The organism is Kitasatospora sp. NPDC029312 (genome assembly GCF_055569215.1).
In genome coordinates this window covers 161,135-214,901 of record NZ_JBVHXY010000003.1, presented here as the reverse complement: position 1 = coordinate 214,901, position 53,767 = coordinate 161,135, and the positions used below count along the sequence as shown (strand labels likewise).

The window sequence follows — 53,767 nt, the reverse complement described above, 5'->3', positions numbered from 1 at the left end:
CGTGGGCTACAGCCTGAGCACCGTCGGCGCGGCCAGGGTGACGATGCTCTGGACCATCGTGATGTCCGTGGGGTGGGGACTCTTCCAGCCGGTCGAGCTGGAGCTGACCCGGCTGGTGGCCGCCCGCAAGGTGGCCGGGCACGGGGCGCTGCCCGCGGTACGGCGCATGCTGCTGCTGGCCATGGCGATCCTGGTCGCGGTCTGCGCGCTGCTGGCGGCCGGCGCCGGCCCGATCGCCGACCAGCTGTTCAGCGGCGACCGGACGCTGGTGGTCGCCCTGGCCGGCGGCCTGGCCGGTCTCGCGGTGAGTTCGGTCGCCCGCGGCGCGCTGGCCGGCCTCGGCCTGTTCGGGCCGTACGGCACCCAGCTGGCCGTCGACGGCGGGCTGCGCATCGGACTGGCCGGGGTGGCGGCGGCGGCCGGGCTGCACTCCGCGCTGGCCTTCGGTCTCATCCTCTTCGTCTCCCCGCTGGCCGCCTCGCTGATCGGCCTGCGCGACACCCTCGCGGACCGCACGCCGGGGCCGGAGGTGTCCTGGAAGCAGCTCACCAGCGGGCTCGGCCTGCTGATCGCCTCGGTCATGCTCAGCCAGCTGGTGGTCAACGCGACCGTGGTCTGCGTGCGCCTGCTCGCGCCGAAGCACTCCGAGGCCTCCGACGCCCTGGTCTTCGCGATCGGCCAGGCGGTGGTGATGGCCCGGGCGCCGCTGTTCGCCTACAGCGCCCTGCAGGCCTCGATGGTCTCCGCGCTCTCCGGCGCCGCCGCGGCCGGCGACCACGCCGAGTTCCGCAAGGTGCTGACCCGCACCACCGCGATCGTCGCCGCGATGTGCATCGGCGGCGGGCTGCCGGTGATCGTGCTCGGCGCCAAGCTCAACCCGCTGCTGTTCAACGCCAAGGACGTGCTCGGACCGCTGGACTTCCTCTGGCTGGTGTTCGGGACGCTCTGCTACGTCCTGGCGACGGTCTTCGGCCAGGCGCTGATGTCGAGCGCGCAGCACCGCCGTCAACTGGTGGGCTGGACCGCCGGTTCCGTAGCATTGGTGGCTGTCGCGCTGACGCCGGGCGACGTCGGTCTCCGTGCGGAGCTCGCGTACCTGGCGGGGTCGCTGGTCAGTGCCGTCCTGATGCTGTGGTCGCTGTACCGCGCATTCCCCTCCCGCCCCGCCGCCGACCCGGCCGACCGGACCGCGGCAGAGCCGCTGCGGACCTCCTGAGGGGCGGGGGACCGGACTGTGATCGGCCGACGCTCATGACCATCATCGATAGACAGACCCGAGGCACGGGCCGCCGTGCCGTTCGCCAAGCATGGAGCACCTGTGTCCGAGTATGACAACGTCTGGCTGGTGATTCCGGCGTACAACGAAGGCCAGGTGATCGCCGATGTCGTGGAGGGGGCACGCAAGACCTTCCCGAACATCGTGGTGATCGACGACGGCTGCACCGACGACACGGCCAAGCACGTGATGTCGACCGGCGCGCACCTCGTGCGGCACCCGGTCAACCTGGGTCAGGGCGCCGCGCTCCAGACCGGTCTGAAGTACGCGCTGGAGCAGGAGGGCGCCGAGTACTTCGCCACCTTCGACGCGGACGGCCAGCACCAGACCGCCGACGTCGAGAAGATGGTGGCGCTGCTGCGCCGGGGCGAGGCCGACATCGTCCTCGGCTCCCGCTTCATCGAGCAGACCGGCCAGGTGCCGTGGATCAAGCGGGTCGTGCTCCGCACCGCCGCCGCCGTCAGCCCGACCGCCCGAAAGCTGAAGCTCACCGACGCGCACAACGGTCTGCGCGTGATGAACCGTGAGGCCGCCAGCCGGATCAAGATCACCATGAACGGCATGGCGCACGCTTCGGAGATCGTTTCCTTCCTCGCCGGCTCGGACCTGAGGGTCGCCGAGGTCCCGGTGGACATCCTGTACACCGACTACTCGCGCGCCAAGGGCCAGTCCCTGATCAACGGCGTGAACATCCTCTTCGACATCTCGCTGCGGGAGCGTAACCGCCGATGAATCACCTCTGGATCCAGCTGATCCTGGTCCTGGCCGCGGTGGCCATGGCCCTCCTGTTCGTCCGGCGCTGGGACGCCGCGAACACCCGGGCGTGGAAGCGCATCGCCTTCGCGCTGTTCGTGATCGCCAACGTCGTCGCCATCCTGTGGCCGACCGGCGTGACCAAGCTGGCCACCGCGCTGGGCGTCGGCCGCGGCACGGACCTGGTGCTCTACCTGATGGTGATCGCCATGGGCTTCCTCACCCTCAACACCTACCTGCGCTTCCGCTCGCTCGAGAAGAAGCTCACCGACCTGGCCCGCACCGTGGCCATCAACGAGGGCGTCCGCCACAACAACGACCGCCTGGACACCCCGGTCGGCTCCGACCGCTGACCGCTGGCCGTACCGACGGCGCAGCACGTACGGCTGAGGGCCGGCACCCCGCCAGGGGTGCCGGCCCTCAGCCGTTGTGGTGGGCTCAGCCCCGCAGCAGGGACCGCAGCACCGTACTGATCCGGCCGTCCGCCTTGGGGGCGCGGGGGTAGGGGTTGCTGTCCGGGCAGCTCAACACCTGGTACTCGGGCTTCTGCTGGTTCTCCTGGTCCTTCCGCACCTTCGCCGCCTGGTCGTAGACGGCCGGCGGACGGGGGTCGACGCACTCCTTGGCCCACGGCGAGCAGATGCCGTCCGGGCCGCGCAGGCTCTGGGCGGTGTAGGCGAAGTTGCCGGTGCTGTCGATGCGTGAGCTCGGCTCGGGCATGTACCGGCTTCCGGTGGAGGATCCCGCCATGCCGAACAGCAGACCGAGCGCGCAGAGCGAGGCGAGGGCGTACCGGCGGGGCGTACGGACGCCGGTGGTCGCGGGTGCCTCGGCGGCCGTCCGTCGGCGCTTCTGCAGGTAGCGCTCGACGCTCAGGAACAGCGCCAGGCCGGTGAGCACGATGAAGCAGTACAACAGCTGCTGGTTGGTGCGCGGGTAGAGCATCACCGCCTGGTTCTTGTACATGTGGGCGGCGTACCAGTAGCGCATGAGGAAGGCGCTGGCCGCGGCGGCGGCGGTCGCCAGCACCACGGAGTTGCGCGGGCCGAGCACGATCGCGGCGGCGGCGCCGACCAGTAGCAGGATGGCGAACAGACCGACGCCGCCGATCTCACCGGGTTGGGGCCAGGTTCCCAGCCCGAGACCGCCGGGCATGTCGCTGCCCCACATCGTGAAGTAGGTCGGCTCGGTGTAGACGTCGAAGTAGCAGTAGCGGTCGACGGCTCCGCCGGCGGAGGAGACGAACTTGGTGAGGTAGAGACCGGAGACCGCGACGAACGCCGCGACGGTCGAACCGACCAGCACCAGGGCCGTGACCAGGGCGCCGGCTCCGTGGGTGCGCCACTGCCGGACCAGCAGGACGACGCCCATCAGCATCAGGCCGGCGGCGGACCAGACGAACCAGCCGGAGTACAGCAGGAACAGCAGGCCGAGCACCGCCCCGATGACGGCTCCCAGCACGGTGGCACGACGCCGGCTCAGCAGCTGGGAGCGCTGGATGAGTTGCAGCAGCTTGGCCAGCACCGGAAGCAGTCCGACCAGCACGATCGTGGTGTACGGCTTGTACGGGTCGGCGAGCGGGAGCGAGGCGGTGACCCCGATGCCCAGCGCCCACAGCGGCGGGAGGATCAGGCGCCAGGCCACGTACGCCGTCGGCCCCAGCAGGGCGATGAACGCCAGGCTGGTGATCTTGAGCGCGTGGCCCGGATCACCGTCGGTGAAGTGCTGGGCGTACCAGCCGAGCAGGTGCGGGAACAGCGGCGGATAGGTGTCGTCGATCGGCTGGCCGTGAATGAGGTTGAAGGCCCAGCCCTGCAGCACGCCGGCGTCGCCGCCCTGGCCGCCGAGCGGCCAGGGGGTGCCGCGCAGTGCGAGCGAGACGGCCCCGGCGAGCACTCCGCTGGAGAGCCCGGCGAATATCGCGGCGCCGAATTGCACCGGGAGTATCGGCCAACGGCGCATGACGAGAAGCAGCAGCCCGACCGTGGCGCCCATCGAGAGCAGCAGAATGAGCTGCAGGGAGGCGAGCCCGCTGACCTGACCGGCACGAACCATCGGATTCACGTCGATGAATCGGGCTGCCCAGGTCATGGTCACGGCCGCGGAGACGCCGATGAGTCCTTCGACCACCAGCCACCAGACTGAACTCTGGCGCCCGTACACCCGTTGAACCGGCGGGGGGATCAGCGGTTGTTCGGGCGACCGCTGAGGCCTGTCGGCGCGGTGCGGAACGCTGATGGTCATCGTGAGGAGCCCTTCAGAACCCGAGTGCCCGGGGGTCGGTATAGTCATCCGAACATATCTTAGGGGTGGAGGGTCGGCGAACTCGGCTGACGGTCATTTGAATCGGGAAATACGGACATTGGCCGCGTCAATTCATTTCCCGGTTACCCATGGGAAATCGTTGCCGATGGTCGGTATTTCCGATCGGCACCGTTTGCGAACCCGCGTGCGCGCCGCCGGTGCCGGGGGCGGAACGGTCGGCCGACGCGACCGTTCGAAAAAGCTGGTTGACTTGGCTCGCCCCGGCGGCCGCGGCCGGGCGGCACCCGAGCGTGATCCAGGACCAGGAGGTGCGGCGCCGTCATGAGCGTCGATTTCGTCATCCCGTACTACGGCGACCCGGAGTACCTGTTCGCCACCATCGACAGCATCCGGGCCCAGAACCAGCAGGACTGGCGGCTGACCGTGGTGGACGACCAGTACCCGGGCAACCGGGCGCTGGAGTACATCGAGGGCCTGAACGACGACCGGATCCGGTACGTCCGCAACGAGGAGCGGCTGGGCCCCAACGGCAACACGTACAAGGCGTCGACCCTGGCCGAGCGCGAGTTCGTCTCCATGATGGGCGCCGACGACCTGCTGGAGCCGGACTACCTGGACGTCGTCCTGGAGCGCATGAAGGCCGACCCGAACGCGATCGCGGTCCAGCCGGGCGTGAAGGTGATGGACAGCGACGGGAACCTGGTGCCCTCGCTCGGCATCGGCGACAAGGTCAAGCGCCGGATCGCCGCCCCCGCCCGCAAGGCCGGCGTGATCAGCGGTGAGGACGCGGTGAAGAGCCTGCTGTCGGGCAACTGGCTGTACACCCCGTCGCTCCTCTACCGGCAGTCCGCGCTGTCGAAGATCCCGTACCGCCCGGACATCGACGCCGTCCACGACCTGGCGTTCATGGTCGACATGCTGATGGAGGGCGGCAACCTGCTGGTCGACGAGCGCGAGGTGTTCCGCTACCGCCGGCACCAGGCCAGCGACTCCTCGACCCGGGTCAAGGACGGCAAGCGCTTCGACGAGGAGCTGCGCTACTACGGGCTGATCGGCAAGGAACTGCGTGCCAAGGGCTGGAACGCGGCGGCCCGCTCGGCCGACCTGCACCTCTCGTCCCGTCTGCACGCCCTGATGGTGGCCGCCGGACGCCTCGGCGCGGGTGACTTCGCCCACGCCGGCGCCATGGTCGGCCGTGCCGTCCGCAGCAGCTGACCGGCGCGGATCGTCCGCAGCCGGCTCTCCGCCCGGAGCACCGGCTCCGGGCGGCGGTTTTATCATGTCGGCTGATCCCGATCGCCGACCCACCCCGCCACTCCATGCCACTCACCGGACGTGGCCACGCACGGAAGTGACAGACATGACTGATCTGGCCACCAGCCCGGTCGGCGGCTCCGAAGCGGAGCCGCGACAACCGGAGGGCGCGTCCGCTGCCCGCCCCGGGTGGATGGACGGCCTGCTGGCGCGGCCCTGGGCGGTCCGTTCGGCCGAGGCACTGGTCTCGGTCGTGGCGGCGTTCGTCTTCACGCTGCTCTGCATGCGCATCAACGTCAACCCGCTCAACCGCGTCGGCCAGGTCAGCGGTCTGGCCATGGTTCAAAAGTACGCCGCCGTGGTCGGCCTGCCGGTCCTGGCGGTGCTGCTCTACACCGCCTACCGGGGGAGTCTGGCCCGCTACCAGCTCGCCCAGCGGCTGGTCTGCGCGGCCGTCGCCGGGCTGGCCACCGGCGCGGTCGCCGGCGGCATCGCGGTGGCGCTGAACGGCACCGACTGGGGCCTCGGCGGCCAGGAGGGCGACCCGGGCAACCTCATCGGAATGGCCAACGACATGCTGCGCGGCCAGGGCCTGCCCGGCGTCTACCCGCCCGGCTTCCCCGCCGTGCTGGCGGTCTGGTCGAAGCTGTTCTACGGGGGTGTCGGCGGCGTCGGCTACGCCATGAAGGACGTCCAGCTGATCTGCAGCGCGCTGGTCGGCCCGATGGCGTACCTGTCCTGGCGACTGCTGCTGCGCCCGTTCTGGGCGCTGCTGATCGCCGTCCCGTCCGCGATCCTCTTCCTGGACCCGATCCGTCCGTACAGCCACGTCACGATGCTGGTCATGGTGCCGATGCTGGCCGCGGCCCTGCGCGAGCTGCGCCGGGCGCACGAGCTGACCACGCGCTCCACCGTGCTGCGCGGCATCGGCTTCGGCGTCTCGTTCGGCGTGATGTTCCTCTGGTACTCGGGCTGGTTCGTCTGGGCCGCGCCCGGCGTGCTGGTGCTGACGCTGTTCCTGGTCCCGTGGCGCCGGGGCGCCGCCCGGATCAAGCGGGTGGTGCTGTTCCTGGCCGTGACCCTGGTGAGCGCCGGCGTGGTCGGCTCGCCGCTGCTGTACGAGCTGGTGAAGCAGGGGGCCCAGGCGAAGGACCGGTACGCGTACCTCTCGGTGTACATCGACCCGGCGTACGTCATGGGCTGGGCCTCGGACCGCAACGGCGACCTCAACTACCACGACTTCCCGTGGCGCGGCGAGCTCGCCGGGCAGAGCGCCTACACCCTGATGCTGCTGGCCGGCGCCGCGCTGGCGCTCGGCCTCGGACTGCGCAGCGTCCTGGTCCGGACCACCGCAGCGACCCTGATCAGCGCCTGGCTGCTGCGCTTCTACTTCGCCTCGCACCTGGCCAAGGACAAGGCCGTGATGCTGTACCCGCGCACCACCTGGATCATCCTGTACGCGCTGATGATCCTCGCGGTGCTGGGCCTGATGTTCGCCGTCCAGCGGGGCACCGCCTGGCTGCGGACGGTGCAGCGCGTCGGCGTCGACGGCGGGCCCGCGCCGATCACGCTGCGGCCGGCGGTCACCGGCCGCCTGGTCGCGGGCGCGGTCTGCGCGATGGCGCTGTTCGCCGCCATGTCGGCCTCCTGGTCGGTGGACCGGTACATGCCGACCACCAAGCCGGAGTACGTCCCGACCGCCGACGCCAAGGGCGTCGACATGGGCGCCGACGCCTGGCGCGCGCACATCCTGGTGAACCGCAACGGCAAGTGCCCCAAGTACGACCCCGCCGGTCCCACCGACTGCGCCCCGGTCAACAAGGGCCTGCACGAGTACAACAACGAGCCCGACAAGGGCCGGCTGTGGTGCGCCAACGTGACCGGCGACGAGTGGGCGCTGGTCTGCGGTTCGAAGCGTCCGTGGTGACGCGGGCCGGCGGCGGAGGCCGCCACTGACGACGGTCACCCCCTCGGGGCCGGTGAGGTGCGCCTCACCGGCCCCGATTGGCATCCGGGCTGCTCCATGTGGCAGTATGTCCAAGTTGCTCGGTTGAGTGCCGATGCTGCGCGCCTCCCGCCGGGAGGACTGGAAGCGAGTCCCATGTACTCGTCGTTCCCGTGATGGCCGTCAAGCGTGAGTTCTACGCCACGGCAGCTGCGGGGCGGACGTACGGGAATCTTCCGGGAAGCGTGTGCGGGGCCTCGACCCGGCTCCCCCCAACCCAGAAAGTTCGAAACCGACGAGTTCTTCGCCGGTTTTTTGCAAGCGCGAGTGCGACACGCCCGAGCGCGGGGGTCGGCGGGGATTCGTGCAGTGACTAACGACAGAAGGACTACTGAGTAGCCATGGCGGGACAGAAGATCCGCATCCGGCTCAAGGCCTACGACCACGAGGTCATCGACTCCTCGGCGAAGAAGATCGTCGAGACGGTGATCCGTACTGGTGCGCAGGTCGCGGGCCCGGTGCCGCTGCCCACTGAGAAGAACGTGTACTGCGTCATCCGCTCGCCGCACAAGTACAAGGACTCGCGCGAGCACTTCGAGATGCGTACTCACAAGCGTCTGATCGACATCCTCGACCCCACGCCGAAGACGGTTGACTCGCTGATGCGTCTCGACCTGCCGGCTGGCGTCGACATCGAGATCAAGCTCTGAGAGGCGCACCGAAGATGGCTAAGCAGATTAAGGGCATCCTGGGCGAGAAGCTCGGCATGACCCAGGTCTGGGACGAGAACAACCGGGTCGTCCCGGTGACCGTCGTCAAGGCTGGGCCGAATGTCGTGACCCAGGTCCACACCGCCGACAGCCCGGCCGGCTACGACGCCGTCCAGATCGGCTTCGGCGAGATCGACCCCCGCAAGGTGAACAAGCCCCTCGCGGGCCACTTCGCCAAGGCCGGTGTCACCCCGCGCCGTCACCTGGTCGAGCTCCGTACCTCGGACGCCTCCGAGTACACCCTGGGCCAGGAGATCACCGCCGAGCTGTTCGAGGCGGGTGTCAAGGTCGACGTGACCGGCACCTCCAAGGGCAAGGGCTTCGCCGGTGTCATGAAGCGCCACAACTTCCGTGGTCTCGGCGCCGGTCACGGCACCCAGCGCAAGCACCGTTCGCCCGGTTCCATCGGTGGCTGCGCCACCCCGGGCCGTGTGTTCAAGGGCCTGCGCATGGCTGGTCGGATGGGCCACGAGCGTGTGACCACCCAGAACCTGACCGTGCACGCGGTCGACGCGGAGAAGGGCCTGCTGCTCATCAAGGGCGCCGTCCCGGGCCCGAACGGCGGCCTCGTCCTCGTCCGCACCGCGGCGAAGGGGCTGTGAGGAAATGAGCACCATTGACATCCTGTCGCCGGCTGGCGACAAGACCGGCAGCGTCGAGCTGCCGGCCGAGATCTTCGACGCGAAGGTCAGCGTTCCGCTGATGCACCAGGTCGTCGTGGCGCAGCTCGCTGCGGCCCGTCAGGGCACCCACAAGACCAAGACTCGCGGCGAGGTCCGCGGTGGCGGCAAGAAGCCGTACCGCCAGAAGGGCACCGGCCGCGCCCGTCAGGGCTCGACCCGTGCGCCGCAGTTCGCCGGCGGTGGCGTCGTGCACGGTCCCGTGCCGCGCGACTACTCGCAGCGGACCCCGAAGAAGATGATCGCCGCCGCCCTGCGCGGTGCGCTCACCGACCGGGCCCGCCACAACCGCATTCACGTCGTCACCGGCGTGACCGCGACCGAGGCGCCGTCGACCAAGGCCGCCAAGGGTCTGTTCGGCAAGATCACCGACCGCAAGAACGTCCTCCTGGTCGTCGAGCGCTCGGACGAGCTGGGCGTCAAGTCCGCTCGCAACCTGCCGAACGTGCACATCCTGGACGCGGGTCAGCTGAACACCTACGACGTGCTCGTCTCCGACGATGTGGTCTTCACCCAGGCCGCCTTCGAGCGTTTCGTGGCCGGTCCGGCCGCGTCCGCCAAGGCCGTTGCCGCTGAGGGCGAGCTCGAAGGGAGCGCCGCCTGATGAGCGACGTTACGAGCAAGACGTTCACGGACCCCCGTGACGTCCTGGTGAAGCCGGTCATCTCCGAGAAGAGCTACAGCCTTCTCGACGAGAACAAGTACACGTTCATCGTGTCGCCGGGCGCCAACAAGACCCAGATCAAGCAGGCCGTCGAAGCGGTCTTCTCGGTCAAGGTCGAGGCTGTCAACACGATCAACCGTCAGGGCAAGCGCAAGCGGTCCAAGACGGGCTTTGGCAAGCGCAAGGACACCAAGCGCGCCATCGTGACGCTGGCCGAGGGCAACCGCATCGACATCTTCGGTGGTCCGGTCTCCTGAACAAGGAGATCGTGATCGTCGATTAGGACGAGGACGAGAGAGCCAAATGGGCATCCGCAAGTACAAGCCGACTACGCCGGGCCGTCGTGGCTCCAGCGTGGCCGACTTCGTAGAAATCACGCGGTCCACGCCGGAGAAGTCGCTGGTTCGCCCCCTGCACAGCAAGGGCGGCCGTAACAACGCCGGTCGTGTCACCGCTCGCCACCAGGGTGGCGGTCACAAGCGCGCCTACCGCGTGATCGACTTCCGTCGTCACGACAAGGACGGCGTGCCGGCCAAGGTCGCGCACATCGAGTACGACCCGAACCGCACCGCGCGCATCGCGCTCCTGCACTACGCGGACGGCGAGAAGCGCTACATCATCGCGCCGCGCGGCATCGCGCAGGGTGACCGGATCGAGAACGGCGCTGGCGCCGACATCAAGCCGGGCAACAACCTGCCGCTGCGCAACATCCCGGTCGGTACCACCATCCACGCGGTGGAGCTGCGTCCCGGCGGCGGTGCCAAGCTGGCCCGCTCGGCCGGCTCCGGCATCCAGCTGCTGGCGCGTGAGGGCAAGATGGCGCACCTGCGCATGCCCTCCGGTGAGATCCGCCTGGTCGACGCGCGCTGCCGCGCCACTGTCGGCGAGGTCGGCAACGCCGAGCAGTCGAACATCAACTGGGGCAAGGCCGGCCGCATGCGCTGGAAGGGCGTCCGCCCGACCGTGCGTGGTGTCGCCATGAACCCGATCGACCACCCGCACGGTGGTGGTGAGGGTAAGACCTCCGGTGGTCGCCACCCGGTCTCGCCGTGGGGTAAGCCCGAGGGCCGTACCCGTCGCCCGAACAAGGCGTCGGACAAGCTCATCGTGCGCCGCCGCAAGACCAACAAGAAGCGCTAGGAGCAGGTCAGATGCCGCGCAGTCTCAAGAAGGGCCCCTTCATCGACGGCCACCTCATCAAGAAGGTGGACGCTCAGAACGAGGCGGGTACTCAGAACGTCATCAAGACCTGGTCCCGTCGTTCCGTGATCTCCCCGAGCATGCTCGGTCACACGATCGCGGTCCACGATGGCCGCAAGCACGTCCCGGTGTTCGTCACCGAGTCGATGGTCGGCCACAAGCTCGGCGAGTTCGCTCCGACCCGCACCTTCCGTGGCCACGTGAAGGAAGACCGGAAGTCGAAGCGTCGCTAAGCGCCTGAGCTTTCAGCGCCAGTACGACTCAATGACTTACTCCATTAAGGGGACAACCATGGAAGCCAGGGCTCAGGCGCGGTACATCCGCGTGACGCCCATGAAGGCCCGCCGCGTGGTGGACCTCATCCGTGGCATGAATGCCACGGAGGCCCAGGCCGTCCTGCGTTTCGCTCCGCAGGCAGCCACCGTGCCGGTCGGCAAGGTGCTCGACAGCGCCATTGCCAACGCCGCGCACAACTACAACCACTCCAACGTGGACGACCTCTACATCTCCGAGGCGTACGTTGACGAGGGCCCGACCCTGAAGCGGTTCCGTCCGCGTGCCCAGGGCCGCGCCTACCGGATCCGCAAGCGGACCAGCCACATCACCGTGGTCGTCAGCAGCAAGGAAGGGACCCGGTAATGGGCCAGAAGGTTAACCCGCACGGGTTCCGCCTCGGCATCAGCACGGACTTCAAGTCCCGCTGGTACGCCGACAAGCTGTACAAGGACTACGTCAAGGAAGACGTCGCCATTCGTCGCATGATGACGAAGGGCATGGAGCGCGCCGGCATCTCCAAGGTCGAGATCGAGCGCACCCGCGACCGCGTCCGCGTCGACATCCACACCGCCCGTCCCGGCATCGTCATCGGGCGTCGTGGCACCGAGGCCGACCGCATCCGCGGCGACCTCGAGAAGCTGACCGGCAAGCAGGTCCAGCTGAACATCCTCGAGGTCAAGAACCCCGAGCTGGACGCCCAGCTCGTGGCTCAGGGCGTCGCGGAGCAGCTGTCCTCCCGCGTCTCCTTCCGTCGTGCCATGCGCAAGTCGATGCAGGGCACCATGAAGTCCGGCGCCAAGGGCATCAAGGTCCAGTGCTCCGGTCGTCTCGGCGGCGCCGAGATGAGCCGTTCGGAGTTCTACCGCGAGGGTCGCGTGCCGCTGCACACCCTCCGCGCGAACGTCGACTACGGCTTCTTCGAGGCCAAGACGACCTTCGGCCGCATCGGCGTGAAGGTCTGGATCTACAAGGGCGACGTCAAGAACATCGCCGAGGTCCGCGCTGAGAACGCCGCTGCCCGCTCGGGCAACCGCCCGGCCCGTCCCGAGGGTGGTCGTCCCGCCCGCGGTGGCGAGCGCCGTGGTGGCGAGCGCGGTGGCCGTGGCCGTCGTCCCGCCGCTGCCGAGGCCCCCGCGGCCCCGGCGGCCGAGACTCCGGCTGCTGAGAACACCGGAACGGAGGCCTGACCGCAATGCTGATCCCCCGTCGGGTCAAGCACCGCAAGCAGCACCACCCGAAGCGCCGTGGCGCTGCCAAGGGTGGCACCGAGCTGGCGTTCGGCCAGTTCGGCATCCAGGCCGTGACCCCGGCCTACGTGACGAACCGTCAGATCGAGTCCGCTCGTATCGCGATCACCCGTCACATCCGTCGTGGCGGCAAGGTCTGGATCAACATCTACCCGGACCGCCCGCTCACCAAGAAGCCGGCCGAGACCCGCATGGGTTCCGGTAAGGGTTCGCCGGAGTGGTGGATCGCGAACGTGCACCCGGGTCGGGTCATGTTCGAGCTGTCGTACCCGAACGAGAAGGTTGCTCGCGAGGCGCTCACCCGTGCCGCGCACAAGCTGCCGATGAAGTGCCGGATCGTCCGGCGCGAGGACGGTGAGAGCTGATGTCGGCCGCTACCAAGGCTGCTGAGCTTCGCTCGCTGGACAACGAGGGTCTCGTTGCCAAGCTGCGCGAGGCCAAGGAGGAGCTGTTCAACCTCCGCTTCCAGGCGGCGACCGGGCAGCTCGACAACCACGGACGGCTCAAGCTCGTCCGTAAGGACATCGCGCGGATCTACACCCTGATGCGCGAGCGCGAGCTGGGCATCGAGACGGTGGAGAACGCCTGATGACTGAGAACACCAACGAGACGCGCGGTTTCCGCAAGACCCGTGAGGGTCTCGTCGTCAGCGACAAGATGGACAAGACCGTCGTCGTCGCCGTCGAGGACCGCGTCAAGCACGCTCTGTACGGCAAGGTCATCCGCCGTACGAACAAGCTGAAGGCGCACGACGAGCAGAACGCGTGCGGCGTGGGCGACCGGGTCCTCCTCGCGGAGACCCGCCCGCTGTCCGCGACGAAGCGCTGGCGCGTCGTCGAGATCCTCGAGAAGGCCAAGTAACGAAGCCGATGAGGTACGGCCGTATGTGCAACGGGTCCCCCCGGGGACGCCGATGTGAGCAGCGGCCGGCCCGTCGACTCTCGTTGACGATCAGGAGAAAGCTGTGATCCAGCAGGAGTCGCGACTGCGTGTTGCCGACAACACTGGTGCCAAGGAGATCCTTTGCATCCGTGTTCTCGGTGGCTCCGGTCGCCGCTACGCCGGAATCGGGGACGTCATCGTCGCGACCGTCAAGGACGCGATCCCCGGTGGCTCGGTGAAGAAGGGCGACGTCGTCAAGTGCGTCGTCGTCCGCACCGTCAAGGAGCGCCGTCGTCCGGATGGCTCGTACATCCGCTTCGACGAGAACGCTGCTGTCGTGCTGAAGAACACCGAGGGTGACCCCCGCGGTACCCGTATCTTCGGCCCGGTGGGCCGCGAGCTGCGCGACAAGAAGTTCATGAAGATCATCTCGCTGGCGCCGGAGGTGCTCTGACCATGGCGAACAGCATGAAGATCAAGAAGGGTGACCTGGTCCAGGTCATCACCGGCAAGGACAAGGGCAAGCAGGGCAAGGTCATCCAGGCCATGCCGGCTGAGAACAAGGTCCTGGTCGAGGGTGTCAACCGGGTCAAGAAGCACACCAAGCCGGGTCCCGGTACCCAGGGTGGCATCGTGACCGTCGAGGCCCCGGTGCACGTCTCCAACGTCCAGCTGGTCGTGGAGAAGGACGGCAAGAAGGTCGTCACCCGCGTCGGTTACCGCTTCGACGACCAGGGCAACAAGATCCGCGTTGCCAAGCGGACCGGTGAGGACATCTGATGTCTGAGACGACTGTTGAGAAGGTGGCCCCCCGCCTCAAGGAGCGTTACAACTCCGAGATCAAGGGCCAGCTGCAGGAGCAGTTCTCGTACGAGAACGTCATGCTGATCCCCGGCCTGGTCAAGGTCGTGGTCAACATGGGTGTCGGCGAGGCCGCCCGTGACAGCAAGCTGATCGAGGGCGCGATCCGCGACCTGACCGCGATCACCGGTCAGAAGCCGGCCGTGACCAAGGCTCGCAAGTCCATCGCGCAGTTCAAGCTGCGCGAGGGCCAGCCGATCGGCACCCACGTCACCCTCCGTGGTGACCGCATGTGGGAGTTCCTGGACCGTCTGGTGTCGCTGGCTCTGCCGCGTATCCGTGACTTCCGTGGCCTCTCCCCCAAGCAGTTCGACGGCCGTGGAAACTACACGTTCGGTCTGACCGAGCAGGTCATGTTCCACGAGATCGACCAGGACAAGGTCGACCGTCAGCGCGGTATGGACATCACCGTCGTGACCACCGCTCAGACCGACGACGAGGGCCGGGCGCTCCTGCGCGCTCTGGGCTTCCCGTTCAAGGAGGCGTGAGCCAATGGCGAAGAAGTCCCTCATCGCGAAGTCCGAGCGTAAGCCGAAGTTCGGCGTCCGGGCCTACACCCGGTGCCAGCGCTGCGGCCGTCCGCACTCGGTGTACCGCAAGTTCGGCCTGTGCCGTGTGTGCCTCCGTGAGATGGCGCACCGCGGCGAGCTGCCGGGCGTGACCAAGAGCTCCTGGTAATCCAGCGCTCTAGGCACCGCTAGCGAAGCAGAGGTGCCCGATCCCACAGCGGCCCGTTTTGGGCCTGCCGTACGGAGTCCCGTAGGGTAGTGGGGTCGGGCCCCCTGCCGCGGCTTCCCCATGGATGTCCGTGGCCCTCTTCTGGGAGGGCTCGCACCCAGTCTTACTACGTCGCAGGTCCCCTGCGCTTGTGCCCTTGGCGCACTCGGAAGAGTGCGACAGGGGGACCTGGCGCGGAGAAACCACGGCGAGAGAGGCCTGAGGCCATCATGACCATGACCGACCCCATCGCAGACATGCTCACGCGTCTGCGCAACGCGAACTCGGCGTACCACGACTCTGTCGCGATGCCGTCGAGCAAGATCAAGGCGCACGTCGCCGAGATCCTGCAGCAGGAGGGTTACATCTCCTCCTACAAGGTTGAGGAGCCCGCTGAGGGCGAGGTCGGCAAGAAGCTGACCATCGAGCTCAAGTTCGGCCCCAACCGTGAGCGCTCCATCGCCGGCATCAAGCGCATCAGCAAGCCGGGTCTGCGCGTTTACGCAAAGTCCACCAACCTGCCGAAGGTGCTCGGCGGCCTGGGCGTGGCGATCATCTCCACGTCCTCCGGCCTCCTGACCGACAAGCAGGCCGCCAAGAAGGGCGTAGGCGGAGAAGTTCTCGCCTACGTCTGGTAATTCGGGAAACGGAGGTACAGCAATGTCGCGTATTGGACGGCTGCCCATCCAGGTCCCCGCTGGCGTGGACGTCACCATCGATGGCCAGACGGTCTCGGTGAAGGGCCCCAAGGGCTCCCTCACCCACGTCGTCGCTGAGCCGATCGAGATCGGCAAGGGCGAGGACGGCACCGTGCTCGTCACCCGCCCGAACGACGAGCGTCGCTCGAAGGCCCTGCACGGCCTGACCCGCACGCTGGTGGCGAACATGATCACCGGCGTGACCCAGGGCTACCGCAAGTCGCTGGAGATCAGCGGTGTCGGCTACCGCGTGAACGCGAAGGGCTCCGACATGGAGTTCTCGCTCGGCTACAGCCACCCGATCCTGGTCACGGCGCCGGAGGGCATCTCCTTCGTCGTCGAGTCGCCCACCAAGTTCCACGTGGACGGCATCGACAAGCAGAAGGTCGGCGAGATCGCCGCGAACATCCGCAAGCTGCGCAAGCCCGACCCGTACAAGGCCAAGGGCGTCAAGTACGCGGGCGAGGTCATCCGCCGCAAGGTCGGAAAGAGTGGTAAGTAAGCGATGAGCGTCTCTGTCAAGATCGGCAAGGGCAACGCCTACAAGAGCGCCGCTCGCAAGCGCCGCGCGATCCGCGTTCGCAAGCGCGTCGTCGGCACCGAGGTGCGTCCGCGTCTCGTCGTGACGCGCTCGAACCGTCACATGGTCGCCCAGGTCATCGACGACGCCAAGGGTCACACCCTGGCGTCGGCGTCCACCCTCGACGTGTCCATCAAGGGCACCGAGGGCGACAAGACCGAGCTGGCCAAGAAGGTCGGGAGCCTGGTCGCCGAGCGCGCCAAGGCCGCCGGCATCGAGTCGGTCGTCTTCGACCGCGCGGGCAACCGGTACGCCGGCCGCATCGCCGCCCTGGCGGACGCGGCTCGCGAGGCCGGGCTCGACTTCTAAGCCGCTCGTCGACTCTGTCGACGGACGTAAACGAGAGAGGTAATTCCAATGGCTGGACCCCAGCGCCGCGAAGGCGGCGCCGGTCGCGGCACGGGTGGCGAGCGGCGCGACCGTAAGCGTGACGGTCAGGGCAACGCCCAGGCTGTCGAGAAGACCGCTTACGTCGAGCGCGTCGTCGCGATCAACCGTGTCGCCAAGGTTGTCAAGGGTGGCCGTCGCTTCAGCTTCACCGCGCTCGTCGTGGTGGGCGATGGCGAGGGCACCGTGGGTGTCGGTTACGGCAAGGCGAAGGAGGTTCCGGCCGCCATCGCCAAGGGTGTTGAGGAGGCCAAGAAGAACTTCTTCCGCGTCCCCCGTATCCAGGGCACCATCCCGCACCCCATCCAGGGTGAGAAGGCCGCCGGCGTCGTGCTGCTGAAGCCCGCCGCCCCCGGTACCGGTGTTATCGCCGGTGGTCCGGTGCGTGCCGTCCTGGAGTGCGCCGGCATTCACGACATCCTGTCGAAGTCGCTCGGCTCGGACAACGCGATCAACATCGTGCACGCCACCGTGGCCGCTCTGAAGGGCCTCGTGCGCCCCGAGGAGATCGCCGCCCGCCGTGGCCTGCCGCTGGAGGACGTGGCTCCCGCCGCCCTGCTGCGGGCTCGTGCTGCCGGGGTGAGCGCCTGATGGCTCGCCTGAAGATCACGCAGACCAAGTCGTACATCGGCAGCAAGCAGAACCACCGCGACACCCTGCGTTCGCTTGGTCTCAAGCGCATGCACGACGTGGTGGTCAAGGAGGACCGTCCCGAGATCCGCGGGATGGCCCACACGGTCCGTCACCTGGTGACGGTTGAGGAGGTGGACTGATCATGGGCGACAACCCGATCAAGATCCACAACCTGCGTCCCGCCCCGGGTGCCAAGACCGACAAGATCCGCGTGGGTCGTGGTGAGGGCTCCAAGGGCAAGACCGCCGGTCGTGGTACCAAGGGCACCAAGGCCCGCTACCAGGTTCCGCAGCGCTTCGAGGGTGGCCAGATGCCGCTCCACATGCGCCTGCCGAAGCTGAAGGGCTTCAAGAACCCGTTCAAGATCACGTTCCAGGTCGTCAACCTCGACAAGCTGGCCGAGCTCTACCCGCAGGGTGGCGAGGTCACGGTCGAGGACCTGGTCGCGAAGGGCGCGGTCCGCAAGAACTCCCTCGTCAAGGTGCTCGGCACCGGCGAGGTCTCGGTCGCCCTGCAGGTGACGGTCGACGCCGTCTCCGGCTCGGCCGCCGAGAAGATCAAGGCCGCCGGCGGTACCGTCACCGAGCTCGTCTGAGTCCGCTGACACCCGGCTTCGAGCCCCGCACCTCCTCCGGGAGGTGCGGGGCTCGCGCTTTTCCGGGCGATTTCCGCGGGAGCCGCCGCGCCCGCGCCGGGGCCCTCGTTCTTTTGTGTGGCAAACCCGGGCATCCCGTACCCCGTGAGTGGGGGAGGGGCCGTACGCGCTTCTTCCGAGTGGCCGCGCACTGTTAGAGTCCGTGGAGTTCCCTTGTAGGCTGCGCGTAGGCTCGCCTGTGCCGTCTGTACGGGAGCCCGAACCGCAAACTCCCCATTCAGGACCGACCCTCCCGCCGACGACGCGCGGGAGGCGCAGGAGGCACCGTGCTCAGTGCGTTCGCGCGGGCGTTCCAGACGCCCGACCTGCGCAAGAAGCTGCTGTTCACGCTGGGCATCATGGTGCTGTTCCGGCTGGGCTCGCACATTCCGATCCCGGGCGTGAGCTTCACGGCCGTCAACGAGTGTGTGAAGGACACCAAGAACAACGGCCTGTTCGGGCTCGTCAACCTGTTCAGCGGTGGCGCGCTCCTCCAGTTGACGATCTTCGCGCTCGGCATCATGCCGTACATCACGGCGAGCATCATCCTCCAGCTCCTCACCGTCGTGATCCCGCGACTCGAGGCACTGAAGAAGGAGGGGCAGGCAGGCACCGCGAAGATCACCCAGTACACCCGCTACCTGACCATCGCGCTCGCCGTGCTCCAGGGCACCGGCATCGTGGCGACGGCCTCCAGCGGTGCGCTGTTCTCGGGCTGCCCGCTGGCCAACCAGATCGTGCCCGACACCTCGGTGTTCCGGATCGCGGTCATGGTCGTCACGATGACCGCCGGCACCACGGTCATCATGTGGCTGGGCGAGCTGATCACCGACCGCGGCATCGGCAACGGCATGTCGCTGCTGATCTTCACCTCGATCGCCGCGCAGTTCCCGACCTCGATGTGGGCCATCAAGCAGTCCGGCACCATCGGCGGCGGCTGGGTCGAGTTCCTCTCCGTCATCGCGGTCGGCGTCATCGTCGTGATGCTGGTCATCTTCGTCGAGCAGGCCCAGCGCCGGATCCCGGTCCAGTACGCGAAGCGCATGATCGGCCGCCGGGCGTTCGGCGGCACCTCGACGTACATCCCCCTCAAGGTGAACCAGGCCGGTGTCATCCCGGTCATCTTCGCCTCGTCGCTGCTGTACATCCCGGCCCTCGTGGTCCAGCTCACCAACAGCCAGGCCGGCTGGGCGGTGTGGATCAAGCAGAACTTCGTCAAGGGTGACCACCCGATCTACATGGCGACGTACTTCCTGCTGATCGTCTTCTTCGCCTTCTTCTACGTCGCCATCTCCTTCAACCCCGAAGAAGTTGCCGACAATATGAAGAAGTATGGTGGCTTCATCCCGGGCATCCGGGCCGGCCGGCCGACGGCCGAGTACCTGAACTACGTGCTGACCCGAATCACGTGGCCGGGTTCGCTCTACCTGGGCCTGATCGCGTTGATCCCGATGATCGCCCTGGTCGCCTTCGGACAGCAGACCAACTTCCCGTTCGGCGGCACCAGCGTGCTCATCGTCGTCGGCGTCGGACTCGAAACTGTGAAGCAGATCGAGAGCCAGCTCCAGCAGCGCAATTACGAAGGGTTCCTCCGCTGATGCGTATCGTCCTCGTTGGTCCTCCCGGGGCCGGGAAGGGCACTCAGGCGCACTTGCTTGCCGTGACCCTGTCCATCCCCCACATCTCCACCGGCAACCTGTTCCGTACGAACATCAGCCAGGGCACCCCGCTGGGGCTCGAGGCGAAGTCGTACATCGACAGTGGCCGTCTGGTGCCGGACGAGGTGACCATCGGGATGGCCAAGGACCGGATGCTCCAGGAGGACGCCGCGAACGGCTTCCTGCTGGACGGCTTCCCGCGCAACCTGGGCCAGGCCGAGGCGCTGGACGAGTTCCTCGCCGAGCAGGGCATCAAGCTGGACGGAGTGCTGGACCTGGAGGTCCCCGAGGACGAGGTCGTCAAGCGGATCGCGGGCCGTCGCCTGTGCCGCAAGAACGACACCCACGTCTTCCACGTCGTCTACAACCCGCCGAAGGTCGAGGGCGTCTGCGACGAGTGCGGCGGCGAGCTGTACCAGCGCTCGGACGACACCGAGGAGGCCGTGCGGGTCCGGCTGGAGGAGTACCACTCCAAGACCGAGCCGATCATCGGTTACTACAAGGAGCAGGGCCTCCTGGTGACCATCCCGGCCCTCGGCAAGGTGGACGAGGTCACCCAGCGCGCGATCGAGGCGCTGAAGCAGGACCGCTGAGTCTCTCGGCGGAGTACGCGTGAACGGCCGGGTCGCCCGAGGAGCGGGCAGCCCGGCCGTTTCGGCGTCGTACGGTGGTAGCAGTGGAATCCGGACTTGGAAGGCGTGACCTGATGGTGGAGATCAAGACCCCCGAGCAGATCGCGAAGATGCGAGCGGCCGGGCTGGTCGTCGCCGAGGCGCTCAAGGCCTGCCGCGAGGCGGTCGCCCCCGGGGTGACCACCCAGGAGCTCAACGACATCGCGGACAAGGTCATCACCGACCACGGTGCCACCTCGAACTTCCGCGCCCACCACGGCGGTCTGTGGTTCCCCGGCGTGATCTGCGCCTCGGTGAACAACGAGGTCGTGCACGGCATCCCCGGTGAGCGGGTGCTGCAGGAGGGCGACATCATCTCGATCGACTGCGGCGCCATCCTGGACGGCTGGCACGGCGACGCGGCGATCTCCGTCGCGGTCGGCGAGGTCCGCCCCGAGGTGGAGATGCTGAGCCGGGTGACCGAGGGCTCGATGTGGGCCGGCATCGCCCAGATGAAGAAGAACAACCGCCTGGTCGACGTCTCCAAGGCGATCGAGGGGTTCATCCGCCGCCAGCCGCTGCCGCCCAAGGGCAAGTGGGGCATCACCGAGGGCTACGGCGGCCACGGCATCGGCACCGCGATGCACATGGAGCCGCACGTGCTGAACTACGTCGAGCGCGGCCGCGGCAAGGGCCCGAAGCTCGTCCCCGGCACCGTGCTGGCGATCGAGCCGATGGTCTCCCTGGGCACCCCGCACACCACCGTGCTGGAGGACGACTGGACGGTCGTCACCAACGATGGCACCTGGGCCTCGCACTGGGAGCACTCGGTGGCCGTGACCGAGCAGGGTCCGCTGGTGCTGACCGCCTTCGACGGCGGCAAGGCCGAACTCGCCAAGCTGGGCATCACCGCGGCTCCGGACCCGCTGGCGTAGTCGGGGCGGCGCCGAGCGCCGCGCCCGACGAGGTATCAGGGCCCCGGAGGTTTGGACCTCCGGGGCTTTCGTCCTATTTTTATCCGCTGGCAGGGGCAGCGAGTGGCTTACGAGCGAGCAGGAGAGAGTACGTGCTCAAGGGATTCCGCGACTTCATGATGCGCGGCAACGTCGTCGACATGGCGGTCGGTGTGGTCATCGGCGCCGCGTTCACGGGGGTGGTGACCGGCTTCGTGTCGGCCTTCCTCACGCCGCTGGTCGGTGTGGTGGTCGGCGCGGCCGGCGACTTCAGCGCGTACAAGGCGACGGTCGCCGGGGTGACCTTCCCGTACGGCCAGTTCCTGAACGTGGTGATCGCGTTCGTGATGACCGCCGCGGTGCTGTACTTCTGCGTCGTGCTGCCGATCACCAAGGCCACCGAGCGCTACCTGCCCAAGAAGCCGATGACCCCCAAGCGGCCCTGCCCCGAGTGCCTGACCGAGATACCGGTGGCCGCCCGCCGCTGCGCGGCCTGCACCGCCCACGTCGAGCCGCTGGCCGTCCCCACCGGGGTCTGACCTGCCGGTGTGACGGGCGCCGCCTTCCGGGCCCCGGTTTTGGACCACCGGACGCGCTGGCGTAGGATGGACCGTCGGCTCACTCGTAGCGTGCTTCAGCACGCCCTCTTCCCCTCGGGGCTGGGGTGAACCCAGGTTCGCACGAGCGTTCCGCATACGGTAGCCGGTCCCGGAAGGTGGATCTCGCAGTTCATGGCTAAGAAGCAAGGCGCCATTGAGATCGAGGGCACCGTGATCGAGTCTCTTCCGAACGCGATGTTCAAGGTCGAGCTGCAGAACGGTCACAAGGTCCTCGCGCACATCAGTGGCAAGATGCGCATGCACTACATCCGCATCCTGCCGGACGACCGGGTCGTCGTGGAGCTCAGCCCCTACGACCTCACGCGCGGCCGGATCGTCTACCGCTACAAGTAAGAACGTCAGATCTAGACCCGGAGAACCTGAACATGAAGGTCAAGCCGAGCGTCAAGAAGATCTGCGACAAGTGCAAGGTGATCCGCCGCCACGGCCGGGTCATGGTGATCTGCGACAACCTGCGCCACAAGCAGCGCCAGGGCTGATCTCTCCCCAGCATTTCTCGTAGTACTTCGCGCGACGCGAAAACGTCATAAGCGGGCTACCCGATCCGTTCCGCAACGGGCGGACTGCCACCCCCGGTCAGAGGCCGGGGCTCCCTCACCGTGAGGTGTCGGAGTAGGTAGCACGCAAGACCTCTGAAGAACCACAGGAGCCTTTGATGGCACGCCTCGCCGGCGTTGATCTCCCCCGTGAGAAGCGGATCGAGATCGCCCTCACCTACGTGTACGGCATCGGCCGTACCCGCGCCCAGCAGACCCTGGCCGAGACCGGTGTCAACCCGGATGTCCGCGTTCGCGACATCTCCGAGGAAGACCTCGTCAAGCTGAGCCAGTACATCGACGCCAACTACACGGTCGAGGGTGACCTCCGCCGTGAGGTGGCCGCCGACATCCGCCGCAAGGTCGAGATTGGCTGCTACGAGGGTCTGCGTCACCGCCGCGGCCTGCCGGTCCGCGGCCAGCGCACCCACACCAACGCGCGTACCCGCAAGGGCCCGCGTCGCGCGATCGCCGGTAAGAAGAAGCCGGGCAAGAAGTAGTCCGTCCCGTCACCGGACATCCCTCCGGCCCGCGGGTCAGCGGACCGACCACCTCAGTAGGAGAACAGACTTATGCCCCCCAAGGGTCGTCAGGCTGCCGGCGCGAAGAAGATCCGCCGCAAGGAAAAGAAGAACGTCGCTCACGGCCACGCGCACATCAAGAGCACGTTCAACAACACCATCGTTTCGATCACCGACCCCGCGGGCAACGTGATCTCCTGGGCCTCCGCCGGCCACGTCGGCTTCAAGGGCTCGCGCAAGTCCACCCCGTTCGCCGCGCAGATGGCCGCCGAGGCCGCTGCCCGTCGCGCGCAGGAGCACGGCATGCGCAAGGTCGACGTCTTCGTGAAGGGTCCGGGCTCCGGCCGCGAGACCGCGATCCGCTCGCTCCAGGCCACCGGCCTGGAGGTCGGCTCGATCCAGGACGTCACCCCCACCCCGCACAACGGCTGCCGTCCGCCGAAGCGTCGCCGCGTCTGACGCAGCGCCTTCGGGCGTGCGGGTAACGCTGTAAACCTCGTACGGGCTCCCACGTAGTGATTAGTCGCTGCTCGCGGGAGCCCGTACGCTTGGTGCTGTCGGCATCAAATAGTGGGTGCCGAAGACAACTGGAGGAACATCCCCCATGCTTATCGCTCAGCGTCCCTCGCTGACCGAAGAGGTCGTCGACGAGTTCCGCTCGCGGTTCGTGATCGAGCCGCTGGAGCCGGGCTTCGGCTACACCCTCGGCAACTCTCTGCGCCGCACGCTCCTGTCGTCGATCCCGGGTGCCGCTGTCACCAGCATCCGCATCGACGGCGTCCTGCACGAGTTCACCACCGTGCCGGGCGTCAAGGAGGACGTGACCGACCTCATCCTCAACATCAAGCAGCTGGTCGTCTCCTCGGAGCACGACGAGCCGGTCGTGATGTACCTGCGCAAGCAGGGCCCGGGTGTCGTCACCGCCGCCGACATCGCCCCGCCGGCGGGTGTCGAGGTGCACAACCCCGAGCTGGTCCTCGCCACCCTGAACGGCAAGGGCAAGCTGGAGATGGAGCTGACCGTCGAGCGCGGTCGCGGCTACGTCTCCGCCGTCCAGAACAAGGCCTCCGGCCAGGAGATCGGCCGCATCCCGGTCGACTCGATCTACAGCCCGGTGCTGAAGGTCACCTACAAGGTCGAGGCCACCCGTGTCGAGCAGCGGACCGACTTCGACAAGCTGATCGTCGACGTCGAGACCAAGCCCGCCATGCGTCCGCGCGACGCCATGGCCTCGGCCGGCAAGACCCTGGTGGAGCTGTTCGGCCTCGCCCGCGAGCTGAACATCGACGCCGAGGGCATCGACATGGGCCCGTCCCCGACGGACGCCGCCCTGGCCGCCGACCTGGCGCTGCCGATCGAGGAGCTGGAACTCACCGTCCGCTCCTACAACTGCCTCAAGCGCGAGGGCATCCACACCGTGGGTGAGCTCGTCGCCCGCTCCGAGGCCGACCTGCTCGACATCCGCAACTTCGGTGCGAAGTCGATCGACGAGGTCAAGGCGAAGCTGGCCGGCATGGGCCTGGCCCTCAAGGACAGCCCGCCCGGGTTCGACCCGACCGCCGCCGCCGACGCCTTCGGCGCCGACGACCTCGACGACTCGCACTTCGCCGAGACCGAGCAGTACTAAGATATTTGGCCGCGGGGGCGGTTCCACGGAGCCGCCCCCGTCGTCATGAAAGCCGTACGGGCACAGTGCCCGTACGCCCGCTGTGGTACCTGGTACGGCCGCAGTCGGAGATTCGAGGAGTAATTCCATGCCGCGTCCCACCAAGGGTGCCCGCCTGGGCGGTGGCCCGCACCACGAGCCGCTGCTGCTCGCCGGTCTGGCCCGTGAGCTGTTCCAGTACGGCCGCATCACCACCACCGAGGCCAAGGCCCGCCGCCTGCGCCCGCTGGCGGAGAAGCTGATCACCAAGGCCAAGAAGGGCGACCTGCACAACCGTCGCCTGGTGCGCAAGACCATCACCGACGTCTCGGTGCTGCACACCCTCTTCACCGAGATCGCGCCGCGCTACGAGAACCGCCCGGGTGGCTACACCCGCATCACCAAGATCGGTCCCCGTCGTGGCGACAACGCCCCGATGGCCGTGATCGAGCTGGTCGAGTCGCTGACCGTCGCGCAGACCGCCGTCGGCGAGGCCGAGGCCGCCACCAAGCGCGCCGTCAAGGAGGCCGACGAGGCCGCCGTCGCCCCCCAGGCCGACGACGCCGCCAAGGCCGACGAGGCCGAGGCCGCCGAGCAGGCCTGACACCTCTGGGTGTGTTGCGGGCCCGTTCTCCCAGCGATGGGGGAGCGGGCCCGTTCCTTGTTCGTCGAGGTCCCCGGGAGAAGAGAGACACGTGGTCAACGATTGCGCCGAGCAGCCGCCGGTGAAGGACGGACCGGCCGACGGGTACGTCCGGGTCCGGCTCGACCTGGCCTACCACGGTGCCGAGTTCTCCGGCTGGGCCCGCCAGAAGGGCGGCCGGCGGACGGTCCAGGAGGAGATCGAGACCGCGCTGCAGGTCGTCACCCGCAGCCCGGAGCTCTTCCCGCTCACCGTGGCCGGCCGCACCGACGCCGGGGTGCACGCTCGCGGCCAGGTCGCCCACGTCGACCTGCCGGCCGAGCTCTGGGACGCGCACCGCGAGAAGCTGCTGCGCCGCCTGGCCGGCCGGCTGCCCGGGGACGTCCGGATCTACCGGGTCGGCGAGGCGCCGGCCGGGTTCGACGCGCGCTTCTCGGCGATCTGGCGCCGCTACGCGTACCGGGTCGCCGACCACCCCGGCGGCGTCGACCCGCTGCTGCGCGGGCACGTGCTCTGGCACGACCGGCCGCTGGACCTGGACCGGATGAACGCCGCCGCGAAGCTGCTGCTCGGCGAGCACGACTTCGCCGCGTACTGCAAGAAGCGCGAGGGCGCCACCACCATCCGCACCCTGCTGGAGCTGCACTGGGACCGCGTCCCGGTGGACTCGTACGCCGCCCAGGAGGGCTCGCTGGCAGTCGCCACCGTCCGCGCCGACGCCTTCTGCCACAACATGGTCCGGGCGCTCGTCGGCGCGATGCTGCTGGTCGGCGACGGGCACCGGCCGGTGGAGTTCCCCGGCGAGGTGCTGGCCGGCGGGGTGCGCAACTCGGCCGTCAACGTGATCCGGCCGTACGGGCTCACCCTCGAGGAGGTCGGCTACCCGCCGGACGACCAGCTCGCCGAGCGCAACCGCCAGGCCCGGCGGATGCGCACCCTGCCCGGGCAGCCCGCCGCGCCCCGGGCGGTGCCGGAGGTCGGCGCCTAAATCGGTTTTGGCCGGGCGCGTCCGCTTGGGACAATCCTCCGTATGGGACACGTCGAGATTTCGCACCTGGAGTACTACCTGCCGGACGGGCGGGTGCTGTTCGACGACGCGTCCTTCCGGGTCGGCGAGGGAGCCGCGGTCGCCCTGGTCGGCGCCAACGGAGCGGGCAAGACCACGCTGCTGCGCATGATCGCGGGGGACATCCAGCCGCACGGCGGATCGGTGACGATCAGCGGCGGGCTCGGCGTGATGCGCCAGTTCGTCGGCACCACCGGCCGCGAGGACCAAGCGGTCGGCCCCGGCGCGCTGCCGGCCGACGCGTCGGTGCGCGACCTGCTGGTCTCGGTCGCCCCCGAGCGGATCGCCAAGGCCGCCCGCGCGGTGGACGCCGCCGAGCTGGCGATGATCGCCCAGGACGACGAGAAGACGCAGATGGCCTACGCCCAGGCGCTCTCCGACTGGGCGGACGTCGGGGGCTACGACTACGAGACCGACTGGGACGTCTGCACCATGGCGGCCCTCGGCATCCCCTTCGACAAGGCCCAGTGGCGCGGCCTGAACACCCTCTCCGGCGGCGAGCAGAAGCGGCTGGTGCTGGAGGCGCTGCTGCGCGGCCCGGAGGAGGTGCTGCTGCTCGACGAGCCCGACAACTACCTCGACGTACCCGCCAAGCGCTGGCTGGAAGAGGCCATCAAGGCCACCTCGAAGACGGTGCTGTTCATCTCGCACGACCGCGAGCTGCTCTCCCGCACCGCCGACAAGATCATCAGCGTCGAGACCGGCGCGGCCGGCAGCAGCGTCTGGGTGCACGGCGGCGGCTTCGACACCTTCCACGAGGCCCGCAAGGCCCGCTTCGAGCGCTTCGAAGAACTGCGCCGCCGCTGGGACGAGGAGCACGCCAAGCTGAAGAAGCTGGTCGTCACCCTGCGCCAGGCCGCGGCGGTCAGCCACGAGATGGCCTCCCGCTACGCCGCCGCCCAGACCCGGCTGAAGAAGTTCGAGGACGCCGGCCCGCCGGAGACGCCGCCGCGCGAGCAGACCATCACCATGCGGCTCAAGGGCGGGCGCACCGGCGTGCGCGCCTTCACCATGGAGCAGCTGGAGCTCACCGGCCTGATGGACCCCTTCGACCTGGAGGTCTTCTACGGCGAGCGGGTCGCGGTGCTCGGGGCCAACGGCGCCGGCAAGTCGCACCTCCTGCGGCTGCTGGCCGGCGACGGGAGCGTCGCCCACACCGGCAGCTGGAAGCTCGGTGCCCGGGTGGTGCCCGGCCACTTCCGGCAGACCCACGCCCACCCGGAGTTGTTCGGCCGGACGGTCCGCTCGATCGTCGAGGAGGAGCACGCGCTCAGCCGCAGTGCCGCGATGGGCGCGCTGCGCCGCTACGAGCTGGACCGGCAGGAGGAGCAGAAGTTCGAGTCGCTGTCCGGCGGGCAGCAGGCCCGGCTGATGATCCTCAAGCTCGAACTCTCCGGCGTGACGGCCCTGTTGCTCGACGAGCCGACCGACAACCTGGACCTGGAGAGCGCCGAGGCGCTGCAGGCCGGGCTGGAGGCCTTCGACGGCACCGTGCTGTGCGTCACCCACGACCGCTGGTTCGCCAAGACCTTCGACCGCTTCCTGGTGTTCGGGGCCGACGGCCGGGTGTACGAGTCGCCCGAGCCGGTCTGGGACGTGACCCGGGTGGAGCGCGAACGCTGAGCGGCCGGGCGAGGCCCCGGGCCGGCGGAGGAGCCGCCGGCCGAGGCCATTTTTGACCCCTTCGGGTCGTGCCGGTAACCTGGACGCTTGATGTGCGTATTGGCTCGCTCTATCTCACGTGAGAGGTCGGTACGCCGGAGACATCAGGTCGACGACCAGCGGTCCCCCTTGAATTGCGTCCAAGGTTGGCCAGGCTGCTCTTCCGTCCGGGTGCTCCTGTCAGGACTCACTCACTGAAAAGCGAAGGCTACGACCGTGCGTACGTACAGCCCCAAGCCCGGCGACGTCCAGCGTCAGTGGCACGTCATCGACGCGACCGACGTCGTGCTCGGCCGCCTGGCTTCCCAGGCCGCCAACCTCCTCCGGGGCAAGCACAAGGCGATCTACGCGCCGCACGTTGACACTGGTGACTTCGTCATCATCATCAACGCCGACAAGGTGCACCTGTCCGGTAACAAGAAGACCCAGAAGCTGGCCTACCGCCACTCGGGCTTCCCGGGCGGTCTCCGGTCGGTGCGCTACGACGACCTGCTGGCGAACAACCCGGAGAAGGCCGTCGAGAAGGCCATCAAGGGCATGATCCCCAAGAACAGCCTGGGCCGTCAGATGCTCTCGAAGCTGAAGGTCTACTCGGGCGACCAGCATCCCCACGCTGCCCAGCAGCCGGTGCCGTTCGAGATCACCCAGGTCGCGCAGTAATTCGGCCACCAAGCCCCCCAACACTGAAAAGAGCTGAGGAACATCGTGGCCGAGACCACTGAAACCCTTGAGGTCGACTTCGACGAGGCCGCCGAGGCCGTCGAGGGCGAGTACACCTCCGAGGAGAGCTACACCTCCGAGTCCCTGGCCGGCCGCTTCGGCGAGGCCACCCCGGGCGCCGGCCTCGGCCGTCGCAAGGAGGCGATCGCCCGCGTGCGCATCGTCCCCGGCACCGGCCAGTGGAAGATCAACGGTCGCACCCTCGAGGGCTACTTCCCCAACAAGGTGCACCAGCAGACCGTGAACGAGCCCTTCAAGCTCCTCGAGCTGGACGGCCGTTACGACGTCGTCGCCCGCATCAGCGGTGGCGGCGTCTCCGGCCAGGCCTACGCGCTGCGCCTCGGCGTGGCCCGTGCCCTGAACGAGGCCGACGTGGACAACAACCGCGGCGCCCTCAAGAAGGCCGGCTTCCTGACCCGTGACGCCCGCGCCGTCGAGCGCAAGAAGGCCGGTCTGAAGAAGGCCCGCAAGGCGCCGCAGTACAGCAAGCGCTAATCGCGTCCCCGGGGGTGCGTTCCGCCCTGGCGGCGCACACCCCCTGGTTGCGCAAACCGTCGCCCCGGAGTACCCCGTGTACTCCGGGGCGACGTGTTCCCCGGCTAACGTGCGGCGGCCGCGGGATCATCGGTGGGTTCCGAGCATGGTGATGGAGGACGTGACAGTGGGACGACTCTTCGGTACGGACGGCGTGCGCGGGGTGGCCAACGAGGGCCTGACGGCGGAGCTGGCGCTCGGCCTGTCGGTCGCGGCCGCCCACGTGCTCGGCGAGGCCGGCGCCTTCGACGGGCACCGGCCCGTCGCGGTGGTCGGCCGGGACCCGCGTGCCTCGGGTGAGTTCCTGGAGGCGGCGGTCATCGCCGGTCTGGCCAGCTCCGGCGTCGACGTCCTGCGGGTCGGCGTGCTGCCCACCCCGGCCGTGGCCTACCTCACCGGCGCGCTCGGCGCCGACTTCGGCGTGATGCTGTCCGCCAGCCACAACGCCATGCCGGACAACGGCATCAAGTTCCTCGCCCGCGGCGGCCACAAGCTGGACGACCGGATCGAGGACGCCATCGAGGCGCACTACCGCAAGCACACCGTCGGCGGCGAGGACTGGAACCGGCCCACCGGTGCGGCCGTCGGCCGGGTGCGCGAGTACACCGAGGGCTTCGACAAGTACGTCGCCCACCTGATCGGCGTGCTGCCCAACCGCCTGGACGGCATCAAGGTCGTCATCGACGGCGCCCACGGCGCGGCCGCGTACGTCGCCCCCGAGGCCTTCGCCCGGGCCGGCGCCGAGGTCGTCCACACCCTGGGGGCCGAGCCCACCGGCCTGAACATCAACGACGGGGTCGGCTCCACCCACCTGGACCGGCTGCGCGCCGCGATGAAGGAGCATCAGGCCGACCTCGGCATCGCCCTGGACGGCGACGCCGACCGCTGCCTGGCCGCCGACGCCGAGGGCAACGAGGTGGACGGCGACCAGATCATCGCCATCCTCGCCGTCGCCATGCGGGAGGCCGGCACCCTGCGCCGCAACACCGCGGTGGCCACCGTGATGTCCAACCTCGGCTTCAAGCTGGCGATGGAGCGCGAGGGCATCGACCTGGTGGAGACCGCCGTCGGGGACCGCTACGTGCTGGAGGCGATGAAGGAGCACGGCTTCGCGCTGGGCGGCGAGCAGTCCGGCCACGTCATCCTGCTGGACCACGCCACCACCGGTGACGGCACCCTGACCGGCCTGATGCTGGGCGCCCGCCTGGCCGCCACCAAGCAGCCGCTGGCCGACCTGGCCGCGGTGATGACCCGGCTGCCGCAGGTGCTGATCAACGTCAAGGGCGTCGACAAGAGCCGGGTGAAGACCAGCACCGAGCTGGCCGGGGCGGTCGCCGCGGCCGAGGCCGAGCTGGGCGCCACCGGGCGGGTGCTGCTGCGCCCCTCGGGCACCGAGCCGCTCGTCCGGGTGATGGTCGAGGCCGCCGACCCGGCGCAGGCCGAGGCGGTCGCGCAGCGGCTGGCCGAGGCGGTCCGCACCCACCTGGGCTGAGCCCGCGTCAGTACGGCGAAGGCCCCCCACCGGTTCCGGTGGGGGGCCGCTTGCCGTTCCCGTACGTCCCGGGGGCTCAGAGCTTGCGCAGCAGCGCCCGGCGGACCTTGTGGTCCGCGCCCTTCTGCAGGATCAGGGTGGCCCGGCCCCGGGTGGGCAGCACGTTCTCCAACAGGTTGGGCTTGTTGATGGTGCGCCAGACCTGCCGGCCGTACTCCATCGCCTCCTCCTCCGGCACCTCGGTGAAGCGGCGGAAGTAGGAGTTCGGGTCCTGGAAGGCGGTCTCCCGCAGCGTGCGGAAGCGGTCCAGGTACCAGTGCTCGATGTCGTCCGTCCGGGCGTCGACGTAGATCGAGAAGTCGAAGTAGTCGGCCACCGCGAGGCGGGTGCGGCCGTCGGTGCCCGGCAGGGCCGGCTGGAGCACGTTGAGGCCCTCGACGATCAGGATGTCCGGGCGCTCCACCGTCAGCCGGCGGTCCGGCACGATGTCGTACACCAGGTGCGAGTACACCGGCGCGGTGACCCGCTCCTTGCCCGCCTTGACGTCCGCGACGAAGCGCATCAGGGCCCGGCGGTCGTACGACTCGGGGAAGCCCTTGCGGGCCATCAGGCCGCGCCGGCGCAGTTCGGCGTTGGGCAGCAGGAAGCCGTCGGTGGTGACCAGCTCGACCCGGGGGTGCTCCGGCCAGCGGGCCAGCAGGGCCTGCAGCAGACGGGCGGTGGTCGACTTGCCGACCGCGACCGAGCCGGCCACGCCGATGATGAACGGGGTGCGGGTGCGTTCGGTGTCCGGGGTGTCCAGGAAGGTGCCCAGGGCGCCGCGCAGGTCGTGGGTGGCGTGGATGTACAGATTGAGCAGCCGGGACAGCGGCAGGTAGACGTCACGCACCTCGTCCAGGTCGAGGGCTGTGCCGAGACCGCGCAGCTGCTCCACCTCCTCGGCGGTCAGCGGCAGCGGCGTACGCTCGCGCAGCGCGCTCCACTCGGCCCGGCTGAGGTCCACGTAAGGGGACGGCGACGGGCCGGGCGTGGGGGCGCCCCGCGTACAGAGTTCGGTCAGCACATGCTCCATTGTGAGCCGTCGCGGTGTTCACGGTGGCTGTGGTGTCGGTCACGCAGAGTTGGCCACGGAGGGGAAAACGGCCACAGAACGGCCCTTATGCTGGCACGCATGTGCGGAATTGTTGGATACGTGGGCGCGCAGTCCGCCCTCGACGTAGTAATCGCGGGCCTGCAGCGGCTGGAGTACCGGGGCTACGACTCGGCCGGTGTCGCGGTGCAGGCGAAGGACTCCCAGGGGCAGTGGGGTCTGGTCACCGACAAGCGGGCGGGGAAGCTCGCCAACCTGGAGAAGTCGCTCGCCGAATCGCCTCTGCCCGGCGGCACCACCGGCATCGGCCACACCCGCTGGGCCACCCACGGCGGCCCGACGGACGCCAACGCCCACCCCCACCTGGACGACGACAGCCGGGTGGCCGTGGTCCACAACGGCATCATCGAGAACTTCGCCCAGCTGCGCGCCGAGATCGCCGAGCGCGGCCACACCCTCCGGTCCGAGACCGACACCGAGGTCGTCGCCCACCTGCTGGGCGAGGCGTACGAGGGCGACCTCGCCGAGGCCATGCGGGTGGTCTGCCGCCGCCTGGACGGCGCCTTCACCCTCGTCGCCGTGCACGCGGACGCGCCCGGCGTGGTGGTCGGCGCCCGCCGCAACTCGCCGCTGGTGGTCGGCCGCGGCGAGGGCGAGAACTTCCTCGCCTCGGACGTCGCCGCCTTCATCGCGCACACCCGCGAGGCGATCGAGCTCGGCCAGGACCAGGTCGTCGAGCTGCGCGAGGACGCCGTCACGGTGACCGACTTCGACGGCAACCCCGCCGAGGTGCGCGAGTACCACGTCGACTGGGACGCCTCCGCCGCCGAGAAGGGCGGCTACGACTACTTCATGCTCAAGGAGATCGCCGAGCAGCCGAAGGCCGTCGCCGACACCCTGCTGGGCCGGATCGGCACCGACGGCCGGCTGACCCTGGACGAGCTGCGGATCTCCGACGCGGACCTGCGCTCGGTCGACAAGGTCGTCATCGTCGCCTGCGGCACCGCGTTCCACGCGGGCATGATCGCCAAGTACGCGATCGAGCACTGGACCCGCATCCCCTGCGAGGTCGAGGTCGCCTCGGAGTTCCGCTACCGCGACCCGATCATGGGCCCGGGCACGCTGGTCATCGCCATCTCGCAGTCCGGCGAGACCATGGACACCCTGATGGCCCTGCGGCACGCCCGGGAGCAGGGCGCCAAGGTGCTGGCGATCTGCAACACCAACGGCTCCACCATCCCGCGCGAGTCGGACGCGGTGCTGTACACCCACGCCGGCCCCGAGGTCGCGGTCGCGTCCACCAAGGCGTTCCTGACCCAGCTGGTCGCCTGCTACCTGGTCGCCCTCTACCTGGGCCAGGTGCGCGGCACCAAGTGGGGCGACGAGATCTTCGCCGTCATCAAGGAGCTCGGCGACGCGCCGAAGCAGGTCGAGCAGGTCCTGGAGACCATGGAGCCGGTGCGCGAGCTGGCCCGCTCGCTGGCCGACGCCCGCTCGGTGCTGTTCCTGGGCCGCCACGTCGGCTTCCCGGTGGCCCTGGAGGGCGCGCTCAAGCTCAAGGAGCTGGCGTACATGCACGCCGAGGGCTTCGCGGCGGGTGAGCTCAAGCACGGCCCGATCGCGCTGATCGAGGAGGGGCTGCCGGTCGTGGTGGTCGTGCCCTCGCCGCGCGGGCGGTCGATCCTGCACGACAAGATCGTCTCCAACATCCAGGAGATCCGGGCCCGCGGCGCGCGCACCATCGTGATCGCCGAGGAGGGCGACGAGGCGGTCGTGCCGTACGCGGACCACCTGATCCGCATCCCGGTGACCCCGACCCTGCTGCAGCCGCTGGTCTCCACCGTCCCGCTCCAGGTCTTCGCCTGCGAGCTGGCCACGGCCAAGGGCCACGAGGTCGACCAGCCGCGCAACCTGGCGAAGTCGGTCACCGTCGAGTAGTCGCCCGGCCTTCCACGGCGCCCCTGCGGTGGCTGCGTCCTACCGCAGGGGCGCCGTGTCGAGGGTGAAGGAGAACGGGGCGGGCAGGTCGATCGACTTGCCGAACTCGACCTGGGTGCGGGTGATGTAGTCCTCGCCCTCGGGCTGGGTGAACAGCGTGACCAGGCCGTCGGTGCGGTCGATCAGCAGATAGCACGGGATGCCGGCGGCGGCGTAACCGCGGCGCTTGGGTTCGCGGTCCTTGTGCGGGTTGGTCGACGTGATCTCGAACACCAGCAGGACGCCTTCTGCGGAGGCCCAGGAATCGGCGTGCTCGAAGTGGCCGACCGGGCTCAAGGTTCCGTCGGGGATGAACCGCCCCTTGGGCGTGATCAGCCCCTTGTTGCCGGAGATGTCGAGCTCGGCTTCGGCCTTGCGCATGAACTGGCGAGTGAGCAGCGAGAAAGCGGTCTCGTGGGCCCCGTCCGGCGGCGGCGTCACGACGATCTCCCCTTCGATAAGTTCAGCCTTGAAGCCCAGCGGGGTGTCCAACTCCAGAAACGCCTGGAGAACACTGTCCTGGTCCAGCGGCTGTTCGACTGCCGGCATGGCGACCATGGCCCTTCTCCCTCCTGTGGGTCCGTGCCGAGCCACAAGGTAGGCGTACGGACCGACACCGGCGGGGGATCGAAGTGGGTGTCACTCGAAAGTGTGCCGCAGGCCCGGCTCCCGTGGGGCGGTGACGCGGGCTAGCGTCGGCGGTAGCCGTGCCTGCCGAAGGAGTTCTCCCCATGCGTCGTGCCCACCCTGTGGAAGTCGTCCGGGCCGCCGAGGCCGCGTTGATGGCCAGGCTGCCGGAGGGCGCGCTGATGCAGCGGGCGGCCGCCGGGCTGGCGGCGACCTGTGCGCGGCTGCTGACCGGGCGTCGGGGGCGGGTGTACGGCAGCCGGGTGACGGTGCTGGCGGGCAGCGGGGACAACGGGGGTGACGCCCTGTACGCCGGGGCGGCGCTGGCCCGGCGCGGGGCGCGGGTGACGGCGGTGCTGCTGGCGCCGGAGAAGGCGCACCCGGGTGGACTGGCCGCGCTGCGGGCAGCCGGCGGACGGGTGACCGCGGACCGGGAAGTCGGCCTGGCCGACTTCTCGCGCGCGGACCTGGTGCTGGACGGGATCGTCGGCATCGGCGGCCGGGGCGGGCTGCGCCCGGAGGCGGAGCCGTACGCGCGGGCCGAGCGCGGCGGGATCGTGGTGGCGGTGGACCTGCCCAGCGGGGTGGACGCGGACACCGGCGAGGTGCCCGGGGCGGCGCTGCGCGCGGACGTCACGGTCTGCTTCGGCACGTACAAGCCCGGGCTGCTGGTCGACCCGGGGGCCGAGTACGCGGGCGCGGTGCAGCTGGTGGACATCGGGCTGGCGCTGCCCGAGCCGGAGCTGACGGCCCTCCAGCACGCGGACGTGGCGGCACTGCTGCCGAGGCCGGGCACGGAGAGCGACAAGTACCGGCGCGGCGTGGTCGGGGTGGCGGCCGGCTCGGCGACGTACCCGGGGGCGGCGCTGCTGGCGGTGGCCGGGGCGCTGCGGGGCGGCGCGGGCGCCGTCCGGTACGTCGGCACGGCGGCCGAGGAGGTGGTGCGGCGCTTCCCGGAGGTGCTGGTGACCGAGGGCGGCCCGGCCGGGGCCGGGCGGGTGCAGGCCTGGGTGGTCGGACCGGGTGGCGGCGAGGGGGCGCGGCAGACGCTGACCGAAGCGCTCGCGGCCGACGTCCCGGTCCTGGTGGACGCGGACGGGCTGACCGAGCTGGGCCGGCTCGGCCCGCGGGCGCTGGCCGGCCGGACGGCGCCGACCCTGCTCACCCCGCACACCGGCGAGGCCGCCCGGCTGCTCGCGGGTGCCGAGGGCACCGCGCCGCCCGCGGCCGACGCGCTGGCCGCGACCCGGCTGGCGACCGCCCGGCGGCTGGCGGCCGCCTACCGGGCGACGGTGCTGTTGAAGGGCTCCACCACGGTGGTGGCCGACCCGGGCGGGGCCGTCCGGGTGAATCCGACCGGCACCTCCTGGCTCGCCACCGCGGGCAGCGGGGACGTGCTGGCCGGCCTGGCCGGCTCCCTGCTGGCCTCGGGCCTGTCGCCGCTGGACGCCGCCTCGGTGGCCGCCTACCTGCACGGCCTGGCGGGCCGCGAGGCAGCGGGCGACCCCGGCGCGCCGGTGACGGCGACGGGCGTCGCCCGGGCGCTCCCGGCGGTCTGGCGGGCGGTGGGTGAGGGGTAGTCGAACGGAACCGACCGGGGCCGACCGGGCCCGGCGGAACCGAGCCGTCCGTTCCGGGCGTCCCAGACAGGCGGACCAGCCGTCCGCCGCAGGTCGGCGCGGTGCCCGGCGTCCTGGTGCCGACCGCCGCGCCGACGGGCCGTTCGGCGAGGACTTCGGGACGTCTGGGAGACTGACCCTGATGACAACTGCGAACACGACCGGCACGGCCACCCTCACCGACGGCGTACGGGCCGAGGCGACCATCGATCTCGCCGCCCTGCGCGGCAACCTCGCCGCGCTGCGCGAGCGCGTCGGCGGCTCCGCCGTGATGCTCGCGGTCAAGGCCGACGCCTACGGCCACGGCGCGGTCGAGTGCGCCCGGGAGGCGGTCGCCGACGGCGTGGGCTGGCTCGGCTGCGCGACGCCCGAGGAGGCGCTGGCGCTGCGGGCCGCGGGCATCCGCCCGGAGCAGGCCCGGATCCTGTGCTGGCTGTGGACCCCCGGCGGCCCGTGGCGCGAGGCGCTGCGCGCGGACCTGGACATCTCGGTGAGCGGCCAGTGGGCGCTGGACGAACTGCTGCCCGCCGTCCGGGAGACCGGCATCCGGGCGCGGGTCCACCTGAAGGCCGACACCGGCCTCGGCCGCAACGGCTGCCAGCCGCACGACTGGCCGCAGCTGGTGGCGAACGCCCGGCGCGCCGAGGCCGAGGGCCTGCTGGAGGTCGTCGGCATCTGGTCGCACTTCGCCGCCGCGGACGAGCCCGGCCACCCGTCCATCCGCGCCCAGCTGGACTCCTACCGCGCCGCGCTGGCGCACGCCGAGGCCGCCGGGCTGCGCCCGCAGGTCCGCCACCTGGCGAACTCGCCGGCCACCCTGCTGCTGCCCGAGGCGCACTTCGACCTGGTCCGCACCGGCCTCGCCGCGTACGGGCTGTCCCCGGTGCCCGAGGTGGGCTCGCCGGCCGACTTCGGACTGCGCCCGGTGATGGCGCTGACCGCCCGGCTGGCACTGGTCAAACACGTGCCCGGCGGGCACGGGGTCAGCTACGGCCACCACTACGTGACGCCCGGCCCGACCACGCTGGGCCTCGTCCCGGTCGGCTACGGCGACGGGGTTCCGCGCCACGCCAGCGGCACCGGCCCGGTGCAGATCGGCGGCAAGTGGCGCACGGCGGCCGGCCGGGTGGCGATGGACCAGTTCGTGGTGGACCTGGGCGGTGACACCCCGGAGGTCGGCGACGAGGTGCTGCTGTTCGGCAACGGCGAGCGCGGCGAACCGACCGCCGAGGACTGGGCCCGCGCCAGCGGCACCATCTCGTACGAGATCATCACCCGGATCGGCGCCCGGGTGCCCCGCCGCTACCTCGGCGGCAGCCACGGTCAGGGCCTGCCGGCATGACCGACACGCCGGCCGAGAACAGTCCGGTCGCGGCGGTGGCCAAGGCGGCCGGCGTGGCCACCGGGGTGAGCCGGGCCGGTGTGATCGGGATCTCCGTCGGGGTGCTCGCGGCCGGCGCGGCCGCGGGCGTCGCGCTGGAGCGGCTGACGGTCGGCCGGGCGATGCGCCGCCGGGCCCGGGCCGAGTTGGACGCGGCCGCCCCGTACGGCTCGCTGCGCGGGCGCCCGACGACGGTGGCGGCGCCGGACGGCACGCAGCTGTACGTCGAACTGGACGGCACCGGCTGGGACGAGCCGGACGGCCGCCGCCCTGAGCGCCCCGAGCGCCCCGAACGTCTGGAAGGCGAGCGGGCGGGCACCGGCCCCGAGCCGCTGACCGTGGTGTTCAGCCACGGCTACTGCCTCAACCAGGACAGCTGGCACTTCCAGCGGGCCGCGCTGCGCGAGGGCATGCGGCTGGTCTTCTGGGACCAGCGCAGCCACGGCCGCTCCGAGCGGTCCCGCTCCTACCTGGCGGGGGAGTCGGCGAGCATCGACCACCTGGGCGGAGACCTCAAGGCGGTGATCGACGCCGTCGCGCCGACCGGGCCGCTGGTGCTGGTGGGCCACTCGATGGGTGGCATGGCGGTGATGGCGCTGGCCGACCAGTACCCGGAGCTGTTCCGGGAGCGGGTCGCCGGGGTCGCGCTGGTCGGCACCCTGGCCGGGGGCTGGAACGAGGTGAGCCTCGGTCTCCCGAAGGCCGGAGCGAAGCTGTTCAGGAGGGTGGCGCCCGGGGTGGTGAAGCTGCTCGGCCGTCAGGTCGAGCTGGTGGAGGCGACCAGGCGGGCGGGCTCGGACCTGAGCGCCGTCCTCTACCGGCGGTTCTCCTTCGGCAGCCGGGACGTCGACCCCGCCGTGGTGCGGTTCGCCGAACAGCTGCTGGACGCCACGCCGATCGACGTGGTCGCCGAGTTCTTCCCGGTGTTCGGCGCGCACGAGAAGTACGAGGCGCTGGCCGCTCTGCGCGGCCTGCCCGTCCTGGTGCTGGCCGGGACGAAGGACCTGCTGACGCCCGCCACGCACAGCGAGGCGATGGCCGAGCGGCTGCCGGGCGCCGAGCTGGTCCTGGTCGAGGGCGCCGGCCACCTGGTGCTGCTGGAGTGCCCGGGGCTGCTCGACCACGAGCTGGCGCGGCTGCTGCGCCGGGCCGCGGCCTTCGCCGGCGCCGCGCCGCTGCCGGCCGGTGTCGTCCGGCTGGCCGGCGAACGGCCCCGCGACCGGGCCGGAGGACAGGGCCCGAACCCGGCCGTCGACCCGGCCTGACCCCCCGCCCGCCACGGCGGGGTGCGGCGATGTGGCACGGTAGCGGTGGCGGCCGGTGGTCGGTGCGCCGCTACGGAGCGAAGGGCAAGACACACGCATGGGCTCGCACGCCACTCTCACCGTCCCCACGCCGGAGCGGATGGGCCGGCTCGGCCGGGAGCTGGCCGCGCTGCTGCGGCCGGGTGACCTGGTGCTGCTCTCCGGGGAGCTGGGGGCGGGGAAGACCACGCTGACCCGGGGCCTGGGGGAGGGGCTGCAGGTCCGCGGCGCGGTGACCTCGCCGACCTTCGTGATCGCCCGGGTGCACCCCTCGCTGGTCGGCGGCCCGGCCTTGGTGCACGTGGACGCGTACCGGCTGGGCGGGGACCTGGACGAGATGGAGGACCTCGACCTGGACGTCTCGCTGCCGGAGTCGGTGGTCGTGGTCGAGTGGGGCGAGGGCAAGGTCGAGCGGCTGTCCGAGGACCGGCTGGAGGTGCGGATCGAGCGGGCGATCGGCGACACCGCCGGGGAGGACCACGACCCGCGCCGGGTGGTGCTGACCGGCATCGGAGCCCGCTGGGCGGACGCGCGGCTGGAGAAGCTGGCCTGACCCGGCCGCCGCCGTTTTGCCGACAGCCTGTCGGCATGGTGTTGCGGGCGGGGTGCCGGGCGTGGTGGGATGGGTGCTGCGGTTAGGTCTGCCTAACTAGGGAGGCGCCATGTCGAGCACCACCCCCGCCCCGGAGCGCGCCGCGCGCGACACCGGGGCCGGAGAGTCCGCCCGCCGCGCTCCGGGAGCGCCGATGCGGGCGCTGCTGGCCGCGTGCGCGGCCGCCGAGGCGGTCTCCACCCCGCCCGAACCGGAGCCGCGGCAGGCCGACGAGCCCGAGGCCGGAACACCCCGGGCTGCCGCCTGACGGCGCCTGGAACTCAGGCGATCACGACCACCTTGGTGCCGTTGGGCGCGAAGTCCCAGAGCAGCTGCCCGTCGGCACGGCTGCCGCGGATGCCGCCGGTCTTGGTCTTCGGGTCGGCGGGCGACGTCGTGCCGTCCAGCGCCGCGCTGAAGCCGAAGACCACGCCGTTCTGCTGCGCGAAGCGCACCACGTGCTCGATCTGCCGGCCGTCCGTGCCGGTGCCGCTCGGGGTGCGGCTGTACACCGAGTAGCTGCCCGGGGTCGGCTCGACGGAGCCCGGGGCGACCTGGAAGACGGCCGCGACCTGCGGGTTCTTCCTCGGGTCGACCAGCCAGACGTAGTGGGTGCTCACCGAGTAGACCACCCGGGTGCCGCTGCCCGAGCTGACCGGCAGCGCCGGGGCGGTCGGGGTGGCCGAGGCGCTCGGCGTCGCGGAGGCGGCCGGCCCGGTGGACGTCGCCGCGGTGGTGGGGCGGGCGCCGCCCGCGCGGTCCTGCGCGCCGTTGGCCTGGAAGGCCAGCAGGCTCACCACCGCCAGGGCCCCCAGGGTCAACCCCGTGACCACCACTCCAGGACCCATCTTCGCCACGTGCCGCTCCCGCCGCCGTCCTCTGTCCGTACCGCCCTTATCGTGCCAGGTCCGCCCGGCGGGTCCGCAGCGCCCAGTACGTGTGTTCCGGATGCGGACACCAGCTCGATCGGCCGGTCGGCCCAACGTCGGTCTAACCTTGACCCGTGCTGCTGCTCGCGTTCGACACCGCTACCCCCGCCGTCACCGCCGCCGTCCACGACGGCACGGCCGTCCTCGCCGAGACCCACCAGGTCGACGCCCGGCGCCACGGCGAACTGCTGCTGCCCGCGATCGACCGGGTCCTGAGCGCCGCCGGGGTGGACAAGCACCGGCTCACCGGCATCGCGGTCGGCGTCGGCCCGGGGCCGTACACCGGCCTGCGGGTCGGCCTGGTGACCGCCGCCGCGCTCGGACACGCGCTCGGCCTGCCGGTGCACGGCGTCTGCACCCTGGACGCGATCGCCTTCCAGGCCCGCGCCGAGGGCCTGGCCGGGGAGCCGTTCACGGTGGCCACCGACGCGCGCCGCAAGGAGGTCTACTGGGCCTCCTACGACGCCGAGGGCCGGCGCACCGAGGGCCCGGGCGTGGACCGCCCCGCCGAGCTGACCCCGCAGGCCCGCTCGGTCGGCGCCGGCGCGCTGCTCTACCCCGACGCCTTCCCCGGCGCCCACGGCCCCGAGCACGTCTCGGCCGGCGCCCTGGCCGGCTTCGCCGCCGCCGAGCTGGCCGCCGGCCGCGAGCTGCTGCCGAACCTCCCGCTGTACCTGCGCCGGCCGGACGCCCAGGTCCCGGCGGGCTACAAGACCGTGCTGGGGGGCAAGGCGGTGCTCCCGGCGTGAACCACGGCACCACCCTGCGCCCGATGCGCTGGTGGGACATCGAGCCGGTGATGGAGCTGGAGCTCAAGCTCTTCCCCGAGGACGCCTGGTCCCGCGGGATGTACTGGTCCGAACTCGCCGAGGCCCACCACGGCGGCACCCGCCACTACACCGTCGCCACCACCGGTGACGGCGCCGTCGTCGGCTATGCCGGGCTGATGGCGGTCGCCGGCGAGGGCGACGTCCAGACCATCGCCGTCGACGAGCGCCACCAGGGCACCGGCCTCGGCGCGGCGCTGCTCACCGACCTGATTTGCGAGGCCGCCCGGCGCGGCTGCGCCGAACTGCTGCTGGAGGTCCGGGTGGACAACCCGCGCGCCCAACGGCTGTACGAGCGCCACGGCTTCGAACCGGTGGGCATCCGACGCGGCTACTACCAGCCGGCCAACGTCGACGCGCTGGTGATGCGCCTCGACCACCCGAGCCTCGACCACCCGAGCCTCGACCACCCGAGTCTGGGCCACCCGAGCCTCGGCCAACCGGGCCTCGACCACCCGAGCACTGACAGCACTGACCTGAAGGACATTGAGGACACCCCCCATGGCTGACGAACCGCTCGTCCTCGGCATCGAGACCTCCTGCGACGAGACCGGCGTCGGCATCGTGCGCGGCACCACGCTGCTGGCCGACGCGGTCGCCTCCAGCGTCAACGACCACGCCCGCTTCGGCGGCGTCGTCCCGGAGATCGCCAGCCGCGCCCACCTGGAGGCGATGGTCCCGACCATCCAGCGCGCCCTGGACACGGCCGGGGTCAAGGCCAGCGACCTGGACGGCATCGCCGTCACCGCCGGCCCCGGCCTGGCCGGCGCGCTGCTGGTCGGCGTCAGCGCCGCGAAGGCGTACGCCTGGGCGCTCGACAAGCCGCTGTACGGGGTCAACCACCTCGCCTCGCACATCTGCGTGGACCAGCTGGAGCACGGCCGGCTGCCCTCGCCGACGATGGCCCTGCTGGTCTCCGGCGGGCACTCCTCGCTGCTGCTCAGCGAGGACATCACCACCGACGTCCGGCCGCTCGGCGCGACCATCGACGACGCGGCCGGCGAGGCCTTCGACAAGGTCGCCCGGGTGCTCGGCCTGGGTTTCCCCGGCGGGCCGGTCGTCGACCGGACGGCCCGCGAGGGCGACCGCAAGGCGATCGCCTTCCCCCGCGGCCTGACCGGGAAGAACGACCCGGAGTACGACTTCTCCTTCTCCGGCCTGAAGACCGCCGTCGCCCGCTGGGTGGAGGCCAAGCGCCGGGCCGGCGAGGAGGTGCCGATCGCCGATGTCGCGGCCTCCTTCCAGGAGGCGGTCACCGACGTGCTCACCCGCAAGGCCGTCAAGGCGTGCAAGGACAACGGCGTCGACCACCTGATGATCGGCGGCGGGGTGGCCGCCAACTCCCGGCTGCGCGAGATGGCGCAGCAGCGCTGCGACCGGGCCGGCATCCGGCTGCGGGTGCCCCGGCCGGGCCTGTGCACCGACAACGGCGCGATGGTCGCCGCGCTCGGCTCCGAGATGGTGTGGCGCGGCCGCACGCCGTCCGCCTTCGACCTGTCGGCGGACTCCTCGCTGCCCGTCACCGACGTCCACGTGCCCTCCGCGGACCTCGGGCACGGCGACGTGCACGGCCAGGCGTACGAGGCCCTGGGGGGCGGCGCCGCGTGACCGTCGCCGTCATGTGGGAGGCCCGGGCGGCGGATGGCCGTGGCGCCGAACTCGCCGCCTGGGTCCGGGAGTCCGCGCTGCCCGCGGTGCGCGGTGCGGCCGGCCTGGAGCGCCTGGAACTGCTTTCCGCCCCGGGCGCCTCCCCGGCCGAGGGACGGGAGCGGGTGCTGCTGATCACCTGGTGGAGCGGCGAGCCGGTACCGCTCGCCGACCCGCCGGCCGAGCTGATCGGCCGTCCGGTGCACCGCTGGTCCTTCACCAGCGAGCACGTCGAATAGCCGCACCGCGTAACCGCGTAACCGCGTAACCGAACAGCCGGTGGTCGGGAACCGCCGCCCCGGCCGCTACCGTGCATAGCTGAGAGAACGCTGGACGGGACCGGGAGCGCGGTGCAGTGAACAGGGACGGGCGAAGCAGGACCAGGACGTTCGCGGTGGGGGCGCTGGCCCTGCTGGCCTTCGCCACCGCGTGCGGCGACAACGGGGGCGGCGGTACGGCGGCCGCGACGAAGACCGCCCCGGCCGCGCCCCAGCCGCCCGGCGGCGGCGCCGCGCCGACGGCCGCGGCCACCACGCCCGGCGCGGCCCCGGCCCAGAGCGACGCCGCGGCCTGGGCGAAGTGGAACCTCAAGCCGCTCGCCCCGGCCCCCGCCCCGCCAGCCGACAAGCCGATCAAGCTCGAACGCAGCGGCACCGTCCCGGTGTTCAGCGACGTGAAGACGAGCGACAAGGTCGTGTTCATCACCATCGACGACGGCGCCGAGAAGGACCCGAAGTTCGTCGAGATGCTGACCGACCTCAAGGTGCCGATCACGATGTTCCTGACCAAGGACATCGTCAAGAACGACTACGGCTACTTCAAGCCACTCCAGGCGCTCGGCAACCACATCCAGAACCACACCGTCACCCACCCGGTGATGAGCAAGCTCTCCCCGGACAAGCAGAAGTCCGAGATCTGCGACGACCAGGCCGCGCTGACCCAGCAGTACGGCACCGCCCCGCTGCTGTTCCGTCCGCCGTTCGGCGACGGCGCCAACACCCCGACGCTCAACTCCTCGGTGCAGCAGTGCGGTCCGCGCGCGATCGTGTTGTGGCGCGAGTCGATGCAGATCCACGACATGCAGTACCAGGCCGCCGACAAGAAGCTGAAGCCCGGCGACATCATCCTGGCGCACTTCCGGGGCCCCAAGGAGCTCAAGGGCGCCACGATGACCCAGATGTTCGGCGACTTGCTGGCCCGGATCCAGGAGCAGGGCTTCTCGGTGGCCCGGTTGGACGACTACATCCAGCCACCGGCGTCGTAGGGCCGGGCGCCTACGGGGCCGTCACGGGCTGTCCCAGCATCATCAGCGGCCCCCGGTCGGTGCGGCTGAGGACCACCGTGACGGTGTTCGGCCCGGAGGGCTTGAGCTGGCGGCGCAGTTCCTCCGGGGTGATCGCCATCCCGCGCTTCTTGATCACCACCGTGCCGACGCCGCGCTCCCGCAGCAGGGCCTTGAGCTTCTTGATGTGGAAGGGCAGTACGTCGGTGAGCTCGAAGGCGTGCGCGTACGGGGTGGCGACCAGCCGGTCCGAGGTCAGGTAGGCGATCTTCGGGTCGATCAGCCGGCCGTCGACCTGCTCGGCCACCTCGGCCACCAGGTGGGCCCGGATGACCGCGCCGTCCGGCTCGTACAGGTACCGCCCGACCGGGCCGGCCGCCGGGTCGGGCAGGTCCCCGCCGGTCAGGCTGGCGCCCTGGGGCAGCAGGGTGGCGCGGTGCGGGCGGGCCGCCCGGGTGCCGAACCAGAGCACCGCCTCCTTGACGTCCCCGTGGTCGGACACCCACTCGGCCTCGGCGTCCGCCGGGACGGCCTCGTGCGGGATGCCGGGGGCGACCTTCAGCGCGCCGATCGGCGTCCGCCGTCCGGCCTCGACCGCCCAGGACAGCGGCGGGGTGTAGGCCTCGGGGTCGAACACCCGGCCGCGCGAGGTGCGGCGGGCCGGATCGGTGAACACCGCGTCGTAGCCGGTGACGTCCACCTCGGCGACGTCCGCGCAGCGCACCTCGACCAGGTCGGAGAGGCCGAGCGCGGCGGCGTTGGCCGCGGTCGCCGCGCAGGCCGCCGGGTCCTTGTCGACGGCCAGCACCTCGATCCCGGCCCGGGCCAGCGCCAGCACGTCGCCGCCGATGCCGCAGCACAGGTCGGCGAGCCGCCGTACCCCCAGCCCGGCGAACCGGCGCGCCCGCCACTCGGCCACGCTGCGCCGGGTGGACTGTTCGACGCCGTTGGGCGTGAAGTACATCCGGTCGGCGTCCGCACCGAACTTCGCCCGCGCCCGCTGCCGCAGCCGGGCCTGCCCGAACGCCGCGGACACCAGCTCGGCGGGGTGCTCCCGCCGCAGCCGGGTGGCCAGGGCCAGCTCCTCCTCGGGTGTGAACTCGCGCAGCTCGGCGAGCAGGGCCTGACCCCGGGGGGTCAGCAGGGGCTGGAGGTTCTCGGTGTCCACGGGCCCATTCTCGCCGGTGATCCGTGGCGGCTCACGACGGCGTCGGGCCGGTGCACCGGTGCGCGGGTGCGCCGGGACTCCCGGGCGCGACGCCGATCCGACGGCCCGCCAGGGCCGAACGGCCGTGCGGTTACTCGCCCGTAGCGCCGAGTCGCCGGGCGCGCCGTTGGCACTCTGGTTGACTGAGTGCTAACACAGGCCTATGGTCGTCCTTGGCACTCCCCAGTGGGGGAGTGCTAACGCGAAGACGCGTGTCTGACCCCCGCGACGGCAGGCTCGCAGGTTCGCCCCATACCCGTTAGAAAGCCCCGTAATCTCCGAAGGGGAGCTCGGACGTGACCACCAGCAGCAAGGTTGCCATCAAGCCGCTCGAGGACCGCATCGTGGTCCAGCCGCTCGACGCCGAGACCACCACGGCCTCCGGCCTGGTTATCCCGGACACCGCCAAGGAGAAGCCCCAGGAGGGCGTCGTCCTGGCCGTCGGCCCGGGCCGCTTCGAGGACGGCCAGCGTCTGCCGCTCGACGTCGCCGTCGGTGACATCGTCCTGTACTCGAAGTACGGCGGCACCGAGGTGAAGTACCAGGGCGAGGAGTACCTGGTGCTCTCGGCCCGCGACGTCCTCGCGATCATCGAGAAGTAAGACGCCCCCGACCCGCCCCGGAACCGTGTCCTCCATGACAGCGGCCCGGGGCGTGGTTGTTGGTTCACGTTGTTCGGCGGCCGGTCGGTCGGCCGCAGCCCCGAGGGAATAGGGAACATGGCGAAGATCCTGCAGTTCGACGAGGACGCCCGCCGCTCGCTGGAGCGCGGTGTCAACAAGCTGGCCGACACTGTCAAGGTGACCATCGGCCCCAAGGGCCGCAACGTCGTCATCGACAAGAAGTTCGGCGCCCCGACCATCACCAACGACGGTGTCACCATCGCCCGTGAGGTCGAGCTGGACGACCCGTACGAGAACCTTGGCGCGCAGCTCGTCAAGGAGGTCGCCACCAAGACCAACGACGTCGCGGGTGACGGCACCACCACCGCCACCGTGCTGGCCCAGGCCCTGGTCAACGAGGGTCTGCGCAACGTCGCCGCCGGCGCCGGCCCGGCCGCCCTGAAGAAGGGCATCGACAAGGCCGTCGCCGCCGTCTCCGAGCACCTGCTGTCCGTGGCCCGCGAGATCGAGGGCAAGGACGACGTCGCCGCCGTCGCGTCCCTCTCCGCCCAGGACCCGCAGATCGGCGAGCTGATCGCCGAGGCGATCGACAAGGTCGGCAAGGACGGTGTCATCACCGTCGAGGAGTCGAACACCTTCGGCGTGGAGCTGGACTTCACCGAGGGCATGCAGTTCGACAAGGGTTACCTGTCGCCCTACTTCGTCACCGACGCGGAGCGGCAGGAGGCGGTCCTGGAGGACCCGTACATCCTGATCAACCAGGGCAAGATCTCCTCCATCCAGGAGCTGCTGCCGCTGCTGGAGAAGATCCTGCAGGGCGGCTCCTCCAAGCCGCTGCTGATCATCGCCGAGGACGTCGACGGCGAGGCGCTGTCGACCCTGGTCGTGAACAAGATCCGTGGCACCTTCAACGCCGTCGCCGTCAAGGCGCCGGGCTTCGGCGACCGCCGCAAGGCGATCCTCGGCGACCTCGCCGTTCTGACCGGCGGCCAGGTCATCTCCGAGGAGGTCGGCCTCAAGCTCGACCAGGTCGGCCTGGACGTGCTGGGCACCGCCCGCCGCGTGACCATCACCAAGGACGCGACCACCGTCGTCGACGGTGCCGGTGACACCGAGGCCGTGGCCGGCCGCGTCGCCCAGATCAAGGGCGAGATCGCCGCCACCGACTCCGACTGGGACCGCGAGAAGCTGCAGGAGCGCCTGGCCAAGCTGGCCGGCGGCGTCTGCGTCATCAAGGTCGGCGCCGCCACCGAGGTGGAGCTGAAGGAGCGCAAGCACCGCCTGGAGGACGCCATCTCGGCGACCCGCGCCGCGGTCGAGGAGGGCATCGTCGCCGGTGGTGGCGCCTCCCTGGTCCACGCCGCCAAGGTGCTGAACGACGGCCTGGGCCTGTCGGGCGACGAGGCCACCGGTGTCGCCGTGGTCCGCAAGGCGCTGCACGAGCCGCTGCGCTGGATCGCCCAGAACGCCGGCCTGGAGGGTTACGTCATCACCTCCAAGGTTTCCGAGCTGGAGCCCGGCCAGGGCTACAACGCCGCCACCGGCGAGTACGGCGACCTGGTGAAGGCCGGCGTCATCGACCCGGTGAAGGTCACCCGCTCCGCCCTGGAGAACGCCGCCTCGATCGCCTCCCTCCTGCTCACCACCGAGACCCTCGTGGTGGAGAAGAAGGAGGAGGAGGCCGACAACGGTCACGGCCACTCGCACGGTCACGGCCACTCGCACTGAGGCTCCGACGCCTGACCGGAGGCCCGGTCCGCGCCCCGCGAGGGGTGACGGACCGGGCCTCCGGCGTTGGGCGCCCAGGGGCGGGCCGTCGTCCTTCCGGCTTCAACTATCAGGAGAATTTTGCGAAACGCAAAGTTTGCCTTATAACTGAAGCATGATCGAGGCCCGCCATCTGCGCGTCCTGCGTGCCGTCGCCCGCACCGGCTCCTTCTCCGCCGCCGCCCGCGAGCTGGGGTGTACGCAACCTGCCATCAGCCAGCAGATGAAGGCTCTGGAGAAGTCCGTCGACACCCCGCTGGTGGTCCGCTCCGGCCGTGGGATGCAGCTCAGCGAGGCCGGGCGGGTCCTGCTCAAGCATGCCACCGGAATCCTGGCCGGGCTCTCCGCCGCCGAGGAGGAGGTCGCCGCGATCGCCGGACTGCGGGCCGGGCGGGTGCGACTGGTCTCCTTCCCGACCGCGAGTTCCACCTTGGTGCCGCCCGCGGTAGCCCGGCTGCGGGACAGCCATCCGGGGGTGCGCGTGTCGCTGGTCGAGGCGGAACCGCCGGAGTCGCTGGCCATGCTGCGCGGCGGCGAGTGCGAGATCGCGCTGGCCTTCCGCTACCCGCAGCCGGACGGCGCGGCGGTGCTGCCGGCCCCCGCGCACGGGACCCCGCGCGAGGCGCGGGCGGAGGCGAACCTGGAGGCGCAGCAGCTCTCGGCCGGGACGGACTGGTCCGACCTGGTGGTCACCCCGCTGCTGGACGACGCCCTGGTGGGCCTGCTGCCCGCCGCCCATCCGCTGGCCGGGCGGGGTGGGCCGGTGAAGCTGGCGGAGCTGGCGGGGGAGCAGTGGATCGCCGGCTGCCCGCAGTGCCGGGGGCACTTGGTGGAGCTGTGCGCCGGGGCGGGCTTCGAACCCCGGATCGACTTCGCGACCGACGACTACCCGGCGGTGGTCGGCCTGGTGGCGGCCGGGCTCGGGGTCGCGGTGCTGCCCCGGCTGGCCCTGCGGTCGGTGCGCCCTGACGGCGTGTCGACGGTGCCGGTGCGGACGGCCTCCGGGGCTCCCGCGCTGCGCCAGGTGGTGGCGCTGACCCTGCCGGACCTCGCCGAGGTGCCGGCCGTCGCGCTGATGCTGGAGCGGCTGGCGGGCGCGGCCGCCGACCGCTGACGCCCGGTGGTGGCTCCCTCTCGGAGCCCGTAGCGGCGGTGCGAGGTCTGAGGCGCCGCGAAGAAACGTTTCTTCACGGCGCACCGCGGAGCCGGGTCTAGCGCCGGGCGACGGCCGGCGGGGTCAGCGGGACCTCCACCAGGCGGTGCCGCGAGCGGCCCAGCATCTCCTCGCGCTCGTCCTCCGTCATCCCTCCCCAGACGCCGTACGGCTCGCGGACCGCCAGGGCGTGCGCGGCGCACTCGGCGATCACCGGGCAGCGCATGCAGACCTCCTTGGCGCTGGCCTCGCGCGAACTGCGCGCAGCCCCGCGCTCGCCCTCCGGGTGGAAGAAGAGCGAGCTGTCCACGCCGCGGCAGGCTGCCGAGAGCTGCCAGTCCCAGAGGTCCGCGTTGGGACCGGGGAGGCGGGAGAAATCTGCCATGGCTCATTCCCTTCGGATGCGGTCGGCCTTCAGCCGGGTGTGTTCGGCGGGCTGCTGCCGAGCGGTGCCCGGCGGGGCGTCCCGCGCTGGTGTGGACACCTGGAAATATGACTTAAGGCAACTCCATGGACAAGTCACCCACAGACGGGCACAACAGTCAATGACCATGCGAAAGCTATAAAAGCGGGCAAAGCGGGCAATGGGTTTCGGCGGGCGAGGGTGCGGCAATCGGGTGGCCGACGGGCGCGCGAACGACCCGCACCGGTGTGCGGGTCGTGCGCCGACCGCGCGCGAGCTGCGGAAAAGTGCGGCGTGTGCACCGCGATGCGGCTGATCCGTAACGGGTCGGCCACGTACAGTGGTGGAGATGGCCTGAAGGCCGTAACTCATTCGAGTGACGGTCGTTGGAAGTGCGGAGGCGGTTAGCGGGCGCCGGACGTCGGGAACGATCGCGGGCAAGTCGGGGCGATCAGGTCGAAGTCCGTCGCCGATCGGCCGTGTCGGAGAGGTTCGTACCAGCCAGGAGGCTCAACGTGACGCGGATCAGCTGCGGAGGACGACGGTCATGACTTCCGTTCTCGTTTGCGACGATTCCCCGCTCGCCCGCGAGGCGCTTCGCCGCGCCGTCGCGACCGTACCCGGCGTGGACCGGGTCACCACCGCGACGAACGGGGAGGAGGTCCTCCGCCGCTGGGTGGCCGACCGCTCCGATCTCGTCCTGATGGACGTCCGGATGCCCGGCCTCGGCGGGGTCGAGACGGTCCGGCGGCTGCTGTCCGCCGACCCGGGCGCCCGGATCATCATGCTCACCGTCGCCGAGGACCTCGACGGTGTCGCGCTCGCGGTGGCCGCGGGTGCCCGCGGGTACCTGCACAAGGACGCCTCGCGCGCCGAGCTGCGGGCCACCGTCACCCAGGCCCTAGCCGACCCGACCTGGCGGCTCGCCCCGCGCCGGCTGCGCAGCCCCGACATGGGCGCCGCGCCGACCCTGACGGCGCGTGAGATCCAGGTGCTGGAGGGCATGAGCCACGGCCGTAGCAACGCGGAGATCGGCCGCGAGCTGTTCCTCTCCGAGGACACCGTCAAGACCCACGCCCGACGGCTGTTCAAGAAGCTCGGGGCCTCCGACCGCGCGCACGCGGTGGCGCTGGGCTTCCGCTGGGGCCTGGTCCGCTGACCGCCGCGGCGCCGGGGATGCGGCGCGCCGCCGTCGATTCCCGGAGCGGGTACCGCACGGGCGTGTGACGTTACGGTCCCGAGGTTGCACCATGGAGGAGTGGAGCACCTCGGGGACCAGCGGACAGGCACTGCGGCGAGCCACACGGCCGCGGGACACTCGGCGGACGGCGCGACGGACGGGACCACCCACGGCGGCGGTGCGGGAGGCGGCACGGTGCAGGAGGGGCCGGTGAGGCGCGGGGCGCCGCGCGGTGCCGCAGCGCATAACGTTCCGGTGCACAACTCCGGACGCGGTGCCGCGTTTTCCCGGTCGACCAGGCACCATGGACCGATGCGCGACGACGTCGCCGGTGCGGCCGGCCAGGCGGACCCGGGTGAGGCCGAGCCCTCCGACCCGGGCCACGATCCGTCGTACGCCGGATCCGGCGGCCCTGACGCCGGGATCGGACCGGTCCGCCCGCCGGTGCTCGGCACGGGCGGCTCGCCGCTGGTGGGTGAGCTGGTCGCGGCCGCCGTCCGCGGCGAGGGCCCGGCCATCGACGCCCTGCTCGCCTACGTCCACCCGCTGGCGCTGCGCTACTGCCGCGCCAAGCTGGTCCGACTGCCCGGCGGGGCCCGGCACCACGTGGACGACGTGGCCCAGGAGGTCTGCGTCGCGGTGCTGTGCGCGCTACCCCGGTACAAGGACCAGGGGCGGCCGTTCGAGGCCTTCGTCTACGGGATCGCCGCGCACAAGATCGCCGATCTGCAGCGGGCCGCGATGCGCGGGCCCGGCTCGACGGTCGTGCCGCAGGACGACCTGCCGGAGGTGCCGGACGAGGCGCTCGGCCCCGAGGAGCAGGCGCTGCTCAGCAGTGACGCGGCCTGGGCCAAGGAACTGCTCTCCAACCTGCCGGCCCGTCAGCGGGAGCTGGTGCTGCTGCGGGTGGCCGCCGGGCTGTCCGCGGAGGAGACCGGCGAGGTGCTCGGGATGTCGCCGGGGGCCGTCCGGGTGGCCCAGCACCGGGCGCTCAGCAGACTGCGGGCGCTCGCCGAGGAATCGTCCTGAGGGCCTGACGCGCCTGAGGCCTCCGGTCGGCCGTACCGTCCGGAGCTTCGCCCGGGGTGGAATGACCCATGGTGGGGGGTTGTTGTCAAGGGCACACGAGGGCACATTCGAGGTGCCAGTACCATGGGGTATCGGCGCCTGGGCGGGTTGCCAAAGTTTCGCGGGTGTGCGCGGGGTTCCCTTGGAGGTTCCTCCAATCCACCCGGCTTTCGGCGGTCTGCGCGAGTGAGCGATGAACGCGCCCCCTCCCTCAGGGCGTGAGCGGATAAGGCCGGCCACGGAAGGTACCCCCAAATGTCTTACAACGCCGCAGGCGTACCCGAGAAGTTCGCCATGCTCGGGCTCACGTTCGATGACGTCCTGCTGCTGCCCGGGGCCTCCGAGGTGCTGCCGAACCAGGTCGACACCTCCTCGCGGGTCTCCCGGAACGTCCGCGTCAACATCCCGCTGCTGTCCGCGGCGATGGACAAGGTCACCGAGGCGCGGATGGCCATCGCGATGGCCCGCCAGGGCGGCGTCGGCGTGCTGCACCGCAACCTGTCGGTCGAGGACCAGGCCAACCAGGTCGACCTGGTGAAGCGCTCCGAGTCCGGCATGGTCAGCGACCCGATCACCGTCGGCCCCGACACCACCCTGGCCGAGGCCGACGCGCTGTGCGCCAAGTTCCGCATCTCCGGCGTGCCGATCGCCGACGGGACCGGCAAGCTCCTCGGCATCGTCACCAACCGCGACATGGCCTTCGAGTCGGACCGCAGCCGCCAGGTCCGCGAGATCATGACCCCGATGCCGCTGATCACCGGCAAGGTCGGCATCTCCGGTGTGGACGCGATGGCGCTGCTGCGCCGCCACAAGATCGAGAAGCTGCCGCTGGTCGACGACGAGGGCCGGATCAAGGGCCTGATCACCGTCAAGGACTTCGTCAAGGCCGAGCAGTACCCGAACGCCGCCAAGGACGCCGAGGGCCGTCTGCTGGTCGGCGCCGCGGTCGGCGCCAGCGCCGAGGCCTTCGACCGGGCCCAGGCCCTGGTCGAGGCGGGCGCGGACTTCCTGGTCGTCGACACCTCGCACGGCCACAGCCACAACGCGCTGGCCTGGATCGAGAAGATCAAGTCGGCCGTCAGGATCGACGTGGTCGGCGGCAACGTCGCCACCCGCGACGGCGCCCAGGCGCTGATCGACGCCGGCGTGGACGGCGTCAAGGTCGGCGTCGGCCCCGGCTCGATCTGCACCACCCGCGTCGTCGCCGGCATCGGCGTCCCGCAGATCACCGCCATCTACGAGGCCGCCCAGGCCTGCCAGGCGGCCGGCGTGCCGGTCATCGGCGACGGCGGCCTGCAGTACTCCGGCGACATCGGCAAGGCGCTCGCCGCCGGTGCCGACACCGTGATGCTGGGCTCGCTGCTGGCGGGCTGCGAGGAGTCCCCGGGCGAGCTGATGTTCATCAACGGCAAGCAGTTCAAGTCCTACCGCGGCATGGGCTCGCTGGGCGCCATGCAGTCCCGCGGCCAGGGCCGCTCGTACTCCAAGGACCGCTACTTCCAGGCCGAGGTGGCCACGGACGACAAGCTCGTCCCCGAGGGCATCGAGGGCCAGGTGCCCTACCGCGGCCCGCTGTCGGCCGTGCTGCACCAGCTGGTCGGCGGGCTGCGCCAGACCATGGGCTACGTCGGCGCCGCCACCATCGCCGAGATGGAGAGCAAGGGCCGCTTCGTCCGGATCACCTCGGCGGGCCTCAAGGAGAGTCACCCGCACGACATCCAGATGACCGTCGAGGCGCCGAACTACTCGTCGCGCTGAACGGCCTGAGCGGTCCGGACGGCCCGAACGGTCGAGGGGCCGGGGGCCCGCTGTCGCACCGCGGCGGCGGGCCCCCGGCGTGTTCGGGGTGTGGGCCGTCGGGGCGCCGCCGGCGCCGGTACGGGATACTGGGGGCGGCCGGGGTGACCCGGCGGGCATGAGCAACAAACCAGAAGGGCTCGAAGTGACTGAGATCGAGATCGGGCGTGGCAAGCGCGGCCGCCGGGCGTACGCCTTCGACGACATCGCCGTCGTCCCCAGCCGCCGTACGCGTGACCCGAAGGAGGTCTCGATCGCCTGGCAGATCGACGCCTACCGCTTCGAGCTGCCGTTCCTGGCCGCCCCGATGGACAGCGTGGTCTCGCCCGAGCAGGCCATCAAGATCGGCCGCCTGGGCGGTCTGGGCGTGCTGAACCTGGAAGGCCTCTGGACCCGCTACGAGGACCCGCAGCCGCTGCTGGACGAGATCGCCTCGATCACCGACGCGTCGACCGCGACCCGCCGCCTCCAGGAGATCTACGCCGCGCCGATCCGCGCCGAGCTGATCAAGCAGCGGATCCAGGAGATCCGCGACTCCGGCGTGGTCACCGCCGCCGCGCTCTCGCCGCAGCGCACCGCCGAGTTCTCCAAGGCCGTCGTGGACGCCGGCGTGGACGTCTTCGTCATCCGCGGCACCACCGTCTCGGCCGAGCACGTCTCCAGCGCCGCCGAGCCGCTCAACCTCAAGCAGTTCATCTACGAGCTCGACGTGCCGGTGATCGTCGGCGGCTGCGCCACCTACACCGCGGCGCTGCACCTGATGCGGACCGGCGCGGCCGGCGTGCTGGTCGGCTTCGGCGGCGGCGCCGCCCACACCACCCGCAACGTGCTCGGCATCCAGGTGCCGATGGCCACCGCCGTGGCGGACGTCGCGGCCGCCCGCCGCGACTACATGGACGAGTCCGGTGGCC

General features: G+C 70.6%; 65 protein-coding genes (2 of these 65 cut by a window edge). 59 read left to right on the top strand and 6 right to left on the bottom strand.

Annotation, left to right across the window (positions count from 1 at the left end; translation table 11 throughout):
- The 3 genes from ACZ4WV_RS03985 to ACZ4WV_RS03975 all read left to right on the top strand — a co-directional run.
- Positions 1–1,216: the 3' portion of a hypothetical protein gene (locus ACZ4WV_RS03985; RefSeq protein WP_465742470.1), read on the top strand. Its footprint begins 107 nt before the window's first position; only the last 1,216 of its 1,323 coding nucleotides appear in the window; its start codon lies off the left edge, out of view; the stop codon is at positions 1,214–1,216.
- Between the two features lie 102 nt (positions 1,217–1,318).
- Positions 1,319–2,008, top strand: coding sequence for a glycosyltransferase family 2 protein (locus ACZ4WV_RS03980; RefSeq protein WP_465742468.1), 690 nt, complete (start codon positions 1,319–1,321; stop codon positions 2,006–2,008).
- Positions 2,005–2,382, top strand: coding sequence for a DUF2304 family protein (locus tag ACZ4WV_RS03975; protein ID WP_465742466.1), 378 nt, complete (start codon positions 2,005–2,007; stop codon positions 2,380–2,382). Before ACZ4WV_RS03980 ends, ACZ4WV_RS03975 begins: the two co-directional genes overlap by 4 nt.
- A gap of 85 nt (positions 2,383–2,467) precedes the next feature.
- On the opposite strand, the gene ACZ4WV_RS03970 is transcribed toward ACZ4WV_RS03975, so the two are convergent.
- Positions 2,468–4,159, bottom strand: coding sequence for a hypothetical protein (locus ACZ4WV_RS03970; protein ID WP_465742464.1), 1,692 nt, complete (start codon positions 4,157–4,159; stop codon positions 2,468–2,470).
- A 456-nt stretch (positions 4,160–4,615) separates the two neighbouring features.
- Here ACZ4WV_RS03970 and ACZ4WV_RS03965 point away from each other — a divergent pair, with 456 nt between their 5' ends.
- The 38 genes from ACZ4WV_RS03965 to glmM all read left to right on the top strand — a co-directional run bounded on the left by ACZ4WV_RS03965 (position 4,616) and on the right by glmM (position 30,383).
- Positions 4,616–5,509, top strand: a complete 894-nt coding sequence (locus ACZ4WV_RS03965; protein WP_465742462.1) for a glycosyltransferase family 2 protein — start codon at positions 4,616–4,618, stop codon at positions 5,507–5,509.
- 145 nt (positions 5,510–5,654) lie between these two features.
- A complete protein-coding gene (locus ACZ4WV_RS03960; RefSeq protein ID WP_465742460.1) occupies positions 5,655–7,475 on the top strand; it encodes a hypothetical protein in 1,821 nt (606 codons plus the stop codon).
- Positions 7,476–7,894: 419 nt separating this feature from the next.
- Entirely contained in the window at positions 7,895–8,203 is a 309-nt protein-coding gene (gene rpsJ, locus ACZ4WV_RS03955; protein ID WP_012785157.1) for a 30S ribosomal protein S10, read from the top strand.
- A 14-nt stretch (positions 8,204–8,217) separates the two neighbouring features.
- Positions 8,218–8,865: a 50S ribosomal protein L3 gene (rplC, locus tag ACZ4WV_RS03950; RefSeq protein ID WP_153460994.1), complete on the top strand. Its 648-nt coding sequence runs from the start codon at positions 8,218–8,220 to the stop codon at positions 8,863–8,865.
- A gap of 4 nt (positions 8,866–8,869) precedes the next feature.
- Positions 8,870–9,547, top strand: coding sequence for a 50S ribosomal protein L4 (rplD, locus tag ACZ4WV_RS03945; protein ID WP_465742458.1), 678 nt, complete (start codon positions 8,870–8,872; stop codon positions 9,545–9,547).
- Positions 9,547–9,864 carry a 50S ribosomal protein L23 gene (rplW, locus tag ACZ4WV_RS03940; protein WP_030280768.1) on the top strand — a complete coding sequence of 106 codons (318 nt, stop codon included), beginning with the start codon at positions 9,547–9,549 and terminating at the stop codon, positions 9,862–9,864. The genes rplD and rplW overlap by 1 nt, the downstream gene beginning before the upstream one ends.
- Positions 9,865–9,910: 46 nt before the next feature.
- Entirely contained in the window at positions 9,911–10,747 is an 837-nt protein-coding gene (gene rplB / locus ACZ4WV_RS03935; RefSeq protein ID WP_030232466.1) for a 50S ribosomal protein L2, read from the top strand.
- Between the two features lie 11 nt (positions 10,748–10,758).
- Positions 10,759–11,040, top strand: coding sequence for a 30S ribosomal protein S19 (gene rpsS, locus ACZ4WV_RS03930; RefSeq protein WP_030280772.1), 282 nt, complete (start codon positions 10,759–10,761; stop codon positions 11,038–11,040).
- 58 nt (positions 11,041–11,098) lie between these two features.
- Positions 11,099–11,446 (top strand): 50S ribosomal protein L22, encoded by a 348-nt coding sequence (rplV, locus tag ACZ4WV_RS03925; protein ID WP_030280773.1) that lies wholly within the window; start codon positions 11,099–11,101, stop codon positions 11,444–11,446.
- On the top strand, positions 11,446–12,270 hold the full coding sequence (rpsC, locus tag ACZ4WV_RS03920) for a 30S ribosomal protein S3 (RefSeq protein WP_280696288.1): 825 nt from the start codon (positions 11,446–11,448) through the stop codon (positions 12,268–12,270). Before rplV ends, rpsC begins: the two co-directional genes overlap by 1 nt.
- Before the next feature lie 5 nt (positions 12,271–12,275).
- Complete coding sequence (gene rplP, locus ACZ4WV_RS03915; RefSeq protein WP_030232476.1) at positions 12,276–12,695, top strand: 50S ribosomal protein L16; 420 nt, start codon at positions 12,276–12,278, stop codon at positions 12,693–12,695.
- Positions 12,695–12,919 (top strand): 50S ribosomal protein L29, encoded by a 225-nt coding sequence (gene rpmC, locus ACZ4WV_RS03910; protein WP_030232478.1) that lies wholly within the window; start codon positions 12,695–12,697, stop codon positions 12,917–12,919. Before rplP ends, rpmC begins: the two co-directional genes overlap by 1 nt.
- Positions 12,919–13,191, top strand: coding sequence for a 30S ribosomal protein S17 (gene rpsQ / locus ACZ4WV_RS03905; protein ID WP_030280777.1), 273 nt, complete (start codon positions 12,919–12,921; stop codon positions 13,189–13,191). Before rpmC ends, rpsQ begins: the two co-directional genes overlap by 1 nt.
- Before the next feature lie 103 nt (positions 13,192–13,294).
- Entirely contained in the window at positions 13,295–13,666 is a 372-nt protein-coding gene (gene rplN / locus ACZ4WV_RS03900; protein ID WP_030232481.1) for a 50S ribosomal protein L14, read from the top strand.
- A gap of 14 nt (positions 13,667–13,680) precedes the next feature.
- A complete protein-coding gene (gene rplX / locus ACZ4WV_RS03895; protein ID WP_030263484.1) occupies positions 13,681–13,992 on the top strand; it encodes a 50S ribosomal protein L24 in 312 nt (103 codons plus the stop codon).
- Positions 13,992–14,561: a 50S ribosomal protein L5 gene (gene rplE / locus ACZ4WV_RS03890; RefSeq protein ID WP_030280779.1), complete on the top strand. Its 570-nt coding sequence runs from the start codon at positions 13,992–13,994 to the stop codon at positions 14,559–14,561. The genes rplX and rplE overlap by 1 nt, the downstream gene beginning before the upstream one ends.
- A gap of 4 nt (positions 14,562–14,565) precedes the next feature.
- A complete protein-coding gene (locus tag ACZ4WV_RS03885; protein ID WP_030055830.1) occupies positions 14,566–14,751 on the top strand; it encodes a type Z 30S ribosomal protein S14 in 186 nt (61 codons plus the stop codon).
- Positions 14,752–15,020: 269 nt separating this feature from the next.
- On the top strand, positions 15,021–15,428 hold the full coding sequence (gene rpsH / locus ACZ4WV_RS03880; protein WP_207810340.1) for a 30S ribosomal protein S8: 408 nt from the start codon (positions 15,021–15,023) through the stop codon (positions 15,426–15,428).
- 22 nt (positions 15,429–15,450) lie between these two features.
- Positions 15,451–15,990, top strand: a complete 540-nt coding sequence (gene rplF, locus ACZ4WV_RS03875; RefSeq protein WP_350743497.1) for a 50S ribosomal protein L6 — start codon at positions 15,451–15,453, stop codon at positions 15,988–15,990.
- Positions 15,991–15,993: 3 nt separating this feature from the next.
- Positions 15,994–16,377 carry a 50S ribosomal protein L18 gene (gene rplR, locus ACZ4WV_RS03870; protein ID WP_031063032.1) on the top strand — a complete coding sequence of 128 codons (384 nt, stop codon included), beginning with the start codon at positions 15,994–15,996 and terminating at the stop codon, positions 16,375–16,377.
- 48 nt (positions 16,378–16,425) lie between these two features.
- On the top strand, positions 16,426–17,046 hold the full coding sequence (gene rpsE, locus ACZ4WV_RS03865; protein WP_030280788.1) for a 30S ribosomal protein S5: 621 nt from the start codon (positions 16,426–16,428) through the stop codon (positions 17,044–17,046).
- On the top strand, positions 17,046–17,228 hold the full coding sequence (gene rpmD, locus ACZ4WV_RS03860) for a 50S ribosomal protein L30 (protein WP_030055835.1): 183 nt from the start codon (positions 17,046–17,048) through the stop codon (positions 17,226–17,228). Before rpsE ends, rpmD begins: the two co-directional genes overlap by 1 nt.
- A 2-nt stretch (positions 17,229–17,230) precedes the next feature.
- Positions 17,231–17,683, top strand: coding sequence for a 50S ribosomal protein L15 (gene rplO / locus ACZ4WV_RS03855; RefSeq protein ID WP_030280790.1), 453 nt, complete (start codon positions 17,231–17,233; stop codon positions 17,681–17,683).
- A 326-nt stretch (positions 17,684–18,009) separates the two neighbouring features.
- Positions 18,010–19,320, top strand: coding sequence for a preprotein translocase subunit SecY (secY, locus tag ACZ4WV_RS03850; RefSeq protein ID WP_465742454.1), 1,311 nt, complete (start codon positions 18,010–18,012; stop codon positions 19,318–19,320).
- Positions 19,320–19,973, top strand: coding sequence for an adenylate kinase (locus tag ACZ4WV_RS03845; protein WP_465742452.1), 654 nt, complete (start codon positions 19,320–19,322; stop codon positions 19,971–19,973). Before secY ends, ACZ4WV_RS03845 begins: the two co-directional genes overlap by 1 nt.
- A 113-nt stretch (positions 19,974–20,086) precedes the next feature.
- A complete protein-coding gene (map, locus tag ACZ4WV_RS03840; RefSeq protein WP_465742450.1) occupies positions 20,087–20,926 on the top strand; it encodes a type I methionyl aminopeptidase in 840 nt (279 codons plus the stop codon).
- Between the two features lie 131 nt (positions 20,927–21,057).
- A complete protein-coding gene (gene mscL, locus ACZ4WV_RS03835; RefSeq protein WP_465742448.1) occupies positions 21,058–21,483 on the top strand; it encodes a large conductance mechanosensitive channel protein MscL in 426 nt (141 codons plus the stop codon).
- Between the two features lie 192 nt (positions 21,484–21,675).
- Positions 21,676–21,897, top strand: a complete 222-nt coding sequence (gene infA, locus ACZ4WV_RS03830) for a translation initiation factor IF-1 (RefSeq protein ID WP_003956442.1) — start codon at positions 21,676–21,678, stop codon at positions 21,895–21,897.
- A gap of 32 nt (positions 21,898–21,929) precedes the next feature.
- Positions 21,930–22,043 (top strand): 50S ribosomal protein L36, encoded by a 114-nt coding sequence (gene rpmJ, locus ACZ4WV_RS03825; protein ID WP_003956441.1) that lies wholly within the window; start codon positions 21,930–21,932, stop codon positions 22,041–22,043.
- Between the two features lie 176 nt (positions 22,044–22,219).
- Complete coding sequence (gene rpsM / locus ACZ4WV_RS03820) at positions 22,220–22,600, top strand: 30S ribosomal protein S13 (RefSeq protein ID WP_097237495.1); 381 nt, start codon at positions 22,220–22,222, stop codon at positions 22,598–22,600.
- A 72-nt stretch (positions 22,601–22,672) separates the two neighbouring features.
- The gene (rpsK, locus tag ACZ4WV_RS03815; protein WP_030232513.1) at positions 22,673–23,080 is read left to right on the top strand and encodes a 30S ribosomal protein S11; all 408 of its coding nucleotides are present in this window, start codon (positions 22,673–22,675) and stop codon (positions 23,078–23,080) included.
- 145 nt (positions 23,081–23,225) lie between these two features.
- On the top strand, positions 23,226–24,248 hold the full coding sequence (locus ACZ4WV_RS03810) for a DNA-directed RNA polymerase subunit alpha (protein ID WP_049649049.1): 1,023 nt from the start codon (positions 23,226–23,228) through the stop codon (positions 24,246–24,248).
- 127 nt (positions 24,249–24,375) lie between these two features.
- Positions 24,376–24,870 carry a 50S ribosomal protein L17 gene (rplQ, locus tag ACZ4WV_RS03805; RefSeq protein WP_465742446.1) on the top strand — a complete coding sequence of 165 codons (495 nt, stop codon included), beginning with the start codon at positions 24,376–24,378 and terminating at the stop codon, positions 24,868–24,870.
- 91 nt (positions 24,871–24,961) lie between these two features.
- Positions 24,962–25,897 (top strand): tRNA pseudouridine(38-40) synthase TruA, encoded by a 936-nt coding sequence (truA, locus tag ACZ4WV_RS03800; RefSeq protein WP_465742444.1) that lies wholly within the window; start codon positions 24,962–24,964, stop codon positions 25,895–25,897.
- Between the two features lie 42 nt (positions 25,898–25,939).
- Complete coding sequence (locus ACZ4WV_RS03795) at positions 25,940–27,598, top strand: ABC-F family ATP-binding cassette domain-containing protein (protein WP_465742442.1); 1,659 nt, start codon at positions 25,940–25,942, stop codon at positions 27,596–27,598.
- Positions 27,599–27,853: 255 nt separating this feature from the next.
- Positions 27,854–28,297 (top strand): 50S ribosomal protein L13, encoded by a 444-nt coding sequence (gene rplM, locus ACZ4WV_RS03790; RefSeq protein WP_030055846.1) that lies wholly within the window; start codon positions 27,854–27,856, stop codon positions 28,295–28,297.
- A 45-nt stretch (positions 28,298–28,342) separates the two neighbouring features.
- Complete coding sequence (gene rpsI, locus ACZ4WV_RS03785; RefSeq protein ID WP_317621235.1) at positions 28,343–28,852, top strand: 30S ribosomal protein S9; 510 nt, start codon at positions 28,343–28,345, stop codon at positions 28,850–28,852.
- Positions 28,853–29,018: 166 nt separating this feature from the next.
- Positions 29,019–30,383: a phosphoglucosamine mutase gene (gene glmM, locus ACZ4WV_RS03780; protein ID WP_465742683.1), complete on the top strand. Its 1,365-nt coding sequence runs from the start codon at positions 29,019–29,021 to the stop codon at positions 30,381–30,383.
- 76 nt (positions 30,384–30,459) lie between these two features.
- On the opposite strand, the gene coaA is transcribed toward glmM, so the two are convergent.
- Positions 30,460–31,455, bottom strand: coding sequence for a type I pantothenate kinase (gene coaA, locus ACZ4WV_RS03775; protein WP_465742440.1), 996 nt, complete (start codon positions 31,453–31,455; stop codon positions 30,460–30,462).
- Between the two features lie 99 nt (positions 31,456–31,554).
- Here coaA and glmS point away from each other — a divergent pair, with 99 nt between their 5' ends.
- Positions 31,555–33,411 (top strand): glutamine--fructose-6-phosphate transaminase (isomerizing), encoded by a 1,857-nt coding sequence (gene glmS, locus ACZ4WV_RS03770; RefSeq protein ID WP_465742438.1) that lies wholly within the window; start codon positions 31,555–31,557, stop codon positions 33,409–33,411.
- Positions 33,412–33,450: 39 nt separating this feature from the next.
- Here glmS and ACZ4WV_RS03765 read toward each other — a convergent pair whose 3' ends face one another.
- Complete coding sequence (locus ACZ4WV_RS03765) at positions 33,451–34,008, bottom strand: Uma2 family endonuclease (protein WP_465742436.1); 558 nt, start codon at positions 34,006–34,008, stop codon at positions 33,451–33,453.
- 173 nt (positions 34,009–34,181) lie between these two features.
- On the opposite strand from ACZ4WV_RS03765, the gene ACZ4WV_RS03760 reads away from it, so the two are divergent.
- The 5 genes from ACZ4WV_RS03760 (at position 34,182) to ACZ4WV_RS03740 (ending at position 39,241) form a co-directional block, all read left to right on the top strand.
- Entirely contained in the window at positions 34,182–35,657 is a 1,476-nt protein-coding gene (locus tag ACZ4WV_RS03760; RefSeq protein ID WP_465742434.1) for an NAD(P)H-hydrate dehydratase, read from the top strand.
- A 181-nt stretch (positions 35,658–35,838) separates the two neighbouring features.
- Positions 35,839–37,038, top strand: coding sequence for an alanine racemase (gene alr, locus ACZ4WV_RS03755; protein WP_465742432.1), 1,200 nt, complete (start codon positions 35,839–35,841; stop codon positions 37,036–37,038).
- Entirely contained in the window at positions 37,035–38,342 is a 1,308-nt protein-coding gene (locus ACZ4WV_RS03750) for an alpha/beta fold hydrolase (RefSeq protein ID WP_465742430.1), read from the top strand. Before alr ends, ACZ4WV_RS03750 begins: the two co-directional genes overlap by 4 nt.
- Positions 38,343–38,439: 97 nt before the next feature.
- Positions 38,440–38,934, top strand: coding sequence for a tRNA (adenosine(37)-N6)-threonylcarbamoyltransferase complex ATPase subunit type 1 TsaE (tsaE, locus tag ACZ4WV_RS03745; protein ID WP_465742428.1), 495 nt, complete (start codon positions 38,440–38,442; stop codon positions 38,932–38,934).
- A 109-nt stretch (positions 38,935–39,043) separates the two neighbouring features.
- Positions 39,044–39,241 (top strand): hypothetical protein, encoded by a 198-nt coding sequence (locus tag ACZ4WV_RS03740; RefSeq protein ID WP_465742426.1) that lies wholly within the window; start codon positions 39,044–39,046, stop codon positions 39,239–39,241.
- A gap of 13 nt (positions 39,242–39,254) precedes the next feature.
- Here the strand turns inward: ACZ4WV_RS03740 and ACZ4WV_RS03735 are convergent, their stop codons facing one another.
- Entirely contained in the window at positions 39,255–39,821 is a 567-nt protein-coding gene (locus tag ACZ4WV_RS03735; protein WP_465742681.1) for a L,D-transpeptidase, read from the bottom strand.
- A gap of 155 nt (positions 39,822–39,976) precedes the next feature.
- Here ACZ4WV_RS03735 and tsaB point away from each other — a divergent pair, with 155 nt between their 5' ends.
- The 5 genes from tsaB to ACZ4WV_RS03710 all read left to right on the top strand — a co-directional run bounded on the left by tsaB (position 39,977) and on the right by ACZ4WV_RS03710 (position 43,640).
- Positions 39,977–40,651 carry a tRNA (adenosine(37)-N6)-threonylcarbamoyltransferase complex dimerization subunit type 1 TsaB gene (gene tsaB / locus ACZ4WV_RS03730; protein WP_465742424.1) on the top strand — a complete coding sequence of 225 codons (675 nt, stop codon included), beginning with the start codon at positions 39,977–39,979 and terminating at the stop codon, positions 40,649–40,651.
- A gap of 23 nt (positions 40,652–40,674) precedes the next feature.
- Entirely contained in the window at positions 40,675–41,238 is a 564-nt protein-coding gene (gene rimI / locus ACZ4WV_RS03725) for a ribosomal protein S18-alanine N-acetyltransferase (protein WP_465742679.1), read from the top strand.
- Entirely contained in the window at positions 41,231–42,337 is a 1,107-nt protein-coding gene (tsaD, locus tag ACZ4WV_RS03720) for a tRNA (adenosine(37)-N6)-threonylcarbamoyltransferase complex transferase subunit TsaD (RefSeq protein WP_465742422.1), read from the top strand. Before rimI ends, tsaD begins: the two co-directional genes overlap by 8 nt.
- The gene (locus tag ACZ4WV_RS03715; RefSeq protein ID WP_465742420.1) at positions 42,334–42,615 is read left to right on the top strand and encodes a hypothetical protein; all 282 of its coding nucleotides are present in this window, start codon (positions 42,334–42,336) and stop codon (positions 42,613–42,615) included. Before tsaD ends, ACZ4WV_RS03715 begins: the two co-directional genes overlap by 4 nt.
- Positions 42,616–42,731: 116 nt before the next feature.
- Positions 42,732–43,640 carry a polysaccharide deacetylase family protein gene (locus tag ACZ4WV_RS03710; RefSeq protein ID WP_465742418.1) on the top strand — a complete coding sequence of 303 codons (909 nt, stop codon included), beginning with the start codon at positions 42,732–42,734 and terminating at the stop codon, positions 43,638–43,640.
- 10 nt (positions 43,641–43,650) lie between these two features.
- Here the strand turns inward: ACZ4WV_RS03710 and ACZ4WV_RS03705 are convergent, their stop codons facing one another.
- Positions 43,651–44,826: a THUMP-like domain-containing protein gene (locus ACZ4WV_RS03705; protein ID WP_465742416.1), complete on the bottom strand. Its 1,176-nt coding sequence runs from the start codon at positions 44,824–44,826 to the stop codon at positions 43,651–43,653.
- A gap of 335 nt (positions 44,827–45,161) precedes the next feature.
- On the opposite strand from ACZ4WV_RS03705, the gene groES reads away from it, so the two are divergent.
- From groES to ACZ4WV_RS03690, 3 genes are all read left to right on the top strand, one after another.
- Positions 45,162–45,467: a co-chaperone GroES gene (gene groES / locus ACZ4WV_RS03700; protein ID WP_014136232.1), complete on the top strand. Its 306-nt coding sequence runs from the start codon at positions 45,162–45,164 to the stop codon at positions 45,465–45,467.
- A 117-nt stretch (positions 45,468–45,584) separates the two neighbouring features.
- Positions 45,585–47,216, top strand: a complete 1,632-nt coding sequence (groL, locus tag ACZ4WV_RS03695; RefSeq protein ID WP_465742414.1) for a chaperonin GroEL — start codon at positions 45,585–45,587, stop codon at positions 47,214–47,216.
- A 154-nt stretch (positions 47,217–47,370) separates the two neighbouring features.
- Complete coding sequence (locus ACZ4WV_RS03690; protein ID WP_465742412.1) at positions 47,371–48,369, top strand: LysR family transcriptional regulator; 999 nt, start codon at positions 47,371–47,373, stop codon at positions 48,367–48,369.
- A 97-nt stretch (positions 48,370–48,466) separates the two neighbouring features.
- Here the strand turns inward: ACZ4WV_RS03690 and ACZ4WV_RS03685 are convergent, their stop codons facing one another.
- Positions 48,467–48,793 (bottom strand): WhiB family transcriptional regulator, encoded by a 327-nt coding sequence (locus tag ACZ4WV_RS03685; protein ID WP_350735776.1) that lies wholly within the window; start codon positions 48,791–48,793, stop codon positions 48,467–48,469.
- 565 nt (positions 48,794–49,358) lie between these two features.
- Between ACZ4WV_RS03685 and ACZ4WV_RS03680 the strand changes: the two genes are divergently transcribed.
- From ACZ4WV_RS03680 to ACZ4WV_RS03665, 4 genes are all read left to right on the top strand, one after another.
- Positions 49,359–49,970 carry a response regulator transcription factor gene (locus ACZ4WV_RS03680; RefSeq protein ID WP_014136228.1) on the top strand — a complete coding sequence of 204 codons (612 nt, stop codon included), beginning with the start codon at positions 49,359–49,361 and terminating at the stop codon, positions 49,968–49,970.
- A 333-nt stretch (positions 49,971–50,303) separates the two neighbouring features.
- Positions 50,304–51,020: a sigma-70 family RNA polymerase sigma factor gene (locus tag ACZ4WV_RS03675; RefSeq protein ID WP_465742410.1), complete on the top strand. Its 717-nt coding sequence runs from the start codon at positions 50,304–50,306 to the stop codon at positions 51,018–51,020.
- 294 nt (positions 51,021–51,314) lie between these two features.
- Positions 51,315–52,817 (top strand): IMP dehydrogenase, encoded by a 1,503-nt coding sequence (gene guaB / locus ACZ4WV_RS03670; RefSeq protein WP_465742408.1) that lies wholly within the window; start codon positions 51,315–51,317, stop codon positions 52,815–52,817.
- 184 nt (positions 52,818–53,001) lie between these two features.
- On the top strand, positions 53,002–53,767 hold the 5' portion of the coding sequence (locus ACZ4WV_RS03665; protein WP_465742406.1) for a GuaB3 family IMP dehydrogenase-related protein. The gene runs 362 nt beyond the window's last position; only the first 766 of its 1,128 coding nucleotides appear in the window; its start codon is at positions 53,002–53,004; the stop codon falls past the right edge of the window.

What these genes read in the sequence shown, in the direction of transcription:
- ACZ4WV_RS03975 (WP_465742466.1), top strand. Translation starts at nt 2,005, where the DNA reads ATGAATCACCTCTGGATCCAGCTGATCCTGGTCCTGGCCGCGGTGGCC.
- ACZ4WV_RS03965 (WP_465742462.1), top strand. Translation starts at nt 4,616, where the DNA reads ATGAGCGTCGATTTCGTCATCCCGTACTACGGCGACCCGGAGTACCTG.
- ACZ4WV_RS03960 (WP_465742460.1), top strand. Translation starts at nt 5,655, where the DNA reads ATGACTGATCTGGCCACCAGCCCGGTCGGCGGCTCCGAAGCGGAGCCG.
- rpsJ (WP_012785157.1), top strand. Translation starts at nt 7,895, where the DNA reads ATGGCGGGACAGAAGATCCGCATCCGGCTCAAGGCCTACGACCACGAG.
- rplC (WP_153460994.1), top strand. Translation starts at nt 8,218, where the DNA reads ATGGCTAAGCAGATTAAGGGCATCCTGGGCGAGAAGCTCGGCATGACC.
- rplD (WP_465742458.1), top strand. Translation starts at nt 8,870, where the DNA reads ATGAGCACCATTGACATCCTGTCGCCGGCTGGCGACAAGACCGGCAGC.
- rplW (WP_030280768.1), top strand. Translation starts at nt 9,547, where the DNA reads ATGAGCGACGTTACGAGCAAGACGTTCACGGACCCCCGTGACGTCCTG.
- rplB (WP_030232466.1), top strand. Translation starts at nt 9,911, where the DNA reads ATGGGCATCCGCAAGTACAAGCCGACTACGCCGGGCCGTCGTGGCTCC.
- rpsS (WP_030280772.1), top strand. Translation starts at nt 10,759, where the DNA reads ATGCCGCGCAGTCTCAAGAAGGGCCCCTTCATCGACGGCCACCTCATC.
- rplV (WP_030280773.1), top strand. Translation starts at nt 11,099, where the DNA reads ATGGAAGCCAGGGCTCAGGCGCGGTACATCCGCGTGACGCCCATGAAG.
- rpsC (WP_280696288.1), top strand. Translation starts at nt 11,446, where the DNA reads ATGGGCCAGAAGGTTAACCCGCACGGGTTCCGCCTCGGCATCAGCACG.
- rplP (WP_030232476.1), top strand. Translation starts at nt 12,276, where the DNA reads ATGCTGATCCCCCGTCGGGTCAAGCACCGCAAGCAGCACCACCCGAAG.
- rpmC (WP_030232478.1), top strand. Translation starts at nt 12,695, where the DNA reads ATGTCGGCCGCTACCAAGGCTGCTGAGCTTCGCTCGCTGGACAACGAG.
- rpsQ (WP_030280777.1), top strand. Translation starts at nt 12,919, where the DNA reads ATGACTGAGAACACCAACGAGACGCGCGGTTTCCGCAAGACCCGTGAG.
- rplX (WP_030263484.1), top strand. Translation starts at nt 13,681, where the DNA reads ATGAAGATCAAGAAGGGTGACCTGGTCCAGGTCATCACCGGCAAGGAC.
- rplE (WP_030280779.1), top strand. Translation starts at nt 13,992, where the DNA reads ATGTCTGAGACGACTGTTGAGAAGGTGGCCCCCCGCCTCAAGGAGCGT.
- ACZ4WV_RS03885 (WP_030055830.1), top strand. Translation starts at nt 14,566, where the DNA reads ATGGCGAAGAAGTCCCTCATCGCGAAGTCCGAGCGTAAGCCGAAGTTC.
- rpsH (WP_207810340.1), top strand. Translation starts at nt 15,021, where the DNA reads ATGACCATGACCGACCCCATCGCAGACATGCTCACGCGTCTGCGCAAC.
- rplF (WP_350743497.1), top strand. Translation starts at nt 15,451, where the DNA reads ATGTCGCGTATTGGACGGCTGCCCATCCAGGTCCCCGCTGGCGTGGAC.
- rplR (WP_031063032.1), top strand. Translation starts at nt 15,994, where the DNA reads ATGAGCGTCTCTGTCAAGATCGGCAAGGGCAACGCCTACAAGAGCGCC.
- rpsE (WP_030280788.1), top strand. Translation starts at nt 16,426, where the DNA reads ATGGCTGGACCCCAGCGCCGCGAAGGCGGCGCCGGTCGCGGCACGGGT.
- rpmD (WP_030055835.1), top strand. Translation starts at nt 17,046, where the DNA reads ATGGCTCGCCTGAAGATCACGCAGACCAAGTCGTACATCGGCAGCAAG.
- rplO (WP_030280790.1), top strand. Translation starts at nt 17,231, where the DNA reads ATGGGCGACAACCCGATCAAGATCCACAACCTGCGTCCCGCCCCGGGT.
- ACZ4WV_RS03845 (WP_465742452.1), top strand. Translation starts at nt 19,320, where the DNA reads ATGCGTATCGTCCTCGTTGGTCCTCCCGGGGCCGGGAAGGGCACTCAG.
- map (WP_465742450.1), top strand. Translation starts at nt 20,087, where the DNA reads ATGGTGGAGATCAAGACCCCCGAGCAGATCGCGAAGATGCGAGCGGCC.
- infA (WP_003956442.1), top strand. Translation starts at nt 21,676, where the DNA reads ATGGCTAAGAAGCAAGGCGCCATTGAGATCGAGGGCACCGTGATCGAG.
- rpmJ (WP_003956441.1), top strand. Translation starts at nt 21,930, where the DNA reads ATGAAGGTCAAGCCGAGCGTCAAGAAGATCTGCGACAAGTGCAAGGTG.
- rpsM (WP_097237495.1), top strand. Translation starts at nt 22,220, where the DNA reads ATGGCACGCCTCGCCGGCGTTGATCTCCCCCGTGAGAAGCGGATCGAG.
- rpsK (WP_030232513.1), top strand. Translation starts at nt 22,673, where the DNA reads ATGCCCCCCAAGGGTCGTCAGGCTGCCGGCGCGAAGAAGATCCGCCGC.
- ACZ4WV_RS03810 (WP_049649049.1), top strand. Translation starts at nt 23,226, where the DNA reads ATGCTTATCGCTCAGCGTCCCTCGCTGACCGAAGAGGTCGTCGACGAG.
- rplQ (WP_465742446.1), top strand. Translation starts at nt 24,376, where the DNA reads ATGCCGCGTCCCACCAAGGGTGCCCGCCTGGGCGGTGGCCCGCACCAC.
- ACZ4WV_RS03795 (WP_465742442.1), top strand. Translation starts at nt 25,940, where the DNA reads ATGGGACACGTCGAGATTTCGCACCTGGAGTACTACCTGCCGGACGGG.
- coaA (WP_465742440.1), bottom strand. Translation starts at nt 31,455, where the DNA reads ATGGAGCATGTGCTGACCGAACTCTGTACGCGGGGCGCCCCCACGCCC.
- glmS (WP_465742438.1), top strand. Translation starts at nt 31,555, where the DNA reads ATGTGCGGAATTGTTGGATACGTGGGCGCGCAGTCCGCCCTCGACGTA.
- ACZ4WV_RS03765 (WP_465742436.1), bottom strand. Translation starts at nt 34,008, where the DNA reads ATGGTCGCCATGCCGGCAGTCGAACAGCCGCTGGACCAGGACAGTGTT.
- ACZ4WV_RS03760 (WP_465742434.1), top strand. Translation starts at nt 34,182, where the DNA reads ATGCGTCGTGCCCACCCTGTGGAAGTCGTCCGGGCCGCCGAGGCCGCG.
- alr (WP_465742432.1), top strand. Translation starts at nt 35,839, where the DNA reads ATGACAACTGCGAACACGACCGGCACGGCCACCCTCACCGACGGCGTA.
- ACZ4WV_RS03750 (WP_465742430.1), top strand. Translation starts at nt 37,035, where the DNA reads ATGACCGACACGCCGGCCGAGAACAGTCCGGTCGCGGCGGTGGCCAAG.
- tsaE (WP_465742428.1), top strand. Translation starts at nt 38,440, where the DNA reads ATGGGCTCGCACGCCACTCTCACCGTCCCCACGCCGGAGCGGATGGGC.
- ACZ4WV_RS03740 (WP_465742426.1), top strand. Translation starts at nt 39,044, where the DNA reads ATGTCGAGCACCACCCCCGCCCCGGAGCGCGCCGCGCGCGACACCGGG.
- ACZ4WV_RS03735 (WP_465742681.1), bottom strand. Translation starts at nt 39,821, where the DNA reads ATGGGTCCTGGAGTGGTGGTCACGGGGTTGACCCTGGGGGCCCTGGCG.
- rimI (WP_465742679.1), top strand. Translation starts at nt 40,675, where the DNA reads ATGCGCTGGTGGGACATCGAGCCGGTGATGGAGCTGGAGCTCAAGCTC.
- tsaD (WP_465742422.1), top strand. Translation starts at nt 41,231, where the DNA reads ATGGCTGACGAACCGCTCGTCCTCGGCATCGAGACCTCCTGCGACGAG.
- groL (WP_465742414.1), top strand. Translation starts at nt 45,585, where the DNA reads ATGGCGAAGATCCTGCAGTTCGACGAGGACGCCCGCCGCTCGCTGGAG.
- ACZ4WV_RS03690 (WP_465742412.1), top strand. Translation starts at nt 47,371, where the DNA reads ATGATCGAGGCCCGCCATCTGCGCGTCCTGCGTGCCGTCGCCCGCACC.
- ACZ4WV_RS03685 (WP_350735776.1), bottom strand. Translation starts at nt 48,793, where the DNA reads ATGGCAGATTTCTCCCGCCTCCCCGGTCCCAACGCGGACCTCTGGGAC.
- ACZ4WV_RS03680 (WP_014136228.1), top strand. Translation starts at nt 49,359, where the DNA reads ATGACTTCCGTTCTCGTTTGCGACGATTCCCCGCTCGCCCGCGAGGCG.
- ACZ4WV_RS03675 (WP_465742410.1), top strand. Translation starts at nt 50,304, where the DNA reads ATGCGCGACGACGTCGCCGGTGCGGCCGGCCAGGCGGACCCGGGTGAG.
- guaB (WP_465742408.1), top strand. Translation starts at nt 51,315, where the DNA reads ATGTCTTACAACGCCGCAGGCGTACCCGAGAAGTTCGCCATGCTCGGG.